This window comes from Paenibacillus sp. FSL R7-0345, from assembly GCF_038595055.1.
Classification (GTDB): domain Bacteria; phylum Bacillota; class Bacilli; order Paenibacillales; family Paenibacillaceae; genus Paenibacillus_AQ.
The window spans coordinates 2,008,260-2,065,930 of sequence record NZ_CP152002.1; the positions used below are offsets into that span (position 1 = coordinate 2,008,260).

General features: G+C 52.5%; 46 protein-coding genes, 1 riboswitch and 1 other annotated feature (2 of these 48 cut by a window edge). Of the genes, 33 read left to right on the forward strand and 13 right to left on the reverse strand.

Annotation, left to right across the window (positions count from 1 at the left end; genetic code table 11):
* From NST84_RS08395 to pulA, 3 genes are all read left to right on the forward strand, one after another.
* Nucleotides 1-157, forward strand: partial view of an HPr family phosphocarrier protein gene (locus NST84_RS08395; RefSeq protein ID WP_342565144.1) — the 3' portion only. Its footprint begins 119 nt before the window's first position; the window shows 157 of its 276 coding nt (coding positions 120-276); the start codon falls outside the window, past its left edge; it ends in the stop codon at nucleotides 155-157.
* Complete coding sequence (gene ptsP, locus NST84_RS08400; protein ID WP_342565145.1) at nucleotides 150-1,862, forward strand: phosphoenolpyruvate--protein phosphotransferase; 1,713 nt, start codon at nucleotides 150-152, stop codon at nucleotides 1,860-1,862. Before NST84_RS08395 ends, ptsP begins: the two co-directional genes overlap by 8 nt.
* A gap of 483 nt (nucleotides 1,863-2,345) precedes the next feature.
* Nucleotides 2,346-4,742 carry a type I pullulanase gene (pulA, locus tag NST84_RS08405; RefSeq protein ID WP_342565146.1) on the forward strand — a complete coding sequence of 799 codons (2,397 nt, stop codon included), beginning with the start codon at nucleotides 2,346-2,348 and terminating at the stop codon, nucleotides 4,740-4,742.
* Nucleotides 4,743-4,851: 109 nt separating this feature from the next.
* On the opposite strand, the gene NST84_RS08410 is transcribed toward pulA, so the two are convergent.
* From NST84_RS08410 to NST84_RS08430, 5 genes are all read right to left on the reverse strand, one after another.
* A complete protein-coding gene (locus tag NST84_RS08410; protein ID WP_342565147.1) occupies nucleotides 4,852-6,459 on the reverse strand; it encodes a sensor domain-containing diguanylate cyclase in 1,608 nt (535 codons plus the stop codon).
* Nucleotides 6,460-6,937: 478 nt separating this feature from the next.
* A complete protein-coding gene (locus NST84_RS08415; protein WP_342565148.1) occupies nucleotides 6,938-8,110 on the reverse strand; it encodes an ABC transporter permease in 1,173 nt (390 codons plus the stop codon).
* Entirely contained in the window at nucleotides 8,110-8,808 is a 699-nt protein-coding gene (locus NST84_RS08420; RefSeq protein ID WP_342565149.1) for an ABC transporter ATP-binding protein, read from the reverse strand. The genes NST84_RS08415 and NST84_RS08420 overlap by 1 nt, the downstream gene beginning before the upstream one ends.
* Nucleotides 8,805-10,241 (reverse strand): efflux RND transporter periplasmic adaptor subunit, encoded by a 1,437-nt coding sequence (locus tag NST84_RS08425; RefSeq protein ID WP_342565150.1) that lies wholly within the window; start codon nucleotides 10,239-10,241, stop codon nucleotides 8,805-8,807. The genes NST84_RS08420 and NST84_RS08425 overlap by 4 nt, the downstream gene beginning before the upstream one ends.
* A 57-nt stretch (nucleotides 10,242-10,298) precedes the next feature.
* On the reverse strand, nucleotides 10,299-12,914 hold the full coding sequence (locus tag NST84_RS08430) for a hypothetical protein (RefSeq protein WP_342565151.1): 2,616 nt from the start codon (nucleotides 12,912-12,914) through the stop codon (nucleotides 10,299-10,301).
* Between the two features lie 257 nt (nucleotides 12,915-13,171).
* Nucleotides 13,172-13,441, forward strand: a binding site (T-box leader).
* Between the two features lie 58 nt (nucleotides 13,442-13,499).
* On the opposite strand from NST84_RS08430, the gene pheS reads away from it, so the two are divergent.
* From pheS to ltrA, 4 genes are all read left to right on the forward strand, one after another.
* Nucleotides 13,500-14,534, forward strand: a complete 1,035-nt coding sequence (pheS, locus tag NST84_RS08435) for a phenylalanine--tRNA ligase subunit alpha (RefSeq protein WP_342565152.1) — start codon at nucleotides 13,500-13,502, stop codon at nucleotides 14,532-14,534.
* Nucleotides 14,535-14,861: 327 nt separating this feature from the next.
* The gene (gene pheT, locus NST84_RS08440; protein WP_342565153.1) at nucleotides 14,862-17,306 is read left to right on the forward strand and encodes a phenylalanine--tRNA ligase subunit beta; all 2,445 of its coding nucleotides are present in this window, start codon (nucleotides 14,862-14,864) and stop codon (nucleotides 17,304-17,306) included.
* Between the two features lie 212 nt (nucleotides 17,307-17,518).
* Complete coding sequence (gene zapA, locus NST84_RS08445; RefSeq protein ID WP_342566379.1) at nucleotides 17,519-21,049, forward strand: cell division protein ZapA; 3,531 nt, start codon at nucleotides 17,519-17,521, stop codon at nucleotides 21,047-21,049.
* Nucleotides 21,050-21,539: 490 nt separating this feature from the next.
* Nucleotides 21,540-22,940, forward strand: coding sequence for a group II intron reverse transcriptase/maturase (gene ltrA, locus NST84_RS08450; RefSeq protein ID WP_342561760.1), 1,401 nt, complete (start codon nucleotides 21,540-21,542; stop codon nucleotides 22,938-22,940).
* Nucleotides 22,941-23,381: 441 nt separating this feature from the next.
* Here the strand turns inward: ltrA and NST84_RS08455 are convergent, their stop codons facing one another.
* Nucleotides 23,382-23,765 carry a cupredoxin domain-containing protein gene (locus tag NST84_RS08455; RefSeq protein ID WP_342565154.1) on the reverse strand — a complete coding sequence of 128 codons (384 nt, stop codon included), beginning with the start codon at nucleotides 23,763-23,765 and terminating at the stop codon, nucleotides 23,382-23,384.
* 228 nt (nucleotides 23,766-23,993) lie between these two features.
* On the opposite strand from NST84_RS08455, the gene NST84_RS08460 reads away from it, so the two are divergent.
* Nucleotides 23,994-25,091, forward strand: a complete 1,098-nt coding sequence (locus NST84_RS08460) for a GGDEF domain-containing protein (protein WP_342565155.1) — start codon at nucleotides 23,994-23,996, stop codon at nucleotides 25,089-25,091.
* Between the two features lie 82 nt (nucleotides 25,092-25,173).
* On the opposite strand, the gene NST84_RS08465 is transcribed toward NST84_RS08460, so the two are convergent.
* The gene (locus NST84_RS08465) at nucleotides 25,174-25,521 is read right to left on the reverse strand and encodes a phage holin family protein (protein WP_342565156.1); all 348 of its coding nucleotides are present in this window, start codon (nucleotides 25,519-25,521) and stop codon (nucleotides 25,174-25,176) included.
* Between the two features lie 142 nt (nucleotides 25,522-25,663).
* On the opposite strand from NST84_RS08465, the gene NST84_RS08470 reads away from it, so the two are divergent.
* From NST84_RS08470 to NST84_RS08495, 6 genes are all read left to right on the forward strand, one after another.
* Nucleotides 25,664-28,027 (forward strand): endonuclease MutS2, encoded by a 2,364-nt coding sequence (locus NST84_RS08470; RefSeq protein WP_342565157.1) that lies wholly within the window; start codon nucleotides 25,664-25,666, stop codon nucleotides 28,025-28,027.
* A 29-nt stretch (nucleotides 28,028-28,056) separates the two neighbouring features.
* Nucleotides 28,057-28,476 (forward strand): DUF350 domain-containing protein, encoded by a 420-nt coding sequence (locus tag NST84_RS08475; RefSeq protein WP_342565158.1) that lies wholly within the window; start codon nucleotides 28,057-28,059, stop codon nucleotides 28,474-28,476.
* A gap of 132 nt (nucleotides 28,477-28,608) precedes the next feature.
* A complete protein-coding gene (locus NST84_RS08480; protein ID WP_342565159.1) occupies nucleotides 28,609-29,151 on the forward strand; it encodes a hypothetical protein in 543 nt (180 codons plus the stop codon).
* Between the two features lie 83 nt (nucleotides 29,152-29,234).
* Nucleotides 29,235-30,446 (forward strand): MFS transporter, encoded by a 1,212-nt coding sequence (locus NST84_RS08485; RefSeq protein WP_342565160.1) that lies wholly within the window; start codon nucleotides 29,235-29,237, stop codon nucleotides 30,444-30,446.
* 36 nt (nucleotides 30,447-30,482) lie between these two features.
* A complete protein-coding gene (gene dcuS, locus NST84_RS08490) occupies nucleotides 30,483-32,102 on the forward strand; it encodes a DcuS/MalK family sensor histidine kinase (RefSeq protein ID WP_342565161.1) in 1,620 nt (539 codons plus the stop codon).
* A complete protein-coding gene (locus NST84_RS08495; protein WP_342565162.1) occupies nucleotides 32,099-32,848 on the forward strand; it encodes a response regulator in 750 nt (249 codons plus the stop codon). Before dcuS ends, NST84_RS08495 begins: the two co-directional genes overlap by 4 nt.
* Before the next feature lie 158 nt (nucleotides 32,849-33,006).
* Here the strand turns inward: NST84_RS08495 and NST84_RS08500 are convergent, their stop codons facing one another.
* A complete protein-coding gene (locus tag NST84_RS08500) occupies nucleotides 33,007-34,311 on the reverse strand; it encodes a hemolysin family protein (RefSeq protein WP_342565163.1) in 1,305 nt (434 codons plus the stop codon).
* Nucleotides 34,312-34,520: 209 nt separating this feature from the next.
* Here NST84_RS08500 and NST84_RS08505 point away from each other — a divergent pair, with 209 nt between their 5' ends.
* Nucleotides 34,521-36,080: a flavocytochrome c gene (locus NST84_RS08505; protein WP_342565164.1), complete on the forward strand. Its 1,560-nt coding sequence runs from the start codon at nucleotides 34,521-34,523 to the stop codon at nucleotides 36,078-36,080.
* A 116-nt stretch (nucleotides 36,081-36,196) separates the two neighbouring features.
* On the opposite strand, the gene NST84_RS08510 is transcribed toward NST84_RS08505, so the two are convergent.
* Nucleotides 36,197-37,435 (reverse strand): FAD-dependent oxidoreductase, encoded by a 1,239-nt coding sequence (locus tag NST84_RS08510; protein WP_342565165.1) that lies wholly within the window; start codon nucleotides 37,433-37,435, stop codon nucleotides 36,197-36,199.
* Nucleotides 37,436-37,610: 175 nt separating this feature from the next.
* Between NST84_RS08510 and NST84_RS08515 the strand changes: the two genes are divergently transcribed.
* From NST84_RS08515 to NST84_RS08540, 6 genes are all read left to right on the forward strand, one after another.
* Nucleotides 37,611-37,844, forward strand: a complete 234-nt coding sequence (locus NST84_RS08515; RefSeq protein ID WP_342565166.1) for a hypothetical protein — start codon at nucleotides 37,611-37,613, stop codon at nucleotides 37,842-37,844.
* Nucleotides 37,845-37,902: 58 nt separating this feature from the next.
* Complete coding sequence (locus tag NST84_RS08520) at nucleotides 37,903-38,295, forward strand: spore coat protein (RefSeq protein ID WP_342565167.1); 393 nt, start codon at nucleotides 37,903-37,905, stop codon at nucleotides 38,293-38,295.
* A gap of 277 nt (nucleotides 38,296-38,572) precedes the next feature.
* Nucleotides 38,573-39,073, forward strand: a complete 501-nt coding sequence (locus NST84_RS08525) for an Lrp/AsnC family transcriptional regulator (protein ID WP_039871479.1) — start codon at nucleotides 38,573-38,575, stop codon at nucleotides 39,071-39,073.
* A gap of 13 nt (nucleotides 39,074-39,086) precedes the next feature.
* Nucleotides 39,087-40,307, forward strand: coding sequence for an aminotransferase class I/II-fold pyridoxal phosphate-dependent enzyme (locus tag NST84_RS08530; RefSeq protein WP_342565168.1), 1,221 nt, complete (start codon nucleotides 39,087-39,089; stop codon nucleotides 40,305-40,307).
* A gap of 97 nt (nucleotides 40,308-40,404) precedes the next feature.
* Nucleotides 40,405-40,650: an aspartyl-phosphate phosphatase Spo0E family protein gene (locus NST84_RS08535; RefSeq protein ID WP_342565169.1), complete on the forward strand. Its 246-nt coding sequence runs from the start codon at nucleotides 40,405-40,407 to the stop codon at nucleotides 40,648-40,650.
* Nucleotides 40,651-40,827: 177 nt separating this feature from the next.
* Nucleotides 40,828-41,733 (forward strand): alpha/beta hydrolase, encoded by a 906-nt coding sequence (locus NST84_RS08540; protein ID WP_342565170.1) that lies wholly within the window; start codon nucleotides 40,828-40,830, stop codon nucleotides 41,731-41,733.
* 3 nt (nucleotides 41,734-41,736) lie between these two features.
* Here NST84_RS08540 and NST84_RS08545 read toward each other — a convergent pair whose 3' ends face one another.
* The gene (locus NST84_RS08545) at nucleotides 41,737-42,444 is read right to left on the reverse strand and encodes a hypothetical protein (protein WP_342565171.1); all 708 of its coding nucleotides are present in this window, start codon (nucleotides 42,442-42,444) and stop codon (nucleotides 41,737-41,739) included.
* 211 nt (nucleotides 42,445-42,655) lie between these two features.
* On the opposite strand from NST84_RS08545, the gene NST84_RS08550 reads away from it, so the two are divergent.
* The 4 genes from NST84_RS08550 to NST84_RS08565 are packed head-to-tail and all read left to right on the forward strand — an operon-like array spanning nucleotide 42,656 to nucleotide 45,614.
* Nucleotides 42,656-43,219, forward strand: coding sequence for a cob(I)yrinic acid a,c-diamide adenosyltransferase (locus NST84_RS08550; protein ID WP_342565172.1), 564 nt, complete (start codon nucleotides 42,656-42,658; stop codon nucleotides 43,217-43,219).
* Entirely contained in the window at nucleotides 43,219-44,253 is a 1,035-nt protein-coding gene (locus NST84_RS08555) for an RluA family pseudouridine synthase (RefSeq protein WP_342565173.1), read from the forward strand. Before NST84_RS08550 ends, NST84_RS08555 begins: the two co-directional genes overlap by 1 nt.
* A 30-nt stretch (nucleotides 44,254-44,283) precedes the next feature.
* Nucleotides 44,284-44,649, forward strand: coding sequence for an arsenate reductase family protein (locus NST84_RS08560; protein WP_342565174.1), 366 nt, complete (start codon nucleotides 44,284-44,286; stop codon nucleotides 44,647-44,649).
* Nucleotides 44,650-44,678: 29 nt separating this feature from the next.
* A complete protein-coding gene (locus NST84_RS08565; RefSeq protein ID WP_342565175.1) occupies nucleotides 44,679-45,614 on the forward strand; it encodes a 5'-3' exonuclease H3TH domain-containing protein in 936 nt (311 codons plus the stop codon).
* 72 nt (nucleotides 45,615-45,686) lie between these two features.
* Here NST84_RS08565 and NST84_RS08570 read toward each other — a convergent pair whose 3' ends face one another.
* Nucleotides 45,687-46,097 carry a peptide deformylase gene (locus tag NST84_RS08570; protein WP_342565176.1) on the reverse strand — a complete coding sequence of 137 codons (411 nt, stop codon included), beginning with the start codon at nucleotides 46,095-46,097 and terminating at the stop codon, nucleotides 45,687-45,689.
* 182 nt (nucleotides 46,098-46,279) lie between these two features.
* Here NST84_RS08570 and NST84_RS08575 point away from each other — a divergent pair, with 182 nt between their 5' ends.
* Together NST84_RS08575 and NST84_RS08580 are read left to right on the forward strand one after the other, a co-directional pair.
* The gene (locus tag NST84_RS08575; protein ID WP_342565177.1) at nucleotides 46,280-47,776 is read left to right on the forward strand and encodes an alpha-N-arabinofuranosidase; all 1,497 of its coding nucleotides are present in this window, start codon (nucleotides 46,280-46,282) and stop codon (nucleotides 47,774-47,776) included.
* Nucleotides 47,777-47,790: 14 nt separating this feature from the next.
* The gene (locus NST84_RS08580) at nucleotides 47,791-48,078 is read left to right on the forward strand and encodes a hypothetical protein (protein WP_342565178.1); all 288 of its coding nucleotides are present in this window, start codon (nucleotides 47,791-47,793) and stop codon (nucleotides 48,076-48,078) included.
* 156 nt (nucleotides 48,079-48,234) lie between these two features.
* Here NST84_RS08580 and NST84_RS08585 read toward each other — a convergent pair whose 3' ends face one another.
* Nucleotides 48,235-49,167, reverse strand: a complete 933-nt coding sequence (locus NST84_RS08585) for a MarR family transcriptional regulator (protein ID WP_342565179.1) — start codon at nucleotides 49,165-49,167, stop codon at nucleotides 48,235-48,237.
* 251 nt (nucleotides 49,168-49,418) lie between these two features.
* Here NST84_RS08585 and NST84_RS08590 point away from each other — a divergent pair, with 251 nt between their 5' ends.
* Entirely contained in the window at nucleotides 49,419-50,300 is an 882-nt protein-coding gene (locus tag NST84_RS08590) for an ROK family protein (protein WP_342565180.1), read from the forward strand.
* A 164-nt stretch (nucleotides 50,301-50,464) separates the two neighbouring features.
* Nucleotides 50,465-51,484, forward strand: coding sequence for an HRDC domain-containing protein (locus NST84_RS08595; protein ID WP_342566380.1), 1,020 nt, complete (start codon nucleotides 50,465-50,467; stop codon nucleotides 51,482-51,484).
* 76 nt (nucleotides 51,485-51,560) lie between these two features.
* Here NST84_RS08595 and corA read toward each other — a convergent pair whose 3' ends face one another.
* Nucleotides 51,561-52,496 (reverse strand): magnesium/cobalt transporter CorA, encoded by a 936-nt coding sequence (gene corA / locus NST84_RS08600; RefSeq protein ID WP_342565181.1) that lies wholly within the window; start codon nucleotides 52,494-52,496, stop codon nucleotides 51,561-51,563.
* A 397-nt stretch (nucleotides 52,497-52,893) separates the two neighbouring features.
* Nucleotides 52,894-53,021, forward strand: a riboswitch (SAM riboswitch).
* A 111-nt stretch (nucleotides 53,022-53,132) separates the two neighbouring features.
* On the opposite strand from corA, the gene metA reads away from it, so the two are divergent.
* The 4 genes from metA to NST84_RS08620 form a co-directional block, all read left to right on the forward strand.
* Nucleotides 53,133-54,050, forward strand: coding sequence for a homoserine O-succinyltransferase (metA, locus tag NST84_RS08605; protein ID WP_342565182.1), 918 nt, complete (start codon nucleotides 53,133-53,135; stop codon nucleotides 54,048-54,050).
* A 48-nt stretch (nucleotides 54,051-54,098) separates the two neighbouring features.
* Nucleotides 54,099-55,283, forward strand: a complete 1,185-nt coding sequence (locus NST84_RS08610) for a PLP-dependent transferase (RefSeq protein WP_342565183.1) — start codon at nucleotides 54,099-54,101, stop codon at nucleotides 55,281-55,283.
* 188 nt (nucleotides 55,284-55,471) lie between these two features.
* Complete coding sequence (mqnC, locus tag NST84_RS08615) at nucleotides 55,472-56,608, forward strand: cyclic dehypoxanthinyl futalosine synthase (protein ID WP_342565184.1); 1,137 nt, start codon at nucleotides 55,472-55,474, stop codon at nucleotides 56,606-56,608.
* Nucleotides 56,609-57,022: 414 nt separating this feature from the next.
* On the forward strand, nucleotides 57,023-57,671 hold the beginning of the coding sequence (locus NST84_RS08620; RefSeq protein WP_342565185.1) for a bifunctional 2',3'-cyclic-nucleotide 2'-phosphodiesterase/3'-nucleotidase. The gene runs 3,668 nt beyond the window's last position; the window shows 649 of its 4,317 coding nt (coding positions 1-649); its start codon is at nucleotides 57,023-57,025; its stop codon lies beyond the right edge, outside the window.

Here is a 57,671-nt window from a genome sequence, read left to right on the forward strand (position 1 = left end):
AAAAGTAACTTTGAAATCGATTCTTGGCGTATTGTCCCTGGGTCTTGAAGCAGGCGACACACTGACCCTGATCACTGAAGGCAGCGAAGAAGCAGAAGCACTGAGCGCATTGCAGGATGTAATGATCAAAGAAGGGCTGGGAGAAATTAATGAGTAAAATTTCAGGAATCGCGGCTTCAGCAGGTATTGCCGTAGCCCGTGCATTTATCCTGGAACATCCGGATTATACCATTACCAAGACTGCAGTAAGCGATGTAGAAGCTGAGCTGGCTAAATTGCAGGCCGCCCTGGATAAATCCAAGGGTGAACTGCTGGCCATCAAGGAGCGTACGCTTGCTGAGCTGGGCGAGAAGAAAGCGGAGATCTTTGAATCTCATCTGCTGATTCTTGAAGATCCTGAGCTGATCAGCCCGGTAATGGATAAGATCCGGGAAGAAGCGGTTAATGCGGACTATGCTTTGAATGAAGTTGCAGCACAATTTGTTTCCATGTTCGAGAATATGAAAAGCGCCTACCTGCAGGAACGCGCTGCCGATATGCGTGATGTAACCAAGCGCGTACTGAATCACCTGCTGGGCATTCACTACATCAGCCCGGCTGAGATCAGTGAAGAAGTTATTGTTATTGCACAGGATCTGACACCGTCTGATACTGCGCAGCTGAACCGTAACTTTGTTAAAGGCTTCACCACCAACATCGGCGGACGTACTTCGCACTCGGCGATTATGGCCCGTTCCCTGGAAATTCCGGCGGTTGTCGGCACCAAAAATGTGCTGTCCCTGGTTAAAGCAGGCGATCTGGTAATCGTTGACGGTTTGAGCGGTGACGTGCTGATTAACCCTAGCGAGGCTGAAGTAGCTGAGTACAAAACCAAGCAGGAAGCTTACGATCTGCAAATCGCCGAGTGGAAAAAGCTTCGTGATGAAGCGACCGTATCTGCTGACGGCAAGCATGTCGAGCTGGCAGCCAACATTGGTACGCCTAACGATGTAGCCGGTGTAATTGAGAACGGCGGCGAGGGCGTAGGCCTGTACCGTACCGAATTCCTTTACATGGGCCGCGACAAGCTGCCTTCCGAGGAAGTACAGTACAACGCGTACCGCACCGTGCTTGAGAACATGAAAGGCAAGCCGGTTGTTGTCCGCACGCTGGATATCGGCGGCGACAAGGAGCTTCCTTATCTGGATCTGCCTAAGGAAATGAACCCGTTTCTCGGCTTCCGGGCCATCCGCCTTTGTCTGGACCGTCAGGATATTTTCCGTACCCAGCTGCGCGCCCTGCTCAGAGCAAGTGCACACGGCGACCTGCGGATCATGTTCCCGATGATTGCCACCCTTGGCGAATTCCGTGCAGCCCGTGACCTCCTGCTTGAGGAGAAAGCGAAGCTGCGTGAAGAAGGCAAAGAGGTATCCGACAATATCCAGCTCGGTATTATGGTAGAAATTCCTTCTACTGCGGTGCTGGCTGACCAGTTCGCGAAGGAAGTTGATTTCTTCAGTATTGGAACAAATGACCTTATTCAATATACAATGGCTGCTGACCGTATGAATGAGCAGGTATCCTACCTGTATCAGCCGTACAATCCGGCAATTCTGCGTCTGGTCAAAATCGTGATCGACGCGGCACACGCTGAAGGCAAATGGACCGGCATGTGCGGCGAGATGGCCGGTGACTCCACCGCGATTCCGCTTCTGCTCGGCCTGGGTCTTGATGAATTCAGCATGAGTGCCACTTCCATCCTGCCGGCACGCAGCCAGATTTCCAAGCTGTCTGCTGCTGAAATGAAGGAAATGGCTGCCAAAGCGCTGCAGCTCGGCACGGCTGAGGAAGTTGCTGCACTTGTGCAAAGCAGCGTGAAGTAATTTTTTTGAAGCTTAAGCAAGATCCGTTTTGGCAAGTTCACTTTTCCAACTACTTTATGCCGGTCTCCTGAGAAGGGGCCGGTTTTTTTGCTGTTTATAAAAGGAAAATCTGCAAAGGTCGCTGCTGTACCTCGGAGCATTCGGCAGATAACAGCAATTAACAGTAGCAGTATGCAGCATTATGGACTATACTTCCGGTAGATTAGCCTCCTTTGTTTTTTTTCTTAAATAAATGCCATAAAATGTCGATATATGTAGTGTAGACAGCAGAATAGGCCGCTGGACCCAAACCTGTGAACATAGTGTTACATATACTATTTTGAGCCAAGTTATTAGCTTGAACTCGGAGTAAGGGCACCGCTACACCCCGCTTGCAAAGCAGTGCAAGTATGTTTTCTAAATGTTGTGTTAATAGCTGAAATGAAGCAAGGTGATCCGTTCGCCGGTATAATCCACGGCGGGCATTAGGATGGTGAGGATGTTATGAACAGTAATTATATGAATACAGAGACAGAGCTCGAAACTTATGCAGGCACTGATCTTGGCCTTACCTATACCGCAGACTACAGCCAGTTCAAGGTGTGGGCGCCGACGGCTTTTACCGTATCGCTTGTACTCTATGAGACCGCAGGAACCGGTGCCAGCTCCCAGCTGATGTTCGGCAGGGACAGCGGTAGCATTGTTCCGATGCAGCGCGGCGATGGCGGGATCTGGCAGGTAAAGGTATCCGGAGATTTGAAGGGCAAGTATTATATGTACCGCACGATTTTTGAGAATGGAACGATAAATGAAGCCGCCGACCCTTATGCAACCGCTGTTTCGGCCAACGGGCTGCGTTCAGCCATAGTGGAGCTGCGGGATACAGATCCAGAGGGCTGGGAAGGGGATAAGTCACCGCAGCTCCCGCATCCGGCCGACGCTGTGATCTATGAGCTGCATGTGCGTGATTTCTCTGCTCATAATAGCTCGGAGATCGTGCATAAGGGCAAGTTTAAGGCTTTTACCGAAACCGGTCTGCGTGATGCTGCCGGAAATCCGCTGGGCATTGATCATCTGGCTGAGCTCGGCATCACCCATGTCCATCTGCTGCCAGTGTTCGATTATCAGACGGTTGATGAGCTGAACGGTGCAGGGGAGGGGCCTCTTCCGGACTATTATACGGAATACAACTGGGGCTATGACCCGCAGCACTATAATGTTCCGGAAGGCTCATACAGCACGGATCCGGCTGATCCGGGTACACGTATCCGCGAATTCAAGGAAATGGTGCAGGCGCTGCACAGCAAAGGGATTGCGGTGATTATGGATGTCGTCTATAACCATACGTATGCGTTTGAAAAGGGGCCTTTTGAACCGCTGGTACCGGATTATTTCTACCGCCGGGACTATCTGGGACGGTTATCGAACGGCTCGGGTGTCGGCAATGAGCTTGCTACAGAACGGCCGATGGTCCGCAAATTTATCAAGGATTCCCTGGCTTACTGGGCTTCCGAGTATCATATTGACGGTTTCCGTTTTGATTTGATGGGCCTTATGGATAGCGTGACGATCCGTGAGATCACAGAGGAGCTGCGGCTTGCCGTGAACCCGAATCTGCTGATTTACGGGGAGCCCTGGACGGGCGGAGATTCTCCGCTGGCAATGAAAACCCTCAAAGGCGTGCAGCGCGGCAAAGGGTATGCGGTCTTTAATGACAACTTCCGCTCAGCGATCAAAGGGGACAGTGACGGCTGGGGCAGAGGGTTTGTGACCGGCGAGTATGGGAAGGAAGGCGCGGTGGCATCCGGAATCAAAGGCGCCATCCATGATTTTACCGATTCGCCGGTTGAAACGGTTAACTATGTGACGGCTCACGATAATCTTAACCTGTGGGACAAAATACTGACTTCACAGGGTCTGCGGCAGGCAGCCGGACTGCCTGAGCTGGAGAATGGAAGTTTGAAGTACGGCGGAGATCTGGAGGCGGCTGTCAGGGAGGCAGATCCTTATTTTGCGGTCGATCCGCATAATGTACTCGGCAACGAGACCGTACGCCGCTCGCTGCTGGCTAACGGCCTGATCCTGACTTCGCAAGGCATACCGTTTATTCAGGCCGGTGATGAAATGCTGCGCAGCAAATACGGCGATCATAACAGCTACCGCAGCCCGGATGTTATTAATGCAATCCGCTGGGACCGGAAGCAGGCATTTATGCCGGTCTTCCAGTATTACAAAGGCCTGATTGAGCTGCGCCGCAAGCATCCTGCTTTCCGGCTGCATGGCCGCCAGGAAATTGAACGTTCCCTTGAATTCCTCCGCTGTGACGGCGGTGTAGTCTCCTATATGCTGAAGGATAATGCCGGCGGAGATGTCTGGAACAATATTGTTGTTATTTTCAATGCCAACACGCATAGCATTACACAGAGCCTGCCTTATACCGGCGGCTGCTGGAACATTGTAGCGGATCACAGCTACGCAGGTACGGAAGCCTTCCGGATCGCGGGGGATCAGGAGGTTCAGGTTGAAGGCCTGTCGATGATGGTGCTGTATGACAGCTATGGTGAACCCGCGCCGAGATCCAAGATTATTGAAGTTCATTATGACCGCCCGGACGGCGATTACCGCGGCTGGAATTTGTGGGTCTGGGGTACAGGTATCCAGGACGGCCAATGTGATTTCCGGCAGATGGAGAACGGCCGGGCTGTGGCGAGAATTGAAGCTGAACTGGGCACACAGTCTGTCGGCTATATTCTGCGGCTGAATGACTGGGAAGAAAAGGCGGCGGACGGCGACCGGTTCATTGACTGCTCCGGCAGCGAAAAGCTGATCAAGGTGCTGGTCCGCGAACGTAAGCAGTCCGGCCGCGGCAATGCGGATGATCCGCTGCAGCTGACCAGCTGACAGAACGCTTTCATGAGCGATCCCTAAGTATATACTTTCTGATACGTCAAAAAAGGCGTCCCTGCCGTTTCCGGCTTAAGGGGCGCCTTTTTGTCATTGGGCTAGTGCATTATTTGATCTGATCGGAAAATTCCTCGTCCACAACCTCATTATACAGGCTGGCTTTATTGCCGCCATGATTCTTGGAGCGGTACATCGCCAGATCGGCTGCACGAAGCAGCTCATTAATACCGGTACCGTGCTGCGGATACAGGGCTACTCCGATGCTGGCGGAAGTGTGGAAGCTGGAGCCGTTGTTCACAGACCAGGTCTTATTAAACAATTGCAGCAGCCGCTGCAGCATTTCATCCAGCATTTCCGGGCTGTTGAACCGGTGGAGAACAACGGCAAATTCATCGCCGCCGATGCGGAAGGCTTGCCCGGTCCCTTTGACTGTCTGCTGCAGTTCACGGGACAGCAGCTGCAGGAATTCATCGCCGGCCAGATGGCCGAGCGTGTCGTTCAGCTGTTTAAACCGGTCGCAGTCGAGCAGCGCCAGCGCAATTTCCTGCCTGCGCTCTTCCGGCTGGGTGATCAGGTTTTCCATGTACATTTTGAAATGCGCCCGGTTCGGAATCGCCGTCAGATGATCATAGAAGGCCAGCTTGTGCAGCCGCTCTTCATATTGCTTGCGCTGCGTGATTTCGCGGGAAATCAGCATGAACTGGGCCGGGAACACCTTACTGCCGCTAACCGGCGATACTTTGGTCTCCAGCCATACCCAGTGTCCTTCCGAGGCACGCATGCGCAGCTCAGAAATACGGGAGGAGCCCTGAATGGCGCTCTTCAGCTTGGCCCAGGAGACCTCTGCCTCACGGATATAATTGGTGAGCGGGGAACCTTTCTCCGGAATATAACCAAGCACGCCGGCATGTGAAGGCGAAGCATACAGGATCAGGCCGTTCGGATCGGTAAGAATAATAAAGTCAGACATGGTTTCACCGATCAGCTGGTACAGTGATTTCTCCTCCAGCATCTGGTTCTGCAGTGAGATCAGCCTGCGGCACAGATAGATGATGACCAGAATCAGGAGGGACAGGAACAGAGAGTAGACGGCAAAAAGGGCACTCTTTTTCTCACGGAATTCCAGGGTAATCTGCTGGGCGTAATTGTCGATCAGATTCTCTGCCTCGTCCAGGCTGCTGCGCGTCTCCATCAGCTGGTTATTTAAAAGAGCAGCTGAGTAGCTGTCTTGATTCCAACCGGTTTGCACCCGCCGGGAAATGAGGTCACGGCCTGTTTCCTTCCAGGTTTCAAAGGAGCTATCAAAGCTTTCCAGCTTATTTCTGAGATCATTTAGCAGCAGTTCGCTCTGCTTCATTCCGCTGTATGGACTGTCCAGGTTGTTAATATTATAGCTTGCCATGGTGAGACGCTGCCTGATTTGGGTATTATTGTCCTCGAAATTTTGGGCGAACAGGCTGCGCTGCTCACTTGTGATATTCGGACTAAGTGCCGCGTGCAGCGAGACGGCCCCCTGGTATAGATCCCGGTCAGCGTTCAGAATCAGCTCAGAGTTCTGGTACACGTCACTGTACAATGAGTCTGAAAGCCTATTCATAGTAGCATTTAAATACAGCAGCGAAGCGGTGCTGATAACGACCAGTAGCACTGAGATAGCGGCAAATACGATAATCAATCTGCGTGTGTTGTTGTTTTTCTTGGATAAGCCTGCCACTGTCATCCTCTCCCCGCATCAAACTTAAAGAACTTTCATTGCTGAGTACATAACATTGTGCTGATCCACTGCGGAGCTAGGTCCTTCAGGGACTGGAGGAGGGGTCATTCAAAAGTCACAGGAAAGCTCAGCTTCTGTACAATTAACGATTCTTCTCATCCGTCAGGATTTCCTGCCTGAACTGTTAACAAGCGGAACGGCTGCAGACAGCTTATGTACCACGATAACGCCTTACAACCGGAAATGTGCGGAATTCCGGAACCTCCGGATCTGCACACAACCGGCGAAGATGAACATATAAACAAATTTTACAACAAATTTTTAAATTATGTATTGAACCCTACAGACTATTTCTATTCCTGCCCTTGAATCCTATTACCCATCTTTTCTTTAAACGATACCCTCTTCAGGCAGATAAAAAAATCCGCCAAGCCCAAAAAGGAGGACTTGGCGGATTCCATATAGCTTGTGCCGGAAATTAATCGTTGCGGAGTGCATAAATCGGGCGCATTCTTGCCGCTTTGTTCGCCGGAATCATCCCGAACACTACTCCGATGATCAAAGAGAACGTAAAGGAGATGATGACCATGTTCCAGGATGTCGCGACATTCATTGATGTATAATTACCGACGGCCCAACTGGCGCCGAGGCCCAAGCCGACGCCAATCAGACCGCCGACACCGCTAAGCACCACAGACTCGATCATGAACTGCATCATAATGTTCATTTTCTTGGCTCCTATGGCTTTGCGGATGCCGATTTCTCTTGTGCGCTCATTCACGGAGACAATCATGATATTCATGATGCCTATGCCGCCGACGAACAAAGAAATGCCGGCTATTCCGCCTAGCGCCAGTGAGAGCGTATTACTGGTTTCATTTACAGTCTCAAGCATCTCCTGTGAGTCAAAGACGGAATAAGAATTTTCCGCACCGCTGAACTTGGCATCCAGGGCAGACTCCAGTTTTGTTTTGACATCCTCGACGTTTTCATTGGAGGTCGTAGTAATGGTAATGGAGCGGACGCCCTTACTCTGCAGGAAACGTTCTGCAGTTCCAATCGGAATCAGGATTTTCTCATCACTGGAGCCGCCGCTGGTGGTACCTTTGCTTTCCAGCAGTCCGACAATTTTGAAGCTGGTGCCGTTAAGCTGCACCTTTTCTCCGACAGGGCTGTCTGTACCAAAGAGGTCCTCTGCAGTGTCTGTACCGATCAGCGCAACCTTCTGACGGTATTCCGTATCAATGCTCAGCAGAAAACGTCCCGACTGCACATGGAAATCCTGAACGTCCTCATAAGCAGGAGTAATTCCTTCAACGGATACTGTAACATTCTCCGTCCCGTGCTTGGCGGTGACATTGCCGCTGATTACCGGAGAAACATTTTCTACGCCTTCAATTTCTCCCAGTGCCAGCGCTTCCTCATAGGTCAGGGAGGTTGTCGCCCCGCGTCCGGTAATGCTAACCGTTAACTGGTTGGTGCCCAGTGAGCTTAAGGATTCCGTGATTTGTGAAGTCGTCCCCTGGCCTACAGAGACAAGCGCGATTACAGAAGAAACACCGATAATGATCCCGAGCATGGTCAGGAATGCCCGGATTTTACTGCTGAGTATGCTCTTTAAGGCCATTTTCATACTTTGATAAAGCATCATTATCTGGCAATCCTCCGATCCTCGACAAGATTTCCGTCCTGTATGCGGATGACCCGTTTAGCCTGTTCGGCGATTTCGAGGTCATGCGTAATCAGAACAATGGTGTGTCCCTGTTCATTCAGTTCCTTGATCATCTGCAGAACCTCTCTTCCTGTTCTGGAATCAAGGGCGCCGGTAGGTTCATCGGCGAGCAGAATCGGCGGTGTACCGGCCAGCGCACGGGCAATGGCTACGCGCTGCTGCTGCCCTCCGGACAGCTCTGAGGGCCGGTGGTCGATTCTTTCTTCAAGACCGACCCGGATCAGCGCATTGCGGGCAACCTCTCTGCGTTCCCTGTGGGAAACCCCCCGGTAGATCAGGGGGAGTTCCACATTTTCTACCGCTGACAGCTTGGGCAGCAGATTGAAATTTTGAAAGATAAAGCCGATTTTCTCATTGCGGATTTGCGCCAGCTTATTGTCGGACAGCTTGCGGATTTCCTGGCCGTCCAGGAAATAATCGCCTTCATTCGCTACATCAAGGCATCCCAGCATGTTCATTAGTGTAGATTTACCGGAGCCCGAGGGGCCGATAATCGCCACGAACTCCCCATGCTCTATTGTAAAGCTGAGGCCTTTCAGGATAGTCATTGTATCCCCGGCCATTACATACCTGTGAACCATATTCTCAACTTTGATCAGCGGCTGCTGGCTGCTCATTGGCGACCACCGCCCATGCCGCCCCCGCCGCCGGAAGGAGGACCGCCGGTACCGCCGCTGAAGCCTCCGCTTCCTCCGCTAAAGCCGCCTGTACTAAAGCCGCCCATTCCTCCCATGCCGCCCATCTGGGTCTGCGCGGCACTGGAGGAGCTGCCAGTGCTGATAACGGTCGGGATAATCACTTCATCGCCTTCGGAAAGTCCGCTGACAATTTCAATGTTGCTCTCGTCGTGAATGCCGACGGTAACCTGGGCTCGCTTCTGGCCGGATGCCGTGCTGGAGCCGCCTCTGCCGCCAGACTGGCCGCCACCCGGGAAGCCTCCGCTCGGAGCGCCGCTCGGGAACGAGCCTCCGCGGCCTTCAGTGCCGCGGCCCTGCCAGCCGGACGCGCCGCCGGCTGCATCACCGGAAGGAGCTTCGCCGCCTGGAGCCTGCCCGCTGGCAGCATCGCGGGAAGGAGCTTCCCCGTCAGTACCGGTATCACTGGTGTCACTGGTGTCTCCGTCCGTTGATGGAACGTTGACGTAGTATTTTCCATTTACCTCTGTTACGGCTTCAATCGGTACTGTCAGTACATCGTTCTTTTCTTCAATCGTGATGGCTACCTCTGCCGACATGCCGACGAGCACACCTTCAGACTCATTCAGGCCTACAGTCACATCGAAGAGGGAGACACCATTGGAGGAGGTTCCTTCTTTGGCGATATCAATAACCTTACCTGCAAATTCCTGATCTTCCAGGGCATCCAGTGTGATGGTTGCAGCCTGGTCAAGCTTGATATTCGGAATGTCCAGTTCATCCACCTGAACAGTAACGCTCAGGTTTTCGTAGTCGGTCATTGTGAACAGCTCCGAGCCGTTCTGGGCCTGCTCGCCGTCCGTGATATTAACTGCTGTAATCGTACCGTCCATCGGGGCGGTCAGCGGATCGGGAGGAAGCATATCCTCTTCAATGTCGGCGATGGATTCCTGCTGGGTGACAATATCGCTTTCCGCTTTTTCGATCGCCTTTTTGGCTGAAGCCAGCTCTTCCTCGGTAGCATTATTCATCGCCAGCGTCTTATAATTTTCCTGCTTGTCCGTAAGCTCTGTCTTCAGGCTGGCCAAGGACTTCTCGGCATCCTTGATTTTGTCGCTCAGATCGCTGGCTACAAAGGTAATCAGCACATCGCCTTTTTTAACGACATCGCCCTTGGCCACCAGAACCTGGTCGACTTCCCCGGCTTCCTTTGTCCGGATGCTGTCCGTATTGATCGGTGACACCGAGCCGGAGCCTGACACTCCGTTAAGAATATTACCTTTTGACACAAGAGCGGTATTCAACGGGGCCGCACTGGCCTCCTTGCCGGAATCTGGCCACAGCACATAGGCTAAAACACCTGCGATTGCCACTACTAAGATACTTGAAGCGATAATCACTTTTTTCTTCTTCATTCAAGGTCCTCCATCTTGCTCAATATAAAATACAAAAATTGCAGGGCTGCCTAAATCTTAAGATGCACTATCTGCTGTAGTATCGCTGGTGTCAGTGCTTGTGCTGCTGCCGGTCCCGGCTTCCTTATCCGAAGCAGTATCCTTATCATCGTCTGCTGCTGCAGCCGGCTGGGTAACTGTAATGTCATAAACCTGGCTGCCCAGTTCAATCCGCTGACCCTGGAATTCATCATACAATGTCAGTCTGTAGTTACCGCCGTTAAGGGACTTGAACAGCGTACTGCTGATCGTCGTTGTATACAGGCTGTTGCTGCCGATAATCAGGTCGGTGCCGGGGGTCAGTGTCTTTTCATAAAATTGTCCATATGGATCAATAAAGTGCAGCACGAGCTTATGACCGTACGCGCCAGTCTGATAAGTGGAATCCTGGGTCAAGTTATAATTGAAGGACAAGGTAAGATTGGTGTTGCCTGCAATCAGGCTGCCCGCAGAATTGGTAATTGTAAGCGAGTAAGGGAACATGGACACGCCGTTGTTCAGGTTCGTCTGTGATGTTACCGTTGTGACATTGAGTGCCAGGGCAGCTGTATTCACATATCCTGTTGCTGCTGTACCTGCGGTAGTCAGCTTGCCGTCAGCAACCGCCTGTCCAATATAAAGCTGGAGGGAAGAGGTATCCACCGTAGATGGAACACTTGCCGAGAAAGTGACCAGTGTTTTTCCTGTAGCACCGGTTGCCAGCTCCGACTGATTAACTGTAGCTTCAAAATACTGCCCGTCCGTTGTCCGGAAGGAGGCATAAAGCCGGGCCAGGTTCGTCTGACGGGATTCCTCACTGTTCATCTCTACTTCGCTGTATATGGTTTTTGAGCTGCTGCCGGTATAAACCTTGGTCAGGCGCTCCTGGATGCTTGCTTTTTTGCCGGCTGCGGTAATCTTAACGGACGAACCTGCTGCCAGCGGGCTGAGGCTGGTTACTGCTCCGTCACTTGTACTCAAAGAAAGGAACTGTCCGGAGGCTTCCTGGAGAATGATCTTGGTCTGGCTGTAGTCCAGCGTGTATGGAACATGAGCCAAGACTGTAAGCTGTGCACTTTCACCAGGGGCAAGGATGGACACGTCATTATCGACAACAACCTGGGTTGAGCCGGTCAGATCATTCAGATCCGCCTTCAGCATTCCTGTCAGCTTAGGCAATGTAATTGTCTTGGAGGTGCTGTTCCGGATACTGAGCTTGGCCTGGATCAGGTCCTCATCGCCCCAAGGCAGACGCTGCAGAGACTGCAGGGTAACCCCAAATGTGCCGTAATTGTTGGTAACGCTGGCTTCGGATGTGATGTGAGTGTTGCTCTCCAGCTTGTAAGGGATTTTGAAATAGGCTACAGGCAGCATAATCTTGGTTGAATTGTCCGCAGCTGCCGGCGGAATAACCTGAAGCTGCAGGGTATCCTGGGCGAGCTCAAGCGGCACACTGGCAGTAAGCTCGATCAGCTTCTCTTCCAGCGGCTTCAGCGTAAGGCTGTTGAAAGCTGTTGTCGTAATAGGGAAGGAGTAGCCTTCGGCTGACTTGACCGACAACTCGTAGGCAGGCAAAGTAACTGCTGTGCTGCCTGTGTTTTTGACCCGGAACTGGTAGGTCCAGATTCCATTTTCGTTCTCGGCGTATACGGCTGAGGATTTCAGCTGCATATCCACAATGTTGCTGTTTATTGAGAGCTTTTTGATGGCCCCGGCAGCAACGGTGAAGTCGGCGGTAACCGCAGCAGGCAGCGAATAAGAGGCAACCGGCAGGTACAGCTTGAGGCCATCATCCAGCTTGGCAATCTGCAGCTCCATTTTGGAAGTGTTCATATACGCCGGGATTTCAGTCATGAAGTACAGTGTCTTCTTTTGCTGCGGCTGAAGCTTGTACTCTGAGCTGCTCTCATCCAGTGCCAGTGTAAATACGGAACCTCCGGAGGATTTCAGATACATGCTGTATCCCGGATCGCTCAGCACCTTGGTGCCCAGATTTGTCAGGCTGAGCCCGACTTTGGCGTATACCTTGCCGTTATATTTATAGATTTGCAGCGAGCTAGCCTGGCTGGTAACCGGAGTGCTGTTCAGCCCGATCTTTTTGCTCTCCCCCTGCAGCGCAGCGAGTGAGTAATTAGAAGGAACGGTAAACGTGCCGATCCGCTGCTCATAATTGGCTGCGCTGAAATTCCAGCCGTACATATTGATTTTGAGCCCTTTTACCGTAGCGGCTTTACCGATATTTGCGTAGTATGTAATGCTCTTAGTTTCTTTACCGGCGATTTTTTTGACCGTGCTGTCGGCCGAAACCGCCGTTCCCTTGATCACACTGCCTCCGGTTGTAACAACCTTGGAGAAGTAGTTGATCAGATTGACACTGGTGCTTGAGCTATTGGTGTAAGTAAGGGTATACGTTAAAATATTTCCGCTGTCCTGGGCGAACACGCTGACATCGCTGAGCTTTACGCTGAAGGACGCTCCCAAGTTCAGCTGACTCAGCTTGGCGAGCGTTGAGACTTCCGTTACGGCTGCAGCTGTTTTGACAGCTGTTGTGGCTGCGGCTGCCGCATAGGCTGTATGTCCGGTATAGCCCGGGAACTGACTTACGGCAAATGTGCTGAGCAGCAGCAGAACATAAGCTTTACTTCGTTTGTGCATGAATTTCCCTCCCTGTTTAAAAACCTGGACTTTCCATTTCACGAGGTAAAATAAGGATAGCCAGGCCTTCCTAATTAGGAAAAATATCAAGCGCCGCTGAACGTTAGCTGAAAAATTTCCGGCAAAAGCGTTTAGAAACTTAAAGGAAGATTAAAAACAGATAAAAATTAGCCTAAATTTCTATCCGCTTGTCAAACGTCCGTTTTTTGCTTATACTATTGATGCATATCTTTTAATGAAGATAAGATTTAATTAGCTTAAATGCAGTGATGGAGACAAGTACGCAGTGCCTGGCCAACAGGGAGGAAACGCCGGAGATTGAGAGCGTTTCTGGGAGAGCAGAGCTGCCGAATTTCACTCCGGAGCAGTTCCCTGAATTACATTCAGTAGGGGATACCGGCCGCAGACCGTTATTTCTGTTAAAGTGAGACATGTCTTTACCGTGCCGTAAGAGGGAATACCTCTCTTATAGGGATATGGTGCAGCTTGTCTAACAAGGGTGGTACCACGGTCTTTTCGTCCCTTACCGGGAGAAAAGGCCTTTTTTTGTCGTACAATACATCATCAAAGGGGGCAGTGCATGCCATGAAAGAAAAGCTGGAAGCATTGAAGGTCGAGGCCTTGGCTAAGCTGCAGGAGGTTACAGATCCGCAGGCGCTGAATGATCTGCGTGTCAAATATCTGGGCAAAAAAGGCGAGCTGACAGAGGTTCTGCGTGGAATGGGAGGACTGAGCGCCGAAGAGCGGCCGGTGATCGGCCAGGTGGCGAACCTGGTGCGCAGCGCCATTGAAGAGATTATTACAGCCAAGCAGGAGGCGTTCCAGCAGCAGGAGACCTTGAACCGTCTACAGGCCGAGAAAATCGACGTAACGCTGCCGGGCCGTGGCTTGCCGCAGGGAGGTATTCACCCGCTGAACCGGGTCGTTCAGGAGATTGAGGATATTTTCATCGGTATGGGCTACAAGGTAGCTGAAGGTCCTGAGGTGGAGACGGACTATTACAACTTCGAAGCGCTCAATCTGCCGAAGAACCACCCGGCGCGCGATATGCAGGATTCCTTCTATTTAACAGAGGATCTGCTCATGCGCACCCAGACCTCACCGGTACAGGTCCGCACCATGCAGGCCATGAAGGGTGAAACTCCGGTCAAAATCATCTGTCCCGGCAAGGTATACCGCCGCGATGATGACGATGCGACCCACTCCTTCCAGTTCCATCAGATCGAGGGTCTTGTGATCGGCAGCAAAATCCGCATGAGTGACCTTAAAGGAACGCTGAACCAGTTCGTGAAGGAAATGTTCGGACCGGCAACAGGCATCCGCCTGCGTCCAAGCTTCTTCCCGTTCACCGAGCCTAGTGTTGAGGTTGATGTCAGCTGCTTCAAATGCGGCGGCAAGGGCTGCCGCCTGTGCAAGCAGAGCGGCTGGCTGGAAATCCTCGGCGCAGGTATGGTACATCCGAACGTGCTTAGAATGGGCGGTTACGACCCTGAGAAGTACAGCGGCTTCGCTTTTGGTATGGGCGTGGAGCGGATCGCGATGCTGAAATACGGAATCGACGACATCCGCTATTTCTACACTAATGATATGGGCTTTGTGAAGCAGTTCAAGGGAATTTAGATTTTTGGCGGGATTGCGGGCTGGTGCATGGAGGCGGCAGCTTTGGTGGTTTGGCACCTGTCAGAAAACTGTTTAATAAGGAACGGAGAGGAATTTTGGAACTGGAGGAGCGGTAGCATCCGCCTTTGTCTGCGGATTTCTACCGCGTACAGCGGTTCAATCAGGAAATCTGCAGACAACAGCGGCCGGAAGTCCAAACATTCCTTGGAGCGACACTTTAACAGGAATTTTGAAGTGGGGGCAGAGCTCCATACGCAGTCTTTTATCATCAGCAAGCAAACCCGGCACGTAGATAAATACATCTGAAACAAAAGGAAGTGAGCGGACATGAAAGTATCAACCGGATGGCTGACCGATTATATATCGTTAGAGGGAGTAACCGCTGAAGAGCTGGCGGACAAAATCACGACCGCAGGCATTGAGATTGACGGCGTGGAGCGCCGCAACAAAGGACTGTCCGGCATTGTAACCGGATATGTCAAATCCAAAGAAAAGCACCCGGATGCCGACAAGCTGAACGTATGTATCGTTGATGCCGGCCAAGGCGAGGATCTGCAGATCGTCTGCGGAGCGAAAAATGTGGCCGCCGGCCAGAAGGTTCCGGTTGCCCTCGTTGGCGCCAAGCTGCCTGGCCTGGACATTAAAAAAGCGAAGCTGCGCGGCGTCCTGTCCCAGGGCATGATCTGCTCGGCTAAAGAGCTGGGCCTGAACGACAAGCTGCTGCCGAAAGAGCAGCAGGAAGGCATCCTTGTGCTGCCGGAGAACACGGAAGTAGGCCAGGATATCCTCAAAGTACTCGGACTGAACGACGAGATTCTCGAATTCGACCTCACACCGAACCGTTCCGACTGTCTCAGCATGATTGGTGCAGCGTATGAAGTAAGCGCCATTCTCGGACGCGACCTGAAGCTGCCTGATCCTGCTGCTGAACTGGTCGAAGCCGGGGGAAAAGCCTCCGACTCCATTTCTGTTCAAATCGAAAACGAGGAATTCTGCAGCCATTATGCGGTACGTTATATCTCCGGAGTGAAGCCTGCTCCATCGCCGCTGTGGATTCAGAACCGCCTGATGGCTGCTGGAGTGCGCCCGATCAACAACATCGTTGACATTACAAATTACGTAATGCTGGAATACGGCCAGCCGCTGCACGCCTTTGACGGAGATAAAGTGGAAGGCGGTGTGCTTGGAGTACGCTTCGCCCGTGAAGGCGAAGTACTGACAACACTTGACGGACAGGAGCGTAAGCTGGAGCCGCAAATGCTGGTTATCGCTGATGGCGCCAAATCGGTAGCGTTGGCAGGTGTAATGGGCGGACTGGACACTGAAGTTACGGACACGACCGTAAACATCGTACTGGAGTCGGCCAGATTCGAGGGCGGCACCGTACGCAAAACCTCACGCCAGCTCGGTCTGCGCTCGGAAGCCTCCCTGCGCTTCGAGAAGCAGGTTGATCCGAAGGCTGTCATTCCGGCATTAAACCGTGCCGCAGCCCTGATCGCCCGTTATGCAGGCGGCGCAGTGCATGAGGGCATTGTGCAGGCAGGCAGTGATTCCGCTGAAGAGAAGATTCTGATGCTTTCACTTGAGAAGCTGAATGACTATCTGGGCACTGAGCTTTCGCTGCTGGAAGTGAAGACACTGTTCGGACGCCTGAGCTTCAAGTGCGGCGATGCTGCGCAAGGGCTGATTGAAGTGCAGGTCCCTACCCGGCGCGGAGATATCAGCTACGATGTGGATCTGATTGAAGAAGTGGCCCGGTTATACGGCTACGATAACATCCCGACGACCTTGATCGAAGGCGTTACAACGCCGGGTGCGCTGACACACAAGCAATCCGTACGCCGTGAACTGCGCCGCATGCTTGCCCTTGGCGGCTATCAGGAAGTAATGGGTTATTCCTTCATCCAGCCGGAGCAGAGCAAGCTGTTCCCTGCATTCTCTGAAGGCAGCCTGTCCGTGAAGCTGGCAATGCCGATGAGCGAGGAGCGCAGTGTGCTGCGCACCAGCCTGCTGCCGCAGCTGCTGGATATTGCCCTCTATAATACAAACCGCCGGCAGAGTGATCTGGCACTGTTCGAAATCGGGAATGTATTCTTCACCGACGAGGAGCAGCTTACCCGCCAGCCGCGTGAGCTGCCGGTGCTGGGGCTGCTGCTGAGCGGAACCCGTGCAGCCAAACAGTGGAATATCCCTGCTGAACCTGTTGATTTCTTCGATCTTAAGGGAGCACTGGAAAGCGTAATTGCTTACCTTGGACTCACCGGACGTATTGTGTATGAAGGCGATGCACCGCAGGATTATCATCCGGGCCGTTCCGCTTCCATTTATCTGCTTGAAGGAACAGGCCGCACCCTGATCGGCACAATGGGCCAGCTTCATCCGGAGCTTCAGCGGAGGCTTGATCTTGAGGATACCTATGTGGCTGAACTGCTGCTGCAGCCGCTGTATGACAATGCACGGACTAATCTGCAGTACAGTGAACTGCAGCGCTTCCCGGGGATGGAGCGGGATATCGCAGTTGTCGTTGATGAGGCTGTTCCGGCAGGCTATCTGCTGGCAGCGATCCGCGAAAACGGAGGCACCCTGCTGCAGAATGTTCAGGTATTCGACGTCTATACCGGCGGCAAAATGGAGGCCGGCAAGAAGAGCGTGGCTATCTCGCTGCTCTACCGTCATACCGAGCATACACTGACGGATGAGGAAGTAACGGAAGTGCACGATAAGGTTGTTTCCGCGCTTCAGCAAACTTTTGGTGCAGAATTAAGAAAGTAGCAGGAATTGTGCAGAGCCGCAGCGAATCCAATTAGAAACCGGGATTCGCGCGGCTTTTCCTATACTGATCTATTAAAACAACAGTGCGGGGACCGGTAGAATCTATCCAGTAAGCCGTTTGTTTTGCCAAATGTTCAGGAATAACGATACAATAGGTGCAGGACAATCAGCTTAGAATCCGCACACATACAAAGGAGGGCACAACTGTGGCTATGGACCGGACCCGTGTCGCCGTGGAGATATATGGAACTTCCTATAAATTAGTCGGAAGCAGCAGCGAATATATGAAACAAGTGGCCCGTTATGTGGACGAGCACATGCATGCCATTTCTAAATCCCATTCCAGACTGGATACCCCGCGGATCGCGGTGCTTGCAGCCGTACATATGGCAGAGCAGGCCATCCAGGTTCAGGATTTCAAAAATGAACTCAATATGCTGACCGGTGAACGCTCGGAGCTGAGGGTGGAAGTCTCACGCCTCCTGGAAGTCCAGCGTGAACGGCAGGAAGAATATGAACGGCTCAGTGAATCAGCCAAGGCGGAAGCCGCCCGGCTGGTAGCGGAAGCTGAAGAGGAACGCAAGCGTCACCTGGATATCCAGGAGCAGGAGCGCAAGGCCCATGCGGAGCAGCTCCAGCAGGCTGAGCAGGCGGCGGCAGCTGCCCGGGAGGGTCTTGCCGGTGAACTGCAGGCCCGTGAAGCAGAGCTGCAGGAGCTGCGGAATGCCTATGAGCAGGAGCAGGCCGTGAACCGGGATACCCACAGGCAGGAGCTGGCGGCGCTTGATGAGGCACGCCTGCAGCAGCTGGATGAATTGAGGTCAGCGCATGCCGGCGAGCTGGAGAATCTCCGTGAGACACTGCTGCAGGAGAAAGCGGAAACGCTGTCTCTCTTGGAGCAGGAGCTGGCACAGACCCGGGAATCGCTTGGCGGTGAAGTGGTGGAAATCCGCACCGTGCTCAGCAAGGAGCTTGCAGATACCAAGGCAGCGCTTGAGAAAGAGCTGGGTGAGGAACGGGAAGCACTTCAGAAAGAACAAGCTAAGAACAAGGAGCTCCGGCAGTCCCAGGGTACGCAGGAGCAGCGTCACAAGCAGCAGCTTCAGGAGCTGGACAAGCAGCTTAATGAGCTGCGCGGAGGTACAGGACAGCTTCAGTCACGGCTGCGTGCAGCTGAAGCAGGGCTTAAGACTGAGCGCGATTCCCGGCAGAGTCTTCAGGCTGAGTATGAGGCAGCGAAGATCCGGGAAGAACAGCTTGCTGAGCAGCAGCGGGTATCCTCTGAGCAGATTGTGCTGCTGAACGGTCAGCTGGAAGAGTTACGCCAGCGTTACGATGAGACACAGAACGATGCCGCCGGACTCAGGGACGCCCTGCAGGAAGCGGAGGAACGTCTCAGCCGCACCGGGGAAGAACTGAAGTCGGCAGCGGAGCTTACTGAGCTGGTCAATGCAGAGCTCGAAGAGCTGCGTCAGCGTCATGAACAAGCTGAACAAGATTCGGCAGGGCTGCGTGAGCGCTATGAGCAGGCAGGCAAGGAAGCCGCTGAGCTGCGGAGTCTGCTGCAGGATAAGGAAGCGGAACTTAGTGAGGAACGCAGAGAGCTACAGTCGTCCGCAGAGCTTAACACGCTGCTGAATGACGAGCTGGAAGAGCAGCGCCAGCGCCATGAGCAGGCTGAACAAGAGCTGGCAGGGCTGCGTGAGCGCTATGAGCAGGCAGGTCAGGAAGCCGCTGAGCTGCGAAGTCTGCTGCAGGATAAGGAAGCGGAACTTAGTGAGGAACGCAGAGAGCTACAGTCGTCCGCAGAGCTTAACACGCTGCTGAATGACGAGCTTGAAGAGCTGCGTCAGCGTCATGAACAAGCTGAACAAGATTCGGCAGGGCTGCGTGAGCGCTATGAGCAGGCAGGCAAGGAAGCCGCTGAGCTGCGGAGTCTGCTGCAGGATAAGGAAGCGGAACTTAGTGAGGAACGCAGAGAGCTACAGTCGTCCGCAGAGCTTAACACGCTGCTGAATGACGAGCTGGAAGAGCAGCGCCAGCGCCATGAGCAGGCTGAACAAGAGCTGGCAGGGCTGCGTGAGCGCTATGAGCAGGCAGGTCAGGAAGCCGCTGAGCTGCGAAGTCTGCTGCAGGATAAGGAAGCGGAACTTAGTGAGGAACGCAGAGAGCTACAGTCGTCCGCAGAGCTTAACACGCTGCTGAATGACGAGCTTGAAGAGCTGCGTCAGCGTCATGAACAAGCTGAACAAGATTCGGCAGGGCTGCGTGAGCACTATGAGCAGGCAGGCAAGGAAGCCGCTGAGCTGCGGAGTCTGCTGCAGGAGAAGGAAGCAGAACTTAGTGAGGAACGCAGAAAGCTACAGTCGTCCGCAGAGCTTAACACGCTGCTGAATGACGAGCTTGAAGAGCAGCGCCAGCGCCATGAGCAGGCTGAACAAGAGCTGGCAGGGCTGCGTGAGCGCTATGAGCAGGCAGGTCAGGAAGCCGCTGAGCTGCGGAACGTGGTACAGCAAAAAGAAGCAGCGCTCAGTGCGCTGCAGAATGAGCTGCAGTCATCCACAGAGCTTAACACGCTGCTGAATGACGAGCTGGAAGAGCTGCACAAGCGTCACGAGCAGGCCGAACAAGAGCTGGCAGGGCTGCGTGAGCGCTATGAACAGGCAGGTAAAGAAGCCACCGAGCTGAGGAGTCTGCTGCAGGAGAAAGAAGCGGAACTCAGCGGTGAACGCAGAGAGCTGCAGTCTTCAACAGAGCTGAACACGCTGCTGAACGACGAGCTGGAAGAGCTGCACAAGCGTCACGAGCAGGCCGAACAAGAGCTGGCCGGACTGCGTGAACGCTATGAACAAGCGGCGAACGAATCGGCCGGACTGCGCAGCGGACTTGAGGAAGCAAGAGCAAGTCTCGGCAGCATAGAGGATGAGCTTACCCGGACGCAAGCCGAAGCCCGAAACTGGCAGGAGCTTGCCGGCAAGCATGCGGCAGATATCGGTGAGCTTGAAATGAGCCTGCTGGAAGCAGAAGATAAAGCAGATTCGCTGCAGCGCGAGATTGAAGCTCTGCGCAATCAAGCTGGAGAAATGCATCAGAAGCTGGAACGCGAATCTGGTCTGCGGGCTGAAGCCGAGCTTGAATCCGCTGCACAGCGTGAAGAGTCGGCGGAGGTGCGCAAGCAGCTGGAAGCACTGCGCAGCCGCTACGAGGATATGATCGCACAGTATGATGAGCTGCTGCAGGATAAGGAACAGCTGGAGGAAAGATACGGCCTGCTGGAGGCAGAAGCCGAGGAATCTGCACGGCGTCTGGAAGAGCTGTCCGAGGCAGCGCGTGAAGCTGCGGCGGCGGTAGCCGAGCAGCAGGAAATTATCCGTGAAGCCCGCGAGACTGAGGCTTCCTGGAAGCAGCGGTATGACGAGCTGCAGCAGCGGGAAGTGCAGTGGAGCGGTGCGGAAGCCGCGCTCCGAGAGGAGATTGAAATCTGGCAGCAGGAAGCCGGAGAAGCAGAGGCGCAGGCCAAAGCGTTAAGTGAAGCCCAGCGCGAAGTGCAGCAGCAGCTGAGCGAAATCGGTGAGAATTTCGAACTGGCCCAGGGCCAGCTGCGGCTGATGCAGGCCCAGTCCGAGGTTCGCGAAGGTGAACTTGAGAAAATAGCCAAGGAACACCGCGAGCTCCAGGCGGAATATGCCAAGCTGCAGAATGAATATAATGAATGGATTCAACTGATCGAACAGGATAGTTGAATAACGGATGCAAGGCAAAGCGGATGCTGTCCCTTACGGGCGGCATCCGCTTTTGTAGTGCGCCCGGCATGGGCGATAACTAGGCGGTGAAAGTCCGCTACAGGCTTGGCAGTAGGAACTGTTAGCCAAAGGCAAGGGTGTCCGCCGCGAGGCGGAATCTGAAGGAAGCCGGAGGCAAACCCTCGGTCTGACGAACAGAAATCACATAGAAGGCATACTGGGACGGACGAGCTTGCTACATAAAGCGAAGTCCAATACTGCCCGAATCCCAGCATGTAAATGTGGCAGATAGATGAGGGGAAGGTTATCGCTCTTACCCGGGGAGGTCTCACAGACGTCCGGTAGGAAAAAAAAAATCCGAACGACGGAGTAAAGCTTGCTGTGAGAAGTCAGCAGAAGCCATAGTACCGGGAAACTTTTTTTTTTTTTCTCGCGGGAAGGGCCGAACAATCGTAAGTCTCGAGTACAGACCGGAAGGAGAGCTGGCGCGATGAAAGCAGAATACCGAAAGGGCTGCCCGCAAAGGGATAGCGTGGAACGCGAAGAGTATGCGGGAGTGCGGAGTGCCGGCATTCGGGAACGTAGAGAAAGAGGCGGTGCAATGGACCTGCTCGAGCAGATTCTGGACAGAGATAATCTGAACAGAGCCTACAAGCAGGTCAGACGCAACCATGGCGCGCCAGGAATCGACGGAATGACCGTCGAAGAGGCGCTGCCCTGGCTGCAGGAACACAAGGACGAGCTTTTGCAAAGCATCCGGGAGGGCCGGTACAAGCCTAGCCCGGTACGGCGCAAAGAAATCCCCAAACCAGATGGAAGTGGAGTGCGGAAGCTTGGCATCCCTACGGTGATAGACCGCGTGATTCAACAGGCGATTGCCCAGCAGCTACAGCCCTTGTTTGAGCCGCTCTTCGCAGACGGAAGTTACGGCTACCGCCCCGGGCGGAGTGCGCAGCAAGCCATCCGCAAGGTGAAAGATTACGCACAGCAAGGCTATAGCCACGCAGTCGAAATCGACCTCTCTAAATATTTTGACACCCTGAACCATGAACTGCTAATGAATCTGCTACGTAAGCAAATCCCGGATCACCGTGTAACCGAGCTGATTAAGAAGTATCTGAAAAGTGGAGTTATGGAGAACGGGGTGCATAGCAAAACAGAGGAAGGTTCTCCGCAAGGAGGCCCCTTATCTCCACTGCTTGCGAATATTTACCTGAATGAATTCGACCAGGAAATGAACAGCCGTGGAGTGAACGTGATTCGGTATGCAGATGACATCGTGGTACTAGCGAAAAGCAAACGGGCAGCGACGCGGCTTCTGGAATCCTGCCGGAAGTACCTGGAGAACAAACTAAAACTCCAGATGAACACGGAGAAGAGTAAGGTCGTGAGCGTAGTGGCGCGGAAGCATTTCAAGTTTCTTGGCTTTGCCTTGGGGAAGAACAGGGATGGGGCATATATCCGGGCCCATAGTCAATCTCTCGCCAAAGCAAAGAAAAAATTGAAAGAACTGACGAGTCGCAGTCAGGGCAGGAAGGTCAGGGAAGTGATGGAGAAGGTGAAAGTCTACATTCGCGGCTGGATTGGCTACTTTTATGTAGCCGATATAAAGCGAATTTTGCAAAGCTGGAGTCAATGGCTGCGTAGAAGACTGCGGATGTATATCTGGAAGCAGTGGAAAAAGCCCAAAACAAAGGTACAAAACCTACGGAAACTGGGAATACCGGAGTGGCAGGCCTACCAATGGGGGAACTCCCGCCTGGGTTACTGGCGAGTAGCCGGAAGCCCGGTACTGTCCCGTACGATAACAAATGAAAAGCTCGCACAGGCCGGGTATTATGACTTCCCGGCACAGTACGAGCATTTACGAAAATTGCACTTAAGCGGTTGAACCGCCGTATACCGAACGGTACGTACGGTGGTGTGAGAGGTCGGCTGCTCAGTTAATGAGCAGCCTCCTACTCGATTACTTATGGTCCAACTTTATGCGGCAGCTCCCAATCATACATGTGAGCAGGCCAGTTCGGATTGATTCCAGGGGAATGTTGGAACTAGAGGGTATGCTAAGTGGAAATTCGTCATCTATTTGTAGTGGAACTAACTAGAAAATGAGATATAGGTGGAAAAACGACACTTAGTTTTACGGTTTTCACGCTTAGACGGATGACCGGCCAACATTAGATGTCGATTTTCCAAATAATCTTTATAAAGGATGAGATAAGACGGAAATAAGTGCCGAAAATCCAATTGTATTTATTTTCAAGAAAAGCATAATTCAGAGCCATAAGCTGTCTGCAGATTTCCACCGCATAGACTTCATCCGTTAACTCTATTACTCTACTATCACCTTAGCACTCATGCCGCTGTGGCCGGAGCCGCACATGATCGCACAGGTCATCTCATACGTACCCGCTTCTTCGGGGATAATGACCTGTGAGGAGGTTTTTGCGTCCAGGCGCAATTCCAGCTCAGGTACGAGTATACCATGGTTGCCGCTTTCATTTTTGAAAATGATTTTAACCGGCACTCCCTTCTTCAGATGATATTCTTCCTGGTCAAAGCTGTAGTTTGTTGCCGTAATCGTAATCTCTTCTTCCGCAGCAATAGCGTTGTCGGCTGATCCGCCGGAGGCGGAGGAGTTCTCCTTCCCGCTGGTGCAGGCGGATAGCAGGAGAAGGCAGAGAATGGACAGCAATAAGGCCTGTTTTTTGAACATGGACATCCTCCTCAGAGTATAATTCTTCCATAGCATAGCTTACTTTTTGCTGGAAGTCTTTCATAAACTTTGAAAAAATGTTGGGTGGCAGAGAAACGTCGTTGTTTGTCGAATTTTGCAAATAATTGGTGCAAAGATAATTTAAATTCATTATAATAAAAGCTATTATATATCGGTTAGAAGTAGGGGATCTACATTAATATCGCTATTGATAATGAGACTGCGGATTTGTGGCACCGCAGAATATTAAACGGGTACTGGGCCCTGGTGCTGGTGATGCTGGCAGCCCAGCTGGTGTTTGTGTTATCCAACCATATGCCTGAGGTAAAGTCGGCCATCCTGCCGGGCAAAGGACATTTATTCATTGCCTGCAATATTATGATTGTTATCGCGATGGTGCTGGCTGAAATGTGGCTGCGTACTGCCGTTCAATATCACAAACAGGTTGTAGTCGGCTGCGGGTTTATCGTCTCCTATTTAATGTATTTTGTGCTGGAGCCGTTTGTGGATGGTGCACAAATGACGCTGATGATGCCGATTATGATCGCACTGATCTACTTTCACCAGAAGCTTCTGCATTATCTGGGGCTGTTCAGTATTGTTTTCTATGCTGTTGTATACTTCGGACTGGAACGTATATTGCTGGATAAACCGCTGCTGGAATTTTTCATGGTGGAGTGTGTGTTTGTCGTCTTTGTGGTCATGGGCCGCATGGTTATTATCCGCGCGCGTGAGGTCCGTGACCATCTGGAGCAGCTGACCAAGTCGGAGCAGGAGCTGATGGTAGAACGGGCTATTTCGGACAAGCTGCTCAAAATTGATGCGCTGACCGGCCTGTATAATCATAAAACCTTTCACGAATACCTTGATTCACTGCTCGAGCAGTGTGAAAGCAACGGTCTGCAGCTGCAGCTGGCCTTATTTGATATCGATAATTTCAAGCGTGTAAATGATACTTACGGCCACTGGGTCGGTGATCTTGTGCTGAAGGAGGTCGCGGCTAAGGTGAAGGGAATGATCGGACTGAACGATTTTGCTGCCAGATATGGCGGGGAGGAGTTCGCGGTTATTTTCACCGACAAAAATTTTCACGAGGCGTATGCAGCTGTTGAGGAGATGCGTCTGGCGATCAGCCGGATGGAGCATCCGTATGCCGGAGGGAAGCCGATTACCGTCAGTATCGGATTGTGCGATTATCAGCTGGGCGACGGTAAAGAGCTGCTGTTCCGTAAAACGGATAACGCTTTGTACGCAGCCAAGCATGGCGGCAAAAACGCAGTCATCACAGCCTCCCATTCGACCAGGGAAGGTACAGTTTATGCCTGAAATCAATACAATTAACCCCCTGTATCCGGATTAAGCCGGAGATAGGGGGTTTCGTTGTCTGCATACCGCAGGCGGGCCGAGCTTATTTGCCGGCTTCGAACGGAGTGGATACGGGCAGGAACAAATCAATGATCCCGATGACCAGTGCTGCCAGCAGGGCGCCGAGAATAGTAACACTGACTCCGCTCACAATGAACTGGGCGATCCAGATGACCAGCGCGCTAACCAGAAAGCCGACGATCCCGCGGCCGAACGGGGTTGCTTTTTTGCCGAAAATCCCTTCAACCACCCAGCCGAGCAGTGCGATAACCAGAGCCAGAATCAGTGCGCTCCAGAACCCGCCAACCGTAAACTGCGGTACAATCCAGCCGACAACGAGCAGCACGAGGGCTGCCACCACGAAACGGACTACATGACCTAAAAATCTCACTGGATAAACCTCCTTTGGCCTTCGCATAAGGATATGTGCAGTTGTTATTGTAGCCTTGGACCGGCTTTTCTATGCCCCAAATAGCGCAAATGGGCCGAATTAGGTATAATGTAAACATCTATGAAGGGAGCTGTGACTGTAATTGGACGACAAAATTTTGCATACGCTTGAATATCGCAAGATTTTAAATAAATTGATGCAATATACGCAGACCCCGATGGGGAAGCATGCAGCAGAAGAGCTGAAGCCTTCCGGTGATTTTGAAGGGGTGAAAAATCTGCTTCAGGCCACGGACGAGGCGGTTAATGTGGACCGGCTCAAGGGGATTCCATCCTTCGGCGGAGTGAGTGATATCCGGCCTGCACTGAAGCGCGCATCAATTGGAGGAATGCTCGGAACGTCCGAGCTGCTCTCCGTAGGCAATACCATCGGCGGGGCACGCAGGGTCAAGCGGTTCCTGGCTGCCATGCACGAGGATGAGAAAATCAATATGCTCTTTGCCCTGAGCGATCTGCTCTCCGAGCAGAAGCATGTAGAGGATGCCATCCGTGCCTGCATCGATGAGGACGCGAATGTACTTGATTCGGCAAGCCCGGAGCTGGCTAATATCCGCCGGGAGCTGCGGGGCGGTGAAGCGCGGATCCGTGAGAAGCTCGATTCCATGATCCGTTCGTCTTCTGTAGCCAAGATGCTCCAGGACCAGCTTGTGACGATCCGCGGTGACCGGTTCGTCATTCCGGTCAAAGCGGAATACCGCTCGCATTTCGGCGGAATTGTGCATGACCAGTCCGGTTCAGGGGCTACGCTGTTCATCGAGCCGGAATCGATTGTAGCGATGAACAACAAGCTGCGTGAGACCCGGCTGCGCGAGGAGCGGGAAATTGAAATCATTCTCCACAGGCTGACTGATATGGTTGGCAGCATTGCCGAGGAGATGGCTTACGATATCGATATCCTCGGCCAGCTGGACTTTATTTTTGCCAAAGCGCGGATTGCCCGGGAAATGAAGGCAACCCAGCCGCGGATGAATGACCGTGGTTATATCAAGCTGCGCAAAGGCCGCCATCCGCTGATTCCTGCGGAGCACGTAGTGCCGCTCGATGTTGAGCTGGGCAATCAGTACAGCTCGATTATCGTGACCGGTCCCAATACCGGCGGTAAGACCGTTACCTTGAAGACAGTCGGGCTCCTCAGCCTGATGTCGATGTCAGGCTTGTTCATTCCGGCAGAGGAAGGCAGCCAGATGTGTGTCTTTGATGCCATCTATGCGGACATCGGGGATGAGCAGAGCATTGAGCAGAGCCTCAGTACCTTTTCCAGCCATATGACCAATATTGTCTCCATTCTGAAGCGGATGACTCCCAAGAGTCTTATTCTGTTGGATGAGGTTGGTGCCGGAACAGACCCGGCAGAAGGCTCTGCACTGGCCATCGCCATACTGGAGCATATTCACCGTACGGAATGCCGGATGATTGCTACAACGCACTACAGCGAGCTGAAGGCTTACGCTTATGAACGCAAAGGCGTCATTAACGCCAGTATGGAATTTGATGTACAGACCCTAAGCCCGACCTACCGGCTGCTGATCGGTGTGCCGGGACGAAGCAACGCTTTTGCAATTGCTGAACGGCTTGGCCTGCCTGGTGCTATTCTGGAGCATGCCCGCGGTGAAGTGAAGGAAGAGGATATGCGCGTCGAGCATATGATTGCTTCCCTGGAAGAGAACCGGCTTACAGCAGAACAGGAGCGCGAACGGGCTGAGATCAGCCGCCGCGAAGCCGAGGAATTCCGCAAGCGGCAGCAGCTTGAGCTGGAGAAGCTGGAAAGCCAGCGCGACAAGCGGCTGGAGAAGGCTGAGAAGGATGCCAGCGCGATTCTCGACAAGGCGCGCAAGGAAGCCGAAGAGATTATCAGCGACCTGCGCCGGCTGGCCATGGAGGAAGGGGCTTCCGTCAAGGAGCATAAGCTGATCGAAGCGCGCCGCCGCCTGGATGAAGCGGAGCCGGCACCGCGCAAGAAGGCGGTTACCCGCACCACCAAGGCACCGCGTCCGCTGCAGCCGGGTGATGAGGTAAAGCTGCCGAGCGTGAACCAGAAGGGTTATATCGTTGAGCTGAGCGGATCCAAAGAGGCGGTTGTCCAGTTCGGGATCATGAAAATGAAGGTCAATGTGAGTGATCTTGAGTTCCTGGCTTCTGCACCGGATCAGCCTGCACCTGCTCTGCGCAAGGCCACGACCGTCAAGCGTACACGTGATGAGAATATCCGCAGTGAGCTGGATCTGCGCGGTGCCAACCTTGAGGAAGCGATCATGGAGACAGACCGTTTTATTGATGAGGCCTTCCTGGGCAATCTTGGACAGATTTATATTATCCACGGTAAGGGGACCGGCGTACTGCGGACCGGTATCCAGGAGTATCTGCGCAAGCATAGACATGTCAAAAGCTACCGGCTTGGAAATTACAACGAAGGCGGCGCGGGTGTAACCGTAGCCGAGCTTGAGTAGCGGGGAAGCCCGGCAGAAAGAGGGGTATTATGCAAGGGAATATTGATCTTTTGCTGGATCATCCGCTGGGCGCGCTGCTCGGTTATTTCACTGTAGCCATTCTGGGTCTGGTAGTCTTCCTGTCCTTCTTTGAAATGGTGACCAAGTATAACTGCTGGGAAGAAATCCGCAAGGGGAATCTGGCAGTGGCGATGGCCACCGGCGGCAAAATATTCGGGATCTGTAACATTCTGCGCTTCAGCATTCAGGCGGGAGCCTCGATTTACGAGACGATGAAATGGTCGCTGGTCGGATTTTTACTGCTGCTGCTCGCTTATTTCCTGTTCGAGTTTCTGACTCCTGTATTTTCCATTGATGATGAAATTGCCGCGGATAACCGGGCTGTCGGGTTTACAGCATTGCTGATCTCGGTCTCGCTGTCCTATGTGATCGGCGCCGCGATATACTGACTTAGGAGTAGAACTGATGAAAATTCTGATCCGGGTGCTGTTTATCTCTGCTGCAGCTTTTTTAGCCGCCGGTATTCTATATCTGGTAATTAACTGATTTTTTATATGTGAGGTAAGAAGGAGATTGTGATGATGGAAACAACTGTATGCCCGTGGTGTCACACCGAAATTGTCTGGGATGAGGAGTTCGGCCCTGAAGAGACCTGTCCCCACTGTAATAATGAGCTTAGCGGCTACCGCACGATTACTGTAGGCGTGGATGATCTTGAGGATGAAGAGCCGGATGCCGTGGAAGAAGCGGAGCCGGAAGATGAGATCAGCAACGATAATCTGTGGGATGATGATGACAAAGAAAGCGTAGTTCCAATCTATAATACGCTTAGCCAGTTCGGTGAAGATTATGACCTGCAGCAATATGAGCAGAGTGTGGCTGCGGTTTTGGCTGCACAGCTGGAAGCACCGGAATGCCCGCAGTGTCATGAACTGCTGGTTCTGGCGGGCAAGCAGCAGGTAACCAGCTTTGAGCCTGCCGCTTCCGAAGCGTTGACAGGTTCTGTGCTAAAAGCACCATTTTCGCTGAATATGTATGTGTGTCCTTCGTGTTTCCATGTACAGCAGAGCCTGGCGCAGGAAGACCGGATTCAGTTTGTCCGCAACCTGAGCAGCGGTAAATAACAGGCGCGGTTCATAATCTGTCCTCCTTCCGGACAAGCTAAAACGGATTGGTTACAGAATCCAGATGGCAGGAGGGCGTTACATTGAAAAAAACACCGGAAAACCAGGCGGCTCTGCTGCTTGCGGTGAACGGATTGTATCTGCTGGCCAGTGTGCTGGCAGGTACTTTTTTGAATGTGTATTTGTGGAAAGCCCGGCAGGATTACAGCATGATCGGCTGGTTTGCGTTCAGTCAGCAGGTGGCGGTGGGCCTCAGCTTCTGGCTGGCCGGCAAATGGGTAAAAGAACATTACAAAATGAATGCCCTGCGGCTGGGAATTGCCGTTTCGGGCATTTTTTATTTGCTGGTGCTGTGGATCGGGGAAAATGCCGCAAGCTATATCTGGCCGCTCGGCCTGACGCTGGGCGTATCCATCGGTCTATTCTGGCTGGCCTATAATATTATCTATTTCGAAATTACAGATGCCCGGAACCGCGATCATTACAACGGCTGGATGGGACTGCTTGGTTCACTGACCGGGATTGTCGGCCCTTTTCTATCCGGCTGGCTGATCTCCAGACTGGAGGGCCAGCGCGGATACCGGGTGGTGTTCATTGTCTCGCTCAGTATCTATGCAGCTGCAGCTGTGCTGAGCTTCTTCCTGAAGAAACGCAAAAGCGAAGGAGCTTATTTGTGGCTGGAGCCGTGGAGGGAGCTGCGGCGCAGCGGCAGCGGCTGGCGTCCGGTTGCCGGGGCCTTGCTGTTTCAGGGCATACGGGAAGGCGTATTCTCCTTTCTCATTGGGCTGCTGGTGTACATTGCGGCGCAGACGGAGAGCAAGCTCGGACAGTTCGCTCTGATTACTTCAGCGGTATCGCTCGTCAGCTATTATGCAGCCGGAAAATGGTTTAAGCCTCGCTACCGTTCCTCAGGCATGCTGATAGGCGGAATTCTGCTGGTAGCTGTGATTATCCCGCTGCTCTGGAAGCTTAGCTACGGCACACTGCTGCTTATGGGGATCGGCACCTCCCTTTGCATTCCTCTATATATGCTGCCGATGACTTCAATCAGCTTTGATCTGATGGGTGAATCGGCGGAAAGTGCCAGTAAACGGGTTGAATGGGTCGTGCTTCGTGAGCTTAGCCTGATGAGCGGACGGCTGCTGGGTATGCTTGTCTTCATTGGCGTGCTGTCAGTCAGCAGCTCTACGCTGGTTATTATTATTCTAATGCTGGCGCTGGGAGCGGCTCCGCTGGGAAGCTGGCTTGTACTCCGCCGCAGGCTTCAGCGCAGAGAGGCCGGCAATATGCCATAATGGGAGCAGGACCTGCCGGAGAGGACTTATGATGATATGGCCAGAAAAAAAGGGATCGGTTTAAGAACCAAAGTTGCTGTTATGGTATCGGCGGTTGTGCTGCTCGTGCTGCTGGTGCTTTATTTTATTTTTCGGAATCAGATCATTCCGCAGACGAGGCATGCACTGGAGGACAAAGCATATGCGATCGCCCGCACCATTGCCCTGATCCCGCTTGTATCAGATGGTTTAAGCTCGGGCAGCAGCAAGGAGATCCAGGCCTATACCTCCAAAATCACCCGCCGCAATGATATTATGTTTGTAGTTGTTATCGATATGAACAGTATCCGTTATTCACACCCCGATGCTGCGCTAATTGGCAAACCGTTTGCCGGGGGCGGCCAGCAAGCCGCTCTGCGTGGTGAGGAGAGCATCTCGGAGGGGGAGGGTATGCTGGGGCGTTCCCTGCGTGCTTTTGTCCCTGTGTATGCAGGCCAGGGGCATCAGGTAGGCGTTATCGTTGTCGGGCTCTCGATGGAACGGGTGCAGAAGCTGGTGAGACAAAATGAATGGACACTCATTGCCATCCTGCTGTCCGGTGCGCTGCTTGGGGCTGGCGGAGCTTTCATTCTCGGGCTGAAGATTAAGCGTATGATCTTCGGCATGGAGCCAGCCGATATTACACAGCTGCTTCAGGAGCGCAGCGCCATGCTGCAATCCATACGCGAAGGCATTATTGCAGTGGACGAGAAGGGTATTATTACGATGGTTAATGTAGAAGCTGAAAGGCTGCTGTTTAGAGCGGGGATTGCCGGCAACGGCATGACCCGGAAGATCAGCGGGTACTGGCCGGAGCTCAGGCTGGAGCAGGTGCTGATAAGCGGGGAAGCCTGGCAGGATCAGGAGCTTGAGCTCAACGGCATCACATTGCTGGTCAGCCGGGTGCCGATCCGGGTGAACGGTGAGACGGCCGGGGCGATCGCTACCTTCCGCGACAAAACCGAGCTGGTTGTGCTGGCGGAACGCCTGTCAGGCATCGCGGTTTATGCGGATGCGCTGCGGGCAGGTGCACATGAGTTTATGAACAAGCTGCATGTCATTATGGGGATGACGCATATGGGCCTGTACGATGAGCTGCAGCAGTATATTTCAGGGACGGTCGGCAATTACCAGAACGAGATCGGCTCCATCGCCCGTCAGATCAAAGACCCGGTCATGGCCGGATTTCTGCTGGGCAAGCTCAGCAGGGCGCGGGAAACCGGAACGGAGCTTGTACTGGCCGGAGACAGCTACCTGCCGGAGGCTGCTGATCCGCAGACGATCCATGAGCTGATTACAATTGCCGGCAACCTGCTGGACAATGCGATGGATGCGCTGGAAGGACAGGCGGCCAGAAAGATTAAACTTGCTATTTATTATGAGCAGGGGACTCTGCGCTGCACGGTTCAGGATAACGGGCCAGGCATACCGGAGCGGCTGCAGCAGCAGATGTATGGCCAGGGCTTTTCCACTAAAGGGGAAGGGCGCGGATTCGGCCTTTATCTGGTGCGCAAAAGCGTAGAAAAGCTGGAAGGCAGGCTTACGGTCATTTCCCATGGAGTGGAGGAAACAGAGGGAACGGGAACTGCTTTTACCGTAGAAGTGCCGTATGCTGTAAAGGATGAGGAGATCTTATGAATATAAAAGTGCTGATTGTTGAGGATGACCCGATGGTGGCCAAATTCAACCGTCATTATCTGGAGCAGGTGGAGGGCTTTGAGTTTGCGGGCTGGGTAAGCACAGGCACAGAGGCGGCCGGAGTGCTGGCAGAGCAGGAGATTGATCTGGTGCTGCTTGACATCTATATGCCCGGAACGAACGGCTTGCAGCTGCTGTCCTCCTTGCGTGAACAAGGCAGCACAGCCGACATTATTATTATCTCTGCCGCCAGCGACAATGCCAGTATCCGCAAGGCGCTGCAGCATGGAGCCGTCGACTACCTGATCAAACCGTTCGAATTCGCCCGGTTCCATGCAGCGCTGACTGCGTATAAGGAAGATTATTATGCCCTGATGAAGCAGGAGGAGCCGCTGAGCCAGGAGCAGCTCGACAAGCTGCTGCGGCATTCCGGGGCGGGGGATGAGGACAAGGCGGCTGCCTTGCCGCTGCCCAAGGGTCTGACTGAAGCAACACTGGAGAGTATCTGGAGCATCATCCGGCAGCTGGACAGCCCCCTTTTCTCCACGGAGGATATCACTGCAGGTGCTCCCATATCGCGGATCTCAGTCCGCAAATATCTGGCTTTTCTCAAAGAGGCCGGGGTCCTGGGGATGGAGATCAGCTACGGCGCGGTAGGCCGACCGGTCTATATGTACACAGTCACCCCTGCGGGAGATGAAATCATAAGTAAATATGTCAGCGGCATCAGCGGCGGCAACCGGTAAAGGTGCTGTGAAAGCTATGAATACTGTGAAAGCCAAAAAGGACCCTTGGGGTCCTTTTTTAAACTCCAAAGTGGCTCGAACAGGCGCATTAGTGGGAAAAATCCCCCTAGCACCGCTTAGCTCCCCGGTACCGCGCCTGAGTAACCCCGCACAACTACTCAACCCGTCACTTGAGTCAGAGTGACCTTGATTTTGCGGATCCACCGCTGGCCTACCTCCTGAACGGCAAAGGTGTACCTGCCATAGACAAATTCCGGCTTCTCCTGGGAAGAAGGAATCCGGCCGATCTGGCCGATTACAAAGCCGCTGACCGTATCGTAGTGTTCCACCGGCAATTTGGCGGTTAGCACCTGCTGCACCTCACGGAGGCTCATGGTTCCGTTGAATAAGTAAGAGTGATCGTCAAGCTGTGTGTACTCCTCCTCGTGCTCGTCATATTCATCATAAATATTACCGACAATCTCCTCGAGCAGATCCTCCATCGTCACGATTCCGGCGGTCCCGCCATATTCATCCACCACTACGGCAAAATGCACCCGGTTCTGCTGCAGCTCCTCAAACAGCTCATGCGTCTTTTTCGAAGTTGGGACAAAGTACGGCCGGCGGGCCAATTCGCGCAGATTCCATGAACCGCCGCTGCCCCCGCTCACAAACCGGATCAGGTCCTTGCTGTGCAGAATGCCTACAATATTATCAATATGGCTGTCATACAGCGGAAAACGGCTGTAGCCTTCCTGCTCGGCAGTCCGGGCCACCTCTTCCGGTGTATCCAGAACAGAAAGCGCCACAATATCGGTACGGTGCGTCATAATATCGGACACCTGCTTATTGTCAAAATCAAAGATATTGTTTATCATCAGCTTCTCCGCCGCCTGAATCGTTCCCATTTGGGCCCCGCTGTCCAGCATCATCCGGATTTCTTCTTCGGACACTTCCTCGTCCTTTTCATTAGGATCCACGCCGAACAGCCGGACCAGAAGATTAGTTGAAGCGGTTAATAATTTCACAAAAGGAGCGGCCACTTTAGACAGCAGATTAAGCGGTGCAGCAACGAACATGGCGATGCCGTCAGCTTTTTTCATGGCTACCCGTTTTGGCACAAGCTCCCCCAGCACAAGTGTGACGTAAGAGAGAATCAGGGTGATAAAGATCAGGGAAATGGTATCCAGAATGTTAGCCGCGACCGGAACACCGAGTGATACGAGCAGGGAAGACAGGTCTCCGGCAAAATTTTCGGCAGCAAAGGCGCTGGCCATAAACCCGGCAAGGGTGATTCCGATCTGAATCGTTGCCAGAAAGCGGCTAGGTTCCTCAAGCAATTCTTTCAGCAGCTTCGCTTTTGCGTTGCCTTCCTGTGCCATCAGGCGGATTTTATTGTCGTTCAGTGAGATTAGAGCCATTTCTGAAGCTGCAAAAAAAGCGTTAACGAAGATCAGCAATAAAACAACGACTAGCTCAATCAAATTTCAAGCACCTCCCGGTATTGTGAAAAAAAGCCCCTGCGGACTTTATCTCATAATATATACTTAACCTGAATAGGCTCCGGACATTCCAAAAGGTTAATCCACTTACTTTAGTTACAAAACAGTTTCTTTAATTACGTAAGCTTCCAAAGACGCCCCCGCCCAGGCTATGATTATTGTGAAAATATGCACAAGGGGGCAAGTTACAGATGAAAAAGAAACCAGCAGCCGCACTACTTCTTATTCTCTCCGTTATTCTGGTGATCGCGGGATGCGGTAACGGAAACAACAGCACTAATGCGGGCAATAACACAAATGAGAGCAAGAGCACAAATAGCCCGGCAAGCGCAACGGAAGCGCCTAAGGCAACCGAAGCTGTATCCGGGGCATCAGTAGCGAGCTATACACCACTGGATCAGTTAAAAGAGAGCTACGACATTATCATTGTCGGTGCGGGCGGTGCCGGTATGACCGCTGCGCTTGAAGCGAAAGCCAAGGGGCTGAGCCCTGTTATTTTTGAAAAAATGCCCGTAGCCGGAGGTAACACAACAAAATCCTCTTCCGGGATGAACGCATCAGAGACCAAGTTCCAGAAGGAGCAGGGCATCGAGGACAACAACGATTTATTTTATGAGCAGACCCTGAAAGGCGGGCACGATACCAACGACACAGAAATGCTCCGTTTCTTCGTTGACAATTCTGCAGCAGCAATTGACTGGCTGGATTCAATCGGTATCCGGCTGAACAATATCACCATAACCGGCGGTATGAATGAGAAGCGTACACATCGTCCGGAAGACGGCTCGGCGATCGGGCAGTATCTGGTAAAAGGGCTTGTACAGAATGTTCAGGAGCAGGGAATTCCGTTATTCGTTAACGCTGATGTCAAAGAAATTACACAGCAGGACGGGAAGGCTAACGGCGTGAAAGTCCTATTTAACCAGGTTGATGAAAAAACAATTACAGGTAAAGCTGTCGTTGTTACCACCGGCGGTTTCGGCTCCAATATGGAGATGATTACTGAAGTCAGACCTGATCTGGAAGGGTATGTGACCACAAATCAGGTGGGCAGCACCGGTGACGGCATCAAAATGATTCTGGCGATGGGCGGGATGACTGTTGACATGGATCAGATCCAGGTTCACCCGACTGTACAGCAGGAAAAGTCTTACCTGATCGGCGAAGCGGTCCGCGGTGAAGGCGGTCTTCTAGTTTCAAATGAAGGCACACGGTTCACCAATGAACTGGACACCCGTGATAAAGTAACTGCAGCCATCAACGGCCTGCCTGAAAAAGCAGCCTATCTGATATTCGATTCCGGCGTGAAGTCCCGCGTCAAAGCCATTGAGCAGTATGAAAAAATGGGCTTTGTCATCCAGGGCGACTCGGTCCAGGCGTTGGCTGAAGCGATGGAGGTTCCTGCCGATAAGCTGCAGGCAACAGTAGACACCTGGAACACTGCGGTTGCTAATAAACAGGATGCCGGGTTCGGCAGAACAACCGGGATGGACAATGATCTGTCCGCAGGGCCTTTCTATGCGATAAAAATTGCACCGGGGATCCACTACACCATGGGCGGCGTAAAAATCAACACGAACACCGAAGTGCTGAATAAAGATGGCCAGCCGATCGCCGGCCTGTATGCTGCCGGTGAAGTGACAGGCGGACTGCACGGGCAGAACCGGATTGGCGGTAACTCCGTTGCCGAAATTATTATCTTCGGCCGTCAGGCCGGTATTAAGTCTGCCGAGTATGTGCAGGCGCAATAAGGTGTGCTATATACATCTGCCGGCTTAGAAGCGGCAGACAGCAAGCAGCAGCCCCGGCTCACATGAGCCGGGGCTGCTGTTGTTTCATACACTACACTGCTGTCCTCCAGCATCAGCTACGCCTCTACAGCAGGAGCCGGCACCGGCTTCGCGCTACGGGAGAGCGAGAACAGCTCCAGCTCCGGGCGGTTTCGGCCAGCAAGCGTATCAGCCAGCAGCTCAGCTGCAATCATGCTGTAGGCCGTTCCGTTGCCTCCGTAGCCTTCAATGAAATAGCAATGCGGATAATCCGGATGCGGGCCCATATAAGGCAGACCGTCCCGGGTAGTGCCGAATACAGCCCCCCAGCAATATTCTGCCCCGATACCTTTAACCTCCGGAAACAGTGCCTCGACCTCCTCAAGCAGCTGCTGGCACTGGGAAAGCACCCGGACCTCACGCCGCTCCGGATCGGTAAGCTGTTCGTCTCTACCGCCGGCAATAATACAGTTGTCACGAGTGGTGCGGAAGTACAGATAAGGCCTTGCTGTCTCCCACAGCAGGCTCCGCTCATGCCATTTAGGCAGCTTGGCCAGCGGCCGGGTTTTGATGGCATACGTGTTGATAAGCTCTGCCCCCCGGTCTTTTTTCATCTCCTGCGTCTCATAGCCCATAGCAAAGACTACATGCTTTGCAAAAATCCGGCCATGCTCGGTGTAACAGGTAACCCCGTCAGCATGGTACTCATAATGAGTGGCCCGGGTGTGCTCATATATACGGACACCGCCGGAATGCGCCTTGTCGATCAGACTATGGACCATCCGGAACGGGTTCGTTTCAGCATCCCCCTTGGAGTACAGAGCTGCCGGTTTGGAGAATGAATAATGGGCCCGGACCTTGTCCTCATCCCAAAATTCCGAGTGAAACCCGTGGGCGTTCAGCGTTTCGTGCTCTTGCCGGAGCAGCGCAACATCTTCCGGTGTGCTGGCATAGAGCAGGCTGCTGCGCGGGATGATCTGGGTATCAATATCGAGCTTTGTAGGCAGCTCCAGAATTTTGCCGAGAGCTTCTTGGCACAGCTTATAAAACAATACTCCGTTTGCTTCACCGAATGTATTAATGCATGAGGTCAGTGTTTTATCATTGGCGATTTGCAGCAGGCCGGTATTGGCGTGGGAGCTCCCTCCGGCGATGTCCCGTTTTTCGATCAGGACAGTTGAAGCACCGCTGAGCGATAAACGGTAGGCCATCGAGGCACCGCCCATGCCTCCGCCGACAATCAGGCAGTCGCAGGATATATCTCCCTCCAATGAAGGATATACCGGATGGCTGGTATAAGTGGCTTCCCATGGCATCTTTCCGCTGTTAAGTTTCATATGTCTCTCTCCTTAGTGAGATTCCGATAGGGTAGTATTGGCAGTCCTGCTTGTACTGATACACGGCAGCAGGACCATTTTATTCTGCAGGATATTGTTGTAACAGCTACATAAACGGTAAGCGGCGACGGCATAATAAGGACTGCTTGTACATCAAGAAGGAGGGAATTACGAAATGCACTCAACCCAAATGCAGGCACTAAGCGGCAAGGAACTGGAATACATCGCCGACTCCATCTCCAATGAAGATCTGCTCATCAAGCAGCTGGCTGCAACGGCAGGTACAACCCAGAACCAGACGGTACAGCAGATTTGCGTACAGCAGATCCAGAGTCACAGCCAGCACATGAATTCGCTGATCCAGCTGATGCAGCAGCATCAGCAATATGCACCGACACAGCCGCAATAATGATATGTGATTGCTTTTTTGCCGAGAATCTATAAACAAACAACAGGAGGTAATGCTAGTGTACGCACAAAACGGAACCGCATTTATGGCAGACGAGGATTTGCTCAATACTGTTCTGGCGGATTTAAAGCGCACGGTTCGTGAATATACGACCGCTGCAACGGAGTCGAATTGTCCGACAGTCCGCCGGGTCTTCAATGACCTGACCATGGATACGCTGCGGCTGCAGGGGGATTTGTATAACCAGATGTCACAGCTGAACATGTACACTGCACCGGGAAAAGCGCTGCGTCAGGATGTGGATAAGCAGATCCAGACCGCTCATCAGACGCAGGCCAAATGCCAGCAGTTTGTGCAGCAGAAAACTGGGGGCGCCGGAGCATACAATCAGGCTGCGGGAGTACCGGTGCATCAGCCGAATGTACAAAGTCATAACCCTTACTATATGTAAACCTGCCCAGCAGGAGATGAAGCACAGCATATGCTGCTGCTGATTCCGGGTAGTATCCAGTCCGTTCACACCGGGTTTCCCGGCTGAACGGGCTTTTTTGCTGCTGCGGATAATGGCTGAGCCTAAATATGAATAAGCTGTACAATCAGCGGTTGAGCTGCTGCGGGGTTATTTTGTTTGCAGAGCAGACATTTTCATGTAATATTAGTATTAAACTCTTTTCGCTGGTGCCGCGCTGAAGACGCAAGGCGGCACGCGAACTATCCGGGGGGAAGGCATGAAGGAAATGGACGAATTAAAGAGGAAAGTGCTGGAACTGCTCAAGGAGGACGCCCGGAGCTCTGCGGCGCTGATGGCGACCCTGCTTGGAGCGGAGGAAGAAGATGTCAAGACAGCGATTGAGCAGATGGAAAAGGATCACGTCATCGTCAAATATGCGACGGTCGTGAACTGGGATAAAGTGAGCGACGAGCGGGTAACCGCACTGATCGAAGTGCAGATTACACCTGAGCGCGGACGCGGCTTTGAAGGTATAGCTGAGCGTATTTATCTGTATCCGCAGGTTAAATCGGTCTATCTGATGTCAGGTGCGTATGATCTGCTGGTCGAAGTAGAGGGACGTAACCTCCGCGAGGTCGCCAATTTTGTATCCGAGAAGCTCTCGCCGATTGATTCGGTGCTTTCAACCAAAACCAACTTTACACTCAAAAAATACAAACAGGACGGTATCATCTTTGAAGAGCATGAAGAAGACAATCGCCTGCTGATATCTCCGTAAAGGAAGTAATCATATGATCACGAATAATCAGAAGCAGACCGGAGAATCAGATAAATCTATGAATTCCTATCTGGCGCCGCTGGTTCAGCAGATCCAGCCGTCAGGTATCCGCAAGTTTTTTGATCTGGCCGCAGGCAGCAAGGATATTATTTCACTTGGTGTCGGCGAACCCGATTTCAAGACTCCATGGCATGTCAGGGAAGCGTGCGTTTATTCCCTGGAGAGAGGCTTTACCGGTTATACCTCTAATGCCGGAATGCCGGAGCTGCGTGAAGGAATTGCGAATTACCTGCATTCCCGGTTTGCAGTAACCTATAATCCAGCTGACCAGATTATAGCAACGGTAGGCGGCAGTGAAGCAATCGATCTGGCGCTCCGCGCCCTGATTGCACCGGGAGATGAAATTCTGATTCCGGAGCCGTGCTACATTTCTTATTCACCGATTACCGCGATTGGCGGCGGAATACCGGTCGGAATTGAAACCTTCGGCGAGAATAACTTCAAGCTGACAGCTGCAGATCTTGAGGCCAAGATTACACCGCGCTCCAAGATTCTGATCCTCTGTTATCCGAGCAACCCGACAGGTGCAATTATGACCCGTGAGGACTGGGAACCGATTGCCAAGGTCGTCGAGAAGCATGATTTGATCGTTATTTCCGATGAGATCTATGCCGAACTGACCTATGGAAGCAATCACGTAAGCTTCCCGTCGCTGCCCGGCATGATGGACCGGACTATTCTGGTTAGCGGCTTCTCCAAAGCCTTCGCCATGACTGGCTGGCGGATGGGCTATGCCTGCGGTCATCCCGATCTGATCGCCGCGATGCTGAAGATCCATCAGTACACCGTGATGTGTGCACCATCCATGGGCCAGGTAGCTGCTCTGGAGGCGCTCACCAACGGGATGGAGGAGAAGGACCGGATGACCGACTCGTACAACCAGCGCCGCCGTTTGATCGTTAAGGGCCTGCGGGATGCCGGTCTGGATTGTCATGAGCCGCAAGGGGCGTTTTATGCTTTTCCAAGCATTCAGCGAACCGGTCTTACCTCCGATCAGTTTGCCCAGCGGCTGCTGATGGAGTACAAAGTAGCGGCAGTGCCGGGCAGCGTGTTCGGTCTCGGCGGGGAGGGCTATCTGCGCTGCTCGTACGCTACGTCTGTGGCCCAGCTGAATGAGGCGGTAGAACGGATTGGGGCATTTGTCCTGCAGCTTGAGAAAGAACGGACCGAATAACCTTCAAGCCGTTTAGCATAAGCAACAGGGCTATGGCACATCTTCTTATTGTATGGTATTATTTTACTTTAATCCATCTCATTAGGAGGAATGACTAATGCTCATGGGCGATTGTTACTTACCTTCCTATGGAGGGGAGTGCTGTCCTCAGAGTGGATATTCAGTTACAGATGCTGCCGCACACAAGCAGTCACTGGAGGATGAAATTCTGAGTCTCCGCAGCAGAATGGAGCAGATTTTTGTGCAGGAGAAATCCTTTACTTCTGAGCTTGTAATCGAGATCAGCTGTCTGCTGGATCTCAAAATCAATGAGTACATGAAAGGAATCTACCGCAGAATCTGACTTGTGTGGCGTTCCTTATGATGAAGGGCCTTCGGGCCCTTTTTTTATATCCAAAAATAATGCTGAATCATCCTGAAAACTTCCTTATAATGGAGAAGAGTTCCTTCTGCCGGGGTCGATGCTGCGTTTTAGGCGGAGAGAACGTTAAGCCATTTTATACATAAAGGTGGAATTGCCATGGTTAGCGTTTTTAAAAATGAAGCCGGCAAAGAAAACGTGCTCCGATCCTATAATGAGCTTCTGCAGGGCTGGCATACGGAGTTCCGAGAGTTGGATATGGAGACCCCTTACGGGATTACGCATTGTATTACGGCAGGAAATGCTGGCTTGCCTCCATTGCTGCTGTTTCACGGGGTGGGTGATAATTCGGCGGTGATGTGGCTGTTGAACATCCGGGAGCTATCTCAGCATTTTTATTGTGTAGCAATTGATACCTTGGGCGGACCCGGCAAAAGCATTCCTGACACCAGGTTCAATAAGCAAACCTTTGACCAGGTTCATTGGATTAACAGTGTTGCTGACGGGCTGGGACTTAAGCAGTTTTATGTTGCCGGTGTGTCGAACGGAGCTTATATGGCTTATAACTATACGGTTAACGAGCCGGGAAGAGTCCTGAGAGCCGTCTGTATGGAAGGGGGAATGGTCACTGCGCCGCTCAAATCCATGGTTCAGACGCTGCTGATGATGTTTCCGGAAATTTTGATGCCCACCCGCAAAAATCTGCTTAAGGTCGTTGCCAAGCTCAGCTCGCCGGAATCCCGTCTGACCGAGAAGCATCCGGAAGTTGCAGAACATCTGGTGCTTCTAATGAAGAATCATAATCAGCAGGCGATGTTTGTCCATAAGCTTCAGCTTTACGATCAGGAGAAAGCAACGGCAGTAAGAGAGAAGCTGTATTTTCTGCTGGGCGATTACAACTTGCACCGCAAGAAGGATTTTACAAGCGTGCTGGACGGCGGGAATTTCCGCTACAAGGTCATTCCAGGCTCGGGCCATGGCATCAATCATGAGCAGCCGGAGCGCGTGCACCGGGAGATCATTGATTTTCTGCTTCAGCCTGATATGACGGCAATGATCCGCTGACCCTTATTTTCTGCCGCTGCGCGCAGCTCTTCGTCTTCCGGTAAAAAAGGCTACTCCAGCACCTACAGTGGTGAGGATAAAGAACAGAACATAATAGATAAGCTCCCGTCCCGGGTTGTCATAGTAATTAAAAAGGTTAGCCCCGATAAAGAGCAGCAGCAGAAGCACATCATTCCTCCGCTGTCTGGGCCGGTATTTGCCGGAAATTTCCTCACTAAAGCTCTTATAGCCGATATAATCCTGATGGGGAGCACCGTCCGACCGTGCGGTGTTCTCTTCACTGTGCTTGTACAGAAGGGAATGCAGCAGCGTTACATTCTTAAACTGGTTGCCTATAGTTATTCTCGGATGCCCGGGACTGTAGATCAAAAAAGCCCCTTCAATCAGTTCAACATAAATCTGGTCCAGGTCAAGTGTAATGATTTTATGGTACTCGCGGTAGCGCATCGTTTCATTGTCGATTTCTACAAAAGAATTGCTGATCTGAAAAATATAAATCAGGCTGAGTACCAGAAACATTGTACCCAGGCCGGCCAGCATGAATAAAACGCCGGTGTCAGACTGGTATAATCCCGCTCCGATAAAAAACAGTGACATCAGAATGGTAAAGGCAGCTATCACATAATGCCATTTCGATATGCGGAAAACTAACGGATACTGCTGGTTCCCCGTATCGACTGATTCAATCTTGGGATTAAGTCTTGCATACATCGCCTTCAGCCTCCTCAAGAGCTCATTTACAGCTTTATTAACCAGAATATTCCTGATTAATCCAGCTAGTAGCTTAAGGTGGCAAAATTGGAATCAGCTGTGCCAGGCAGTTATTTACATGGCAGAAATGCAGGGTCTGATTTGCCTAATCTGCATAAATGCGATTAAACTGTAATTATGTCATTGTGTGCCGAGGGAGAGGAAAAATAATATGGCGATTTATACGCGTACGGGGGATCAAGGGGAAACCTCAGTCATCGGCGGCCGGGTAGGCAAGGATGATGTCCGGGTCGAGGCCTACGGGACGATTGATGAGCTGAACAGCTTTGTCGGCCAGGCCCGCAGCCTGATGGACGACGACAGATTCAGCGATGTGCGGGAGCAGCTGCTGGAGATTCAGCACGAGCTGTTCGACTGCGGTACGGATCTGGCTTTTGTACAGCTGAGCGAGAGTAAATATCATGTTAAAAGCGAAATGGCTATCCGCCTCGAAGGCTGGATTGATCAGCTGCAGGCGGAGAATCCGCTGCTGGAGCGGTTCATCCTGCCGGGCGGCAGCCAGCTGTCCTCGGTGCTGCATGTCTGCCGCACCGTCTGCCGGCGGGCAGAGCGCCGGGCAGTGACGCTTGGACGCAGCGCGGATATTAATCCGGAAGCGGTCATCTACCTGAACCGGCTGTCGGACTATTTCTTTGCGCTGGCTCGGACGGCAAATACAAGGCTGGGGGTTGCTGACGTGGAGTATGTACGCAGCAAAAAGGTATTCCGCAACTAATGAGCAGCTACTATCCGCCGATTACCTATATTGTGCCGCCGTCTGAGGACGGCTGGCTGCTCAAAACCATTCTGCAGAAGCGCATGGATGTTTCCCGTAAGCTTTTGTCAAGGCTGAAGATGACCGAGCAGGGTATTATGCTGAACGGGGAAAGGGTCTACATCAGCGTTAAAGTCAGCAGCGGGGACCGGGTGGAGATCCGGATGGAGCGGGAAACGTCGGAGGATATTCTGCCGCAGGATATCCCCTTTGACATTCTCTATGAAGACGAGCACCTGCTGGTAGTCAACAAAGCGGCAGGCATTATTGTTCATCCGACACACGGACACTATACCGATACGCTGGCCAACGGAGTGGTGCACTACTGGGCGGCCAAAGGAGAGCAGTACCGCTTCCGGCCGGTCCACCGGCTGGACCAGGAGACCTCCGGCGTGCTGGTCATTGCCAAAAATCCCTACAGCCACCAGCATATCTCCGAGCAGATGATCGCCGGCACGGTGGACAAGCGGTATGCTGCCTTCGTGCATGGAGTTCCTGCTGCGCCGGCCGGTGATATCGATGGTCCCATAGACCGGGACCCTGCAGAGCCGCACCGGCGGATTGTGACGCCGGACGGCTACCCATCCTTGACCCGGTATGAGGTCAAGGAAAGCTATAGCGGCCGTGCCGCCAGGGTCGAGCTGAAGCTGGAGACCGGCCGCACCCACCAGATCCGGGTGCACATGAGCTCGATCGGCTGTCCGCTGATCGGCGACGGCATGTACCGGCACCCGTTGTACCGGCATGTGCCGCCTGCAGCTGGCTGCGGGACACCTGATGCTGCCGGGCATGAGCTGCCGGCAGCATCAGGGCTGGCGCCGGAGCAAGCGGCGCAGCTCGCCGGCATAGCCGGGCTGGACGCAGCGATCCCGCGCCAGGCGCTGCATGCGGTGCGGCTGTCGTTCAAGCACCCGATCGGGCTCGCCGAACTGCTCTTTGAAGCGCCGCTGCCGCCGGATATGGCACTGCTGGAGCAGAAGCTGCGGCAAAAATAATACATTTCATAGTCACCAAAGGAGTAACACATGAGTCACTTAAAAGTCTATCAATACCCGAAATGCAGTACCTGCCGCAGCGCGGTTAAATGGCTGAAGGAACAGGGGCATGAGCTTGAGCTGCAGCATATTGCCGAACAGCCGCCTACAGTGGAGGAGCTTCGCGTGCTTGTGGCGAACAGCGGGCTGCCGCTGAAAAAGTTTTTTAATACGAGTGGTGAAGTGTACAAAGAGCTTGGTTTGAAGGACAAGCTGGCCGGACTGAGCGAAGACGAGCAGCTGGAATTGCTGTCACAGCACGGAATGCTGATCAAGCGTCCCATAGTTACGGACGGCAAGAAGGTTACAGTCGGCTATAAAGAAGCGCAATACGGCGAAGCCTGGAGCAACGCCTGATTATAAACGGAAATAAGGAGAGGTTACACATGAGTTCAGAAACAACGGGCCGGGTAATGATCGTCGATGGAATGGCTCTGCTGTTCCGGGCCTTTTATGCGACCTCTTATGGAGGCTATATCCGCAAAACCAAGGCCGGGCTTCCGACCAATGCGGTGTACGGGTTTTTGCAGTATTTTTTCGACGCGGTAAGCACGTTTGAGCCTTCCCATGTGGTCTGCTGCTGGGATATGGGCAAAGGGACCTTCCGTACTGAGAAATATGACGGATACAAATCGAACCGGATCGATGCCCCGCTGGAGCTGATCCCGCAGTTTGATCTGGTCAAAGAAGTGGTGGCTGAGCTTGGCGTACCGAATATCGGACTGGCCGGCTACGAGGCAGATGACTGCATCGGGACGCTGGCTGCCTGCTACGGCGATGAGTCCGAGGTTTATATTCTGACCGGTGACCACGATATGCTGCAGCTCGTCACGGATAACGTCAAGGTCATTATTATGAAAAAAGGCCGTTCCAACTATAAAGTTTACGATCCGGCTGAGCTGCTGGAGGAAAAGGGCCTTACGCCGCGACAGGTTATCGACCTTAAGGGCTTCATGGGCGATACGAGCGACAATTATCCTGGTGTAAAAGGTATCGGGGAAAAAACAGCCCTCAAGCTGCTGGCCGAATACGGCAGTGTAGAGGGCGTAATTGAGAATCTGGAAGCTCTGCCTAAGGGCGTCCGTTCCAAAATCGAAGCCGATCTCGATATGCTGCATCTCTCACGCGAGCTGGCAGAAATCCGCTGCGATGTACCGATCGTCTGCACATTAGCAGAATGCCTCTGGGAGCTGCAGCGCGACACGGCAGTCCGCAAATTTCAGGAGCTGGAGTTCGGCAGCCTGATGCATCTGATCGGCGGGATCGCCGAGGTGCGCGACGAACGCGGAATTGTGCAGATTGAGCTGGGGGATTTGGGTTAAGCAGATACACACCAAAAAGCGCCTTAGGACCGTTTCCGGTCTGCAGGCGCTTTTTGGTGTACCTAATTCAGACTAAATAATGATTCCCTCGCAGTGATCGACCTCATGCTGAATGATCTGCGCTGTGAAGTCGGTAAAGATCTGCTTGTGCTGCTTGAAGTTGCGGTCCAGGAATTCGACCTCAATGGACTCGTAACGCTTGGTTTGCCGTACGCCTTCAAGGGACAGGCAGCCTTCCTCTGTATCATAGGGGCGGTTACGTTTGGTAATGACCGGATTAATCATCCCAATGTTGACCGGCCCGATGCTGAAAGCAATAATCCGCTTGTTTACACCGATCATGTTCGCCGCCAGACCGACGCAACCGTCTGCATTGGCGCGCAGTGTATCCAGCAGGTCATCCAGCACCTGTACATCTTCCCTGGTAGCCGGAACGGACTTCCGGCTCAAAATGGCCATATCTTTGCAAATAGCTCTAATCATAATATTCTCCATGTCTGCTTTATTTGGCTGTAAGCCGTCACTGCTATAATAGCACTTCAAGATTAGCCAGAACAATCGGGCTTTGATTTAAAGATTGACGGAAGGAACTGGCAATGCTTATAATATTAATAAATCAGTTTAATAATTAATATTTATATTAACTATTGAGGGGTGGCTTGTTCATGGCTCAGCGTGCAGTACTGAATGCAGATATCCGCAAAAGCACAATTAACCGCAATATTTACGGACATTTTTCCGAGCATCTGGGACGTTGTATTTACGAAGGCATCTGGGTAGGCGAAGATTCGCCGATTCCCAATACGAAGGGCATCCGCAATGATGTTGTGGAAGCGCTTAAAGAAATCAGTATTCCGGTGCTGCGCTGGCCGGGGGGATGTTTTGCAGATGAGTATCACTGGAAGGACGGCATCGGTCCGCGTGAAGGCCGCAAACGGATGATTAACACGCATTGGGGCGGCACGGTGGAGAACAACCATTTTGGAACCCATGAATTTATGGAATTGTGCGCTATGCTGGAATGCGAGCCGTACATTAACGGTAATGTGGGCAGCGGCACTGTTCAGGAAATGTCCGAATGGGTGGAGTACCTGACATTCAACGGGGTATCACCGATGGCGGAGCTGCGTAAGGAGCACGGGCGTGAGGAGCCGTGGAGCGTATCTTATTTTGGCGTGGGAAATGAGAACTGGGGCTGCGGCGGCAACATGCGTCCGGAATATTATGCTGATCTGTACCGCCGTTACCAGACTTATGTACGCAATTACGGGGATAACAAAATCCACCGGATCGCCTGCGGGGCGAATGTGGATGACTATAACTGGACGGAAGTGCTTATGCGTGAAGCGACCCGCTTTATGGATTCACTGACCCTGCACTATTACACAATTCCGACTGGAGAATGGCACAACAAGGGGGCGGCTACCGGTTTTGAAGCCAAAGAGTGGTTCTCCACACTGAAAGCGGCGCTCCGCATGGATGAGCTGGTTGCCCGTCATAGCGTTATTATGGACAAATACGATCCGGAGAAGCGTGTCGGCCTGATCGTCGATGAATGGGGTACCTGGTATGATGTGGAGCCGGGCACGAATCCGGGCTTCCTGTATCAGCAGAATTCGATCCGCGATGCGCTGGTGGCCGGACTGACGCTGAATATTTTCCACAAGCACAGCGACCGGGTGCGGATGGCGAACATTGCCCAGACAATTAACGTGCTGCAGGCTGTCATTCTGACCGAAGGCGAGAAAATGGTTCTTACTCCTACGTACCATGTATTCAACATGTACAAAGTGCATCAGGACGCTCAGCTGCTGGATCTGGCTTTGGAGAGCGGAGCATACAGCTTCGAAGGCAGCGAAATTCCGGAAGTATCCGCGTCTGCTTCTGTCAATGCTGAGGGTGTCATTCATGTCAGCCTGTGCAACCTGAACCATGCTGCTGCTGCCAAGCTTCCGCTGGAGCTGCGCGGACTGGCCGGCCGGGAAGTTGATATTACCGGTACTACGCTGGCCGGAGCGTCTATTGATGCTCATAATACCTTCAGTAATCCTGAAGCGGTAGCACCGCAGGCATTCACTGCCTTCAGCCTGGAAGACGGCATAATCAGTCTGGAGCTGGCTCCGATGTCGGTTACCGTGCTGGCCATTAAGCCGAAAGCCTAAGAAGGAGAATCAGGATGAGCACAGCTTCCGCCTGCAAAGGCTGCCGGGATGAGTACAAGGTAACGGAAGCACAGATTGCCCGGATTCTGGCTTCCTCGATGTTTAATCCGGATAATACCGCTCCGGAGGAGGTATATGCTGCCCGTTATGCCCTGTGCTCAGGTTGTCCCAAGCTGCAGGATGGGGTGACCTGCACCGCCTGCGGCTGTATCATCCCGGTCGTCGCCCGCCTGAAAGCACGCGGCTGCCCGTTGCCGGGAGGCGGGCTGTGGCAGCCTATGCCAGCCTCTGCGGCGGAATAAGCTGCCCCGGGCGGTACACGGACTCACGGGCAAAGACCTGAACATGCGGGCCGGGAACCCGCATAATGCAAAACAGCGGCAGTCATGGACGAGGGTAATGTCCGTGGCTGCCGCTGTTTTTTCGTCAGTCCGGCTGCAGCCGGGCCGCAGCGGGTGTTACTCCGCCGGCTCCGCCGGAGCCGCGCCGTCCGTGTAGAACAGCTCAACAACGAGATCGTCGTTGTAGTTGCCGAAGCCCTTACCGAACAGGGTAAGCCCGCCGATATGCTCGGCGTCCTCCTCAACCGAGAGGCGGAAGGTCCATTGCTTGTCACGGATGCCGACTTGATCAAGTGTAATATCAGAGAGCTTGAGGCCGTCCATAAAGGTTCCCTTTGGCGTTATCCGCAGCTGCTTCAGCAGCCCGTACTGGTTAGTAAGCGCCGGCCACCAGGAAGGCGTATACTTGCCGCGGCTGTCACCGTAATCACCGGGACTCGTCCAGAAGCCGAGCGCAGTACCATTTAGGGTAAAGGTAATATCCGAAGGCCAGTTGTTGTTAATCGAAGGGGCTTCGGAGGCGATTTCCATTGTAATCACAAGCTCCTCCGGCTGCTGGCTGGATAGCAGGAAATTCGGAATCTTGTATTCGACAAACCCTTTGCCGAACCAGAGAATGCCGGCATTCATCCGCTCCATATCCCAGAAGTAGCGCGGATCGTCGAAGCTGCCGATCACCTGCGTGGTAGTGGCAAGGCCGCAGGTCGGCTCAATCTGGAAGTCGGAGTAATGCCCGACAGGGATTTCTTTGCGGTGGGCTTTGCGTTCTGCTTTGTCCGGGGCAGGGAAAATAATCTCCGCCCGCTCGGCGGCCAGGGAGCAAATTTTCTGCAGCCCGCTTTTGCCGGGAGCCATATGAGTGGTGATCAGTCCGGCCGCTTCCAGCTTCCGGACATGCATCGTCATAATGGCGCTGCTGAGATTCACGGCGCCGGCCAGCTCCTTGACGTTCATCGGCTGTACCGCCAGCAGCCGGAGCATATGCAGGCGGACAGTGCTTGATAATGCTTCATAGACCGGCAGAGAATCTTCAGTAAGATCTAATTTCATGGTGAGCCTCCGATACATATTAATTAATTAACAATTATATTAGTTAAAAAGGTTTTACACAAGCTAAATCCCGAAAAGCCGTCTTTTTACTTATAGCGCTGATTAAAATTATTGGTATATGTCAACCGCTTGTCATACTGCCGGCAGGCACGTATAATTATTTTAAGAGAGCGTTTTATTTTTATATCCGGATTATATACAGACCGGGCCGGAAGCCGGCTTGTGCTTATTTTAGAAGGGAGACTGCTGCTGTGAGAGTGCTTGGAGCAATTGAAGCCGGGGGAACCAAATTTGTATGCGGAATCGGACATGAGGACGGATCGGTAGTCGACCGGGTAAGCTTCCCGACGACAACGCCTGAGGAAACAATGGGACTGGTGCTGGACTATTTTTCCGATAAAAAGGTTGAAGCAATCGGAATCGGCTCATTCGGGCCGATCGACCCTGTATTGGGCAGTCCTACATACGGCCATATCACTACTACACCTAAGCCTCACTGGGGAGGATATAATGTGGTTGGTGCGGTTGCGGCGCAGTTTGATGTGCCGGTCCGCTTTGATACCGATGTTAACGGGGCTGCTCTTGGTGAATCTACCTGGGGAGCTGCCCAGGGTCTGGACAGCTGTCTGTATATTACTGTAGGTACAGGCATTGGAGCCGGTGCGGTTATCGGCGGTCAGCTGATTCACGGCCTGTCCCATCCGGAAATGGGGCATATTCTGGTGCCGCGCCATCCGGAGGACACCTACAGCGGATTCTGCCCGTACCATGGGGATTGCCTCGAAGGCCTGGCGGCGGGTCCTGCAATCGGCAGCCGCTGGGGCAAGCCTGCCGGCGAGCTGGCTGCAGATCATCCGGCCTGGGCGATGGAAGCCCACTACCTGGCTCATGCACTGATGAACTATGTGCTGGTGCTGTCGCCGCAGAAGATCGTTATGGGCGGCGGCGTTATGAAGCAGAGCCAGCTGTTCCCGCTAATTCAGTCCAAGCTGCAGGAGCTGCTCGGCGGCTATGTCCAGCATCCTGCGCTGAACCAGGAAATCGGCAGCTACATTGTTCCGCCGCAGCTTGGCGACAATGCCGGACTGGTGGGAGCACTCGGACTTGCTAAACTGGCGCTTGCCGGAGCCTGATTCAAAAAGAGATTGACTGTACGGAAATATATGGTATTGTAGTTTCTAACAGTATAGCATTTACGAGGAAGCACCTCTTTCACGATTTTCGTGGGGGAGGTGCTTTTTTTTGCGTTATGCGTTATGCGAATGCGTGCTGTATGACGACGAAAGTAGGGATTCCTATGCAGATTGTATTTTTAAACCGGTTATCGAGAATGTCCGGAGCGGATCAGGAGGTTTATGCCCAGCTCTGGATCGGCGAGGAGGAGGGGGTCTGGCGGATCGGATGGCGGGATTTCTCCGGCAGCCATGAAATTGACGAGCATATCTGGTATGAGGGCGGCTCGTGGACCGAAATGCTGTGCGTCTACAGGCATGAACTGGCAGTGAAGATGGGCGACGGCTACCGTCCGCTGATTGACGGGGCTTTTCATGAAGAGGAAACGCTGGCTGGGCGTAACCGGGAGCAGCTGAAGCTGCAGTATTACAGTGAACATCACGGAAATCAGGCTGTTTATGATGAGCTTTGCGCCTGGCGGCGGGGTAAAGCCTCCAGTGAGCGGAAGGCACCGTATATTCTCGCCAGCAACCGTCTGCTGCGCATGCTCAGCGCCTATCTGCCGCATACGGAAACGGAGCTGCTGCAGATACCGGGAATAGGGGAAGGCAAGGTTTCGCAGCATGGCAGCGACTGGCTCAGTATTACTGCCGCTATTCCGCGCGAGCACAGCTATCCGCTGAACTGGGTGCATGAGGCAGTGGAGGAGGAGGCATTCTCGTCCTGGCTTTACAAGCAGAAGGAAATCAAGTACAAGAAGCAGCTTGAACGGCTGCGGCTGCGCCGTATCCTGCTGCAGGGGATCGAGAACGGACTTGGCATGGAGCAATTGCAGGCCACCGGCGGAATCAGCCGGCGTGAAGTGCTGGAAGCTGTAGAAGAGCTGGAGAAGGAGGGGTATTCTGTTGAGAAGCTGATCGAGAATGAGCTGAAGGAGGTTTCAGCCGAGGAGCAGAACAGCATCTGGATGGCTTATGAGCTGATGGGTGATACCTTTTTGAAGCCGGCGCTGTACAAGGCGTATGGGGATAACTTCTCCCCGGCAGAGGGGCTGGATCTTTATTATGAACGCCTGCGGCTGATCCGCATCCGCTTCCGGCGGGACCGCCAGCTGCAGACAATCGGCGAAGCTGTGAGCTATTAGAAATACAAAAGGCGAAGGTTCCCCCATACTTTACAGTAGCGGTAGCCTTCGCCGTAGCGTATTCGTCCGTTATCGTTCATAGCCAATCCTTCTTGCGGAAGATCACCAGCATTCCGCAGCCGAGCGTAACCATCACAGCAATTACGCCGTAGTAGCCGTATTGCGAATGGGTTTCAGGTATATTGTCAAAGTTCATCCCGTAGATACCGGTAATGACGGTAAGTGGCATAAATATGGTAGTTATTGCAGTAAATACTCTCATAATTTCGTTGGCACGGTTAGCAATACTGGACTGGTAAGCTTCGCGTAAGTTGCCCATGAGGTCGCGGTAGGTCTCAAAGGTTTCAGAGATCTTGACCGCATTTTCATAAATATCGCTGAAATACTTCTGCAGTTGGTCATCGATCAGTCGCAGGTCCTTTTTGTTCAGGGTGTTGATAACTTCCTTCTGCGGCCCGAGCATCTTCTTCAGCCACAGAATTTCACTGCGCAGACCGATAATCTCGCTCAGATGCGATTTCTTGGTATGCATCAGGATATCTTCCTCAAGCTTCTCAATCCGCGCTTCAATCCGGTCACCGACAGAGAAGTAATTGTCTACAACGATGTCGATCAGGTGGTAGAGGAAGCGGTCAGGCTCGCTGACCTCCTGCTCCCACAGGATGGGCTTCAGGACGCGCAGCTCATGAATTTTTTGTTTGGTGACAGTAATAATGTAATGTCTGCCCAGGAATACGTTCAGTGCCCGGAGGAAAATTTCCTCGTCATCAAACCGGATGCTGTTAACTACAATAAAATAATGGCTCTCATAAATTTCAATCTTTGGCCGCTGCTCCTCTTCACTGAGGCAGTCCTCTACCGCCAGATCATGCAGATTGAACAGGGGCTGGAGCAGCTCCAGATCCTCATCATCAGCGTCGATCCAGTAGAATCCCTCTGCGGGGGCAGTCAGTGTTGCTTCAATATCATCGATCGGGGTAAAAACCCCTGCGTTTACCAGCCGGATTTTCATCTGATTCACTCCTTATGTCCCCGGTCTTCTCCAGGGTTATGCTAATTAAAGCACACGGAAAAAATCAGCTTGGCCAGCGGTACAATCAATGAACGGGCCAAAATGACGTTTCGAGAGCATGAAGAAATAGTGCTCCCGCCGCCGGCAAGCTGATGCTAATCCTGTGTGGTTGCTCACTTTGCACGCTTAACTGCGTACCCGGGTCGCCTTCCATTCTTCTCTCACCTCTGTTCTTCGTCACTTGTGCCTTGAAACACTTGTCTAGTATAACGCCGGGGTATGCCTCTTTCAAGCAAAATTCTTTACATTTTAAGGGCTCTTCAGCATTGTATGGACTTGACGAAAAGCAGGTTCATGATTTAAAGTGAATTTTAAGAAAAAAATTGAATACAGCTTAATCTTATCAAGAGCAGGTGGAGGGACTAGCCCTATGAAACCCGGCAACCGGCGTGTATACGCACGGTGCTAATTCTTGCGGAAGCTATGCAGGGCATGCAGCCCGGCACTGGCTCTGGCAGATGAGAGAGGCGCATATGACTGAACCTATATGACCTTTCTCGCGTGCGGGAAAGGTCATTTTTGCATAGAATTCAGTTCAAACTCAGGTACTAATTCGAATAAGGAGTGGACACAGCAATGCCAATCAAAATCCCTGACAGTTTACCGGCCAAAGAAGTATTATCCGGAGAAAATATCTTTGTAATGGATGAAAGCCAGGCTTTTCACCAGGATATCCGTCCGCTGCGGATCGCCATCCTGAATTTGATGCCTACCAAGGAAACGACCGAAACGCAGCTGCTGCGCCTGATCGGTAACTCTCCGCTCCAGGTCGATGTAGTCCTGCTTCATCCCAGCTCCCATACCTCCAAGAATACTTCTGCGGAGCATTTGAAGAGCTTCTATACAACCTTTGATGAAATCAGCCACCGCCGCTTTGACGGCCTGATTGTAACCGGAGCTCCGGTAGAGCAGCTTGAGTTCGAGGATGTGAATTACTGGGAAGAGCTGCAGCAGATTTTTGAATGGAGCAAACATAACGTTACATCGACTATGCACATCTGTTGGGCGGCCCAAGCTGGCCTGTACCACCACTTCGGAGTGCGCAAGGTAAGTCTTGACGAAAAATGCTTTGGAGTGTTCTCGCACACGGTGAGCCATAATAATGTTAAGCTGCTGCGCGGCTTTGACGAAGTGTTCCATGTTCCGCATTCCCGCCACACCGATGTATCGCGTGAGGATATTGAAGCTAATCCGGAGCTGCAGATTCTGGCTGAATCGGAGGAAGCCGGAGTATATCTTGTGGCGACCCATGACGGCAAGCAGATTTTTGTAACCGGGCATTCCGAATATGATCCGTTCTCGTTAAAATGGGAGTATGACCGTGACGTCGCCAAGGGTATGGAAGTTGCGCTGCCTAAGCACTATTACCCTAAGGATGACCCGCAGCGGACACCGCCGGCGATATGGCGGGCCCATGCCAACTTATTGTTTGCCAATTGGCTCAATTACTATGTATACCAGGAGACACCCTACGACATTGGCCCTATCATTTAATAAATAGAAGCAAACCAATTTTCACCACCACATTTAGGAGGCTCACCGATGGACGAGAAACTGAGGATTGAAAGCAGACTTGCGCAAATAGGCTCACAGGAAGATCCCGCTACCGGAGCAGTTAATTACCCGATTTATAATGCAACGGCATTCCGCCACCCGAGACTTGGACAAAGCACCGGCTTTGACTATATCCGTACCAAAAACCCGACCCGGTCCGTGCTGGAAACGGCTGCGGCTGAGCTGGAGTCCGGTGATGCCGGCTTTGCCTGCAGCTCCGGCATGGCTGCACTGACCACGGTGTTTGCCTTATTCGGACAGGGGGATCACCTGGTCGTTTCCCTTGACCTTTATGGCGGGACCTACCGTCTGCTGGAACGGATTTTGTCCAAGTACGGTATTACAGCCTCCTATGTGGATACCAATGACCTTGACGGACTGGAAGCAGCCCGCCGTCCGGAGACAAAGGCAGTGTTCATCGAGACGCCGACCAATCCGCTGATGATGATTACTGACATCCAGGCAGTGTGTACATGGGCAGGCCATCACGGGCTGCTGACGATTGTAGACAATACGCTGCTTACCCCGTTCTTCCAGCGCCCGCTGGAGCTGGGAGCGGATATCATTGTGCACAGCGCGACTAAATACCTGGGCGGCCACAATGATGTGCTTGCCGGCCTGATCATAACCAAAGGTGCTGAGCTGTCTGCTGAAATGGCCGTTCTGCATAACTCCCTTGGAGCCGTGCTTGCACCTAATGACAGCTACCAGCTGATGAAGGGCATGAAGACGCTGGCTCTGCGCATGGAACGTCATGAGAGCAATGCGCTGGCCCTTGCCCATTATCTGCTGGAGCATCCGGCCGTGGCAGAGGTGTTCCATCCGGGTCTGCCGGATCATCCGGGATATGAAATTCAGAATCGCCAATCCTCAGGCAACACAGGCATCTTCTCCTTTAAGGTAAAAGATGCCCGTTACGTGGAGCCGCTGCTCCGCCACATCCGGCTGATCGCTTTTGCCGAGAGTCTGGGCGGGGTTGAGTCCCTTATGACTTATCCGGCCGTACAGACTCATGCCGACATTCCGGTAGAGATTCGCGATGCTGTCGGGGTAGATGACCGGCTGCTGCGCTTCTCCGTCGGCATTGAGCACGTGAACGACCTGATTGCCGACCTCGGCCAGGCGCTGGAGGCAGCCCGTGTGGAGCTGGAGCAAGCAGTGACAGCTGAATAATTATACAAAGGAGACGGCAGCGCGTTTGATGCGCGGCCGTCTCTTTTTCACGGAGCCGGAATCCTGGCATCAAAAGATTTCTCAAGCCGCCGGGATTGTGTTACGATGAATGGATGAATGCTTTATGTATTTACTCTTTAAAATTTTATCAACCATAATGTATGGAAATATGAAGGAGGCTGCGAACGATGAGTGCGATAGATCTTATTCTGGATAAGACGCTGAAAGGCGAACGCCTCGGGCTGGAAGACACCATCCGGTTGTTCGAGAGCAACGAAATTGAAAAAATGGGCGCAGCTGCAGATGTGATCATGAAGCGCTGGCACCCCGATCCGCTGGCTACATTTGTCATTGGGCGCAATATTAACTATACCAACGTCTGTGATGTGTACTGCCGTTTTTGCGCATTTTACCGCAGACCCGGATCAGATGAAGGTTATGTGCTTCCTGATGAAACCATCTACCAGAAGATCGCTGAGACGATTGCTGTAAATGGTACGGAAATTCTGATGCAGGGCGGAACGAATCCGAACCTTCCGTTCAGCTATTATACGGATATTCTCCGCGGGATCAAACAGCGGTTCCCTGAGATCACGATGCATTCCTTTTCTCCGGCGGAGATTATGAAGATGGTCGAAGTATCCGGCTTGCCGCTGGAGCAGGTGATGCGCGATATTCATGCTGCCGGCCTTGACTCGCTGCCGGGCGGCGGGGCAGAGATCCTCGACGACCGTACCCGCCGCAAGATCAGCCGGCTCAAGGGCTCCTGGGTGGACTGGATGAATGTTATGAAGACCGCGCACAAAATTGGTATGAATACAACCGCTACGATGGTTATCGGTCTTGGCGAGAGTATGGAGGAACGCGCGCTGCATCTGCTGCGGGTTCGTGAAGCTCAGGATGAGTGCATTGCGAACAAATATGACTCTGAGGGCTTCCTGGCCTTCATCTCCTGGACGTTCCAGCCGGATAACACCAATCTCAAGCTGGACAGACAGACTCCGGAGGAATATCTGAAGACGGTAGCAATCAGCCGTCTGGTGCTCGACAACATCAAGAACTTCCAATCCTCATGGGTAACGATGGGGCCTGAGGTCGGCAAGCTGTCCCTGCAATACGGCTGTAATGACTTCGGCAGCACAATGATCGAAGAGAACGTAGTCTCCTCGGCAGGGGCGACTTACAAGGTTAACATTGAGTCGATTACCCAGCTGATCCGTGAAGCAGGCAAGATCCCGGCACAGCGCAACACGCGTTATGACATTTTGCGTACCTTCGAAGATGCGAATATGAAGATCGATAATGATTTTGTAATGCAGAACTAATTCTTTAGTAATCTATCTATAAAAAGAACCCGTCCGGCAGTTTACGCTGCTTGGCGGGTTCTTTTTCGTGCATAATGAAGCATGTCAGGATTTCTCTGATGAATGTTTTTGTATAAATATAGAAAAATATAGTTTTTATTAGGTTGATTGAGTTAACCCCTATATACAATTAAATATTTATATATATGTCACTTGTTTATGTGTCAAAAGCTTACATAGTTTTTCGTACTATATTTCGCATTATGTCAAGTTTTGGATTTTACATAAGGCATAATGACTAAATTTACGCTAATATATATGATATTTTACACAACTATTGACTCTATTTGATGTTTTTTGCTAGATTCAAATATTCGCTTGTGGTACAATTCTCCTCGGTCACTAATAGAGAAAAACTGGGAGGATTATTCACTTATGGGAGAAAGACGATGGAACAAGCCGGTAGCTTCAATTCTGGCAACCACAGTTCTGACTGCACAGGTTTTTGGGGGTGTGCTGGTAGGTTCGGTTCTCGGGGCTGATAAAGCTGAAGCCGCTCCGGCACCTGGAGTGACAGTAGATCTGCGTCTGATGAGCACTACTGATGTGCACACCAATGTCTACGGCTGGGATTATTTCAAGAATGCCGCCTCGGCGACAGTGGGTCTCGACAAAACAGCTACTTTGGTTAAAGAAGCCAGAGAGCAGAACGGCAACAATCTTTTGCTTGATAACGGTGATTTGATTCAAGGAACTCCGCTGGGAACGTACATGGCAACCAAGTCGGATATCAGAACCAACAATGACCGGATTCATCCTATGATCGCAGCAATGAACGTTATGGGCTATGACGCGGCCACCTTCGGCAACCATGAATTTAACTATGGTCTGGAGTATCTGGAGCGTACAGTTAACGGAAGTGCTAACAATAAAGAAAATACAGATGCTAACTTTAAGTATGTAAATGCTAACATTTACAACATTGACGGTGTAACAAATGCGTACAAGCCATATGAAATTATTGATAAACAGGTTAAAGGCTCCGACGGCCAGATGCATACAGTAAAAGTGGGCTTGCTGGGTC

What these genes read in the sequence shown, in the direction of transcription:
- NST84_RS08515 (WP_342565166.1), top strand. Translation starts at nt 37,611, where the DNA reads ATGCACTCAACCCAAATGCAGGCACTAAGCGGCAAGGAACTGGAATAC.
- NST84_RS08505 (WP_342565164.1), top strand. Translation starts at nt 34,521, where the DNA reads ATGAAAAAGAAACCAGCAGCCGCACTACTTCTTATTCTCTCCGTTATT.
- NST84_RS08420 (WP_342565149.1), bottom strand. Translation starts at nt 8,808, where the DNA reads ATGAGCAGCCAGCAGCCGCTGATCAAAGTTGAGAATATGGTTCACAGG.
- NST84_RS08425 (WP_342565150.1), bottom strand. Translation starts at nt 10,241, where the DNA reads ATGAAGAAGAAAAAAGTGATTATCGCTTCAAGTATCTTAGTAGTGGCA.
- NST84_RS08550 (WP_342565172.1), top strand. Translation starts at nt 42,656, where the DNA reads ATGGCGATTTATACGCGTACGGGGGATCAAGGGGAAACCTCAGTCATC.
- NST84_RS08455 (WP_342565154.1), bottom strand. Translation starts at nt 23,765, where the DNA reads ATGTTCAAAAAACAGGCCTTATTGCTGTCCATTCTCTGCCTTCTCCTG.
- NST84_RS08430 (WP_342565151.1), bottom strand. Translation starts at nt 12,914, where the DNA reads ATGCACAAACGAAGTAAAGCTTATGTTCTGCTGCTGCTCAGCACATTT.
- NST84_RS08555 (WP_342565173.1), top strand. Translation starts at nt 43,219, where the DNA reads ATGAGCAGCTACTATCCGCCGATTACCTATATTGTGCCGCCGTCTGAG.
- ptsP (WP_342565145.1), top strand. Translation starts at nt 150, where the DNA reads ATGAGTAAAATTTCAGGAATCGCGGCTTCAGCAGGTATTGCCGTAGCC.
- pheT (WP_342565153.1), top strand. Translation starts at nt 14,862, where the DNA reads ATGAAAGTATCAACCGGATGGCTGACCGATTATATATCGTTAGAGGGA.
- NST84_RS08595 (WP_342566380.1), top strand. Translation starts at nt 50,465, where the DNA reads ATGCAGATTGTATTTTTAAACCGGTTATCGAGAATGTCCGGAGCGGAT.
- NST84_RS08510 (WP_342565165.1), bottom strand. Translation starts at nt 37,435, where the DNA reads ATGAAACTTAACAGCGGAAAGATGCCATGGGAAGCCACTTATACCAGC.
- metA (WP_342565182.1), top strand. Translation starts at nt 53,133, where the DNA reads ATGCCAATCAAAATCCCTGACAGTTTACCGGCCAAAGAAGTATTATCC.
- NST84_RS08530 (WP_342565168.1), top strand. Translation starts at nt 39,087, where the DNA reads ATGATCACGAATAATCAGAAGCAGACCGGAGAATCAGATAAATCTATG.
- NST84_RS08480 (WP_342565159.1), top strand. Translation starts at nt 28,609, where the DNA reads ATGGAAACAACTGTATGCCCGTGGTGTCACACCGAAATTGTCTGGGAT.
- NST84_RS08495 (WP_342565162.1), top strand. Translation starts at nt 32,099, where the DNA reads ATGAATATAAAAGTGCTGATTGTTGAGGATGACCCGATGGTGGCCAAA.
- NST84_RS08525 (WP_039871479.1), top strand. Translation starts at nt 38,573, where the DNA reads ATGAAGGAAATGGACGAATTAAAGAGGAAAGTGCTGGAACTGCTCAAG.
- ltrA (WP_342561760.1), top strand. Translation starts at nt 21,540, where the DNA reads ATGAAAGCAGAATACCGAAAGGGCTGCCCGCAAAGGGATAGCGTGGAA.
- NST84_RS08585 (WP_342565179.1), bottom strand. Translation starts at nt 49,167, where the DNA reads ATGAAATTAGATCTTACTGAAGATTCTCTGCCGGTCTATGAAGCATTA.
- dcuS (WP_342565161.1), top strand. Translation starts at nt 30,483, where the DNA reads ATGGCCAGAAAAAAAGGGATCGGTTTAAGAACCAAAGTTGCTGTTATG.
- NST84_RS08610 (WP_342565183.1), top strand. Translation starts at nt 54,099, where the DNA reads ATGGACGAGAAACTGAGGATTGAAAGCAGACTTGCGCAAATAGGCTCA.
- zapA (WP_342566379.1), top strand. Translation starts at nt 17,519, where the DNA reads ATGGACCGGACCCGTGTCGCCGTGGAGATATATGGAACTTCCTATAAA.
- pulA (WP_342565146.1), top strand. Translation starts at nt 2,346, where the DNA reads ATGAACAGTAATTATATGAATACAGAGACAGAGCTCGAAACTTATGCA.
- NST84_RS08575 (WP_342565177.1), top strand. Translation starts at nt 46,280, where the DNA reads ATGGCTCAGCGTGCAGTACTGAATGCAGATATCCGCAAAAGCACAATT.
- NST84_RS08565 (WP_342565175.1), top strand. Translation starts at nt 44,679, where the DNA reads ATGAGTTCAGAAACAACGGGCCGGGTAATGATCGTCGATGGAATGGCT.
- NST84_RS08545 (WP_342565171.1), bottom strand. Translation starts at nt 42,444, where the DNA reads ATGTATGCAAGACTTAATCCCAAGATTGAATCAGTCGATACGGGGAAC.
- NST84_RS08540 (WP_342565170.1), top strand. Translation starts at nt 40,828, where the DNA reads ATGGTTAGCGTTTTTAAAAATGAAGCCGGCAAAGAAAACGTGCTCCGA.
- NST84_RS08475 (WP_342565158.1), top strand. Translation starts at nt 28,057, where the DNA reads ATGCAAGGGAATATTGATCTTTTGCTGGATCATCCGCTGGGCGCGCTG.
- mqnC (WP_342565184.1), top strand. Translation starts at nt 55,472, where the DNA reads ATGAGTGCGATAGATCTTATTCTGGATAAGACGCTGAAAGGCGAACGC.
- NST84_RS08535 (WP_342565169.1), top strand. Translation starts at nt 40,405, where the DNA reads ATGCTCATGGGCGATTGTTACTTACCTTCCTATGGAGGGGAGTGCTGT.
- corA (WP_342565181.1), bottom strand. Translation starts at nt 52,496, where the DNA reads ATGAAAATCCGGCTGGTAAACGCAGGGGTTTTTACCCCGATCGATGAT.
- pheS (WP_342565152.1), top strand. Translation starts at nt 13,500, where the DNA reads ATGAAAGAAAAGCTGGAAGCATTGAAGGTCGAGGCCTTGGCTAAGCTG.
- NST84_RS08415 (WP_342565148.1), bottom strand. Translation starts at nt 8,110, where the DNA reads ATGATGCTTTATCAAAGTATGAAAATGGCCTTAAAGAGCATACTCAGC.
- NST84_RS08570 (WP_342565176.1), bottom strand. Translation starts at nt 46,097, where the DNA reads ATGATTAGAGCTATTTGCAAAGATATGGCCATTTTGAGCCGGAAGTCC.
- NST84_RS08560 (WP_342565174.1), top strand. Translation starts at nt 44,284, where the DNA reads ATGAGTCACTTAAAAGTCTATCAATACCCGAAATGCAGTACCTGCCGC.
- NST84_RS08580 (WP_342565178.1), top strand. Translation starts at nt 47,791, where the DNA reads ATGAGCACAGCTTCCGCCTGCAAAGGCTGCCGGGATGAGTACAAGGTA.